Below are 57,671 nucleotides of genomic sequence, written 5' to 3'. Positions count from 1 at the left end.
CGGCTTTAGCGTGGAAGAGATTGCGGACCAGGTCGACGTCGACGTGTCGGTGGTAAGGGAAGTTTTAAAGCTGTCAAAAAACAACCACTAAGCCTTTTGCACGGGCCTCTGCAGGGCGCATCCTGCAAACTCGGCAAGGTCCATGACTATGCCATAGTATTCCTTGACTATCTCAAGCGTTGACTCGAAGTGCTTGCGGTTGCCCGACGCAGTCGCGTCTGACACCAGTATAACGTCGTAGCCGTTGTTGAATCCGTCCCGGAGTGACGTCTCGACGCAGATGGAAGTGTCGATGCCGCAGAACACAAGTGCGTTCACGCCGAGGCTCTTGAGCCACACGCCTATCTCGGTGTCCTGGAACGCCGAGTCGCGCCTTTTCACCACAACATGGTCGGCCGCAGCGGGCCTGACCTCGTCGACGATGTCGGCGTCCCACGTGCCCCTGACGCAGATGGGCCTCTTGCGTATCCTCTCCTCCCTTGCCTTTGGCAGTATCCTGTGCGATTTTGTCAAAAGATCGATGCCCGACCTTTCGCGGACAGCCTGCGTGTAAAAGATGGGGACGTCTGCTTCCCTGCAAAGTTTTATCAGCTCCGCTACCTTTGGCACAACTGCGCGGTAGTGCGCGGTTTCCATGCCGAGAAGATCGTACGACCCTCCCTTGCTTACAAAACCGTTCTGCACGTCTATGACTACCAGCGCGGGATTTACGTCGTGGCCCCGGACATTCATGCTATTTCAAAGCCGAAAATGGCTAATAAACTTGCGCGCAAAAGCGCGCTCTTTAAAGTCTTGTTAGTCGTTTACAAATCTTGAAACGTGAAATTCCTTTTTGTGTCGCCAGAAGCTCTGAGCCTGGACCTTGCCTACACCATCAAGCAGGAAGGCAATGAAGTGAAATTCTGCGTCCAGAGCGCGACTGAAAAAGACGTGGGCGACGGGTTTGTCGACAAGGCAGACGAGTGGGAGCCGCACATAGGCTGGGCCGACGTCATCGTGTTTGACGACATTGGCTCTGGCAAGGTTGCAGAGAAGCTGAGGTCTGAGGGCAAGAAGGTCGTCGGCGGAAGCACCTACACCGACAGGCTTGAGAACGAGCGCGAGTTCGGACAGCAGGAGCTTGAAAAGGCCGGCGTCTCGGTGCTCCCAAGCTGGAACTTTTCAGACTTTGAAGAGGCAATCAAGTTCGTGCAGGAGCACCCCGGCCGGTACGTGATAAAGCCAAGCGGCAGGGCCCAGAACGAAAAGGAGCTACTGTTTGTCGGGCAGGAGGCCGACGGAAACGACGTCATAAACGTGCTTGCCCACTACAAGAAGCGCTGGTCAAACAAGATAAGGATATTCCAGCTGCAAAAGTTTTCTTCCGGGGTCGAGGTCGCTGTGGGCGCGTTTTTTAACGGCAAAGAGTTTGTTCACCCGATAAACACCAACTTTGAGCACAAGAGGCTTTTCCCCGACAACATAGGGCCCAGCACGGGCGAGATGGGAACCTTGGGCTGGTGGTCTGAGAGGAACAAGATATTCGAACATACCCTTGAAAAGATGAAGCCACGGCTGGCAGAGTCAGGCTATGTCGGTTACATCGACATCAACTGCATCGCAAACGGGACGGGCATCTATCCGCTCGAGTTCACGTCGCGATTTGGCTATCCGACAATATCTTTACACATAGAGGGCGTGACCAGCAAATGGGGAGAATTTCTCTATTCCCTTGCAAGTGGGGAAAACCCACGATTACAGACGAAGCGTGGGTTCCAGATATGCGTGGTAGTCGCGGTCCCGCCGTTTCCGTTCAACGACGAAAAGACATTCAGAAAGTTTTCCGAGGAGGCCACCATCCTGTTCAAAAAGCCTGACCTTGCCGGCGTCCACCTTGGTGAAGTCAAAAGAGAGGGAGACGACTGGCACATCGCGGGAAAATCTGGCTACTCTCTCGTCGTTACGGGCTCGGGCGACACGACTGAAGAGGCGAGGGCTCTCGCATACAAGCGCGTCTCCAACATCATGATACCAAACATGTTCTACAGGACCGACATCGGGAGCAGGTGGGTCAGGGACAGCGACCTCTTGCTGTCGTTTGGCTACATGAACTAGCGCAGAAAACTGAAGAACCCGCTGCCCGATGCGATGCTGCCTGCCGCGTACAGGCCTATCGCAGCAGCAAAGGCAAGCGCCCATACAAGCTTGTTCCAGGAGAATATCTTCGACCCGTCAAGCCCCATGAACGGTATCATGTTGAAAACTCCCACCCAGCCGTTGAACCAGGCGCCATCTGCCATGAGTTCTACGCCGGTGGCAAGGTACGCCAGCATGAATCCTGAGCCAAGCGCTATGTTTGTCAGCGGCCCCACAAGAGAGATCCTGCCGTTTCTGCGCTGGCTTATTGAGCCGCTGATGAACACGGCTCCGGGTGCGATGAACTTGAACGGAAGGAACGGCAGCGCCGATATCGCGGTTATCACCGCGCCAAAAAGGATCAGCCGGAACTCGGCCCACGCCCTGTAGAACTGGGCGAGAAACTTGTGGGCAACCTCGTGCAGCAGGAATGCTGTGACAAATATCGCCAGGAACTCTGGCTGCAGTCCCACGCGGAAAAACGTCATGCCTACTGCGGCTACAAGTGCAGTTCCGACAGCCAGATGGCCAAGCTCTGTCCACGAGAACCGGAGGAGCACAGTGTTCTTGAACGCGCTTGCGGCCCTCTCGCCTGCACTCCCGCGCTGGCCCTCGATGTATGCCAGAAACTCCCTGTCCTTCTCGGGCTGGCGCAAAAACTGCTCGAGGAAAACGCAGCTGTGGTTTGGCGGCAGCCTGTGCTGTGCGCAAAACAGACCCTTGCAGTAGCGGCACTTGAAGGGCATCTCCTCCCTTGCGCCGCATATCCCGCATTCCACCGGACAAATTTAGCATTCCGCGGATAAAACGCTAGTGCTTTTCCGCGACGCCCCAGCGCACGCCCCGCCCTGCGTGCGCGGTCTTTTCCCAGAACACCGGCTTGAAAAGCTCTTGGTAAAAGGCGCGCAGCGACGCAAGGGGCATCATCACGTTCATGTACACGAACATGTGAGGCAGGTATTTTGGGATTGGCACCTTTATGCCCTCGAGTTTTGCCCCCTTTATCCAGATGTAGTAGTACAGCGCGTTGAACCAGAGCGGGATTATGCTCCAGAACGGGATTGCGCCGGCAGTCACCTGCGGCAGTATGCCGGCGCTCTCAAGCGCCCAGTACACGGTCACCGAATACGCTATCCAGTTCAGGACGACGATTAGCGGGCTTATCAGCATCACAAAAGTAGAGAACACGCCGGCAAATCCCATGCGCCTGACCACTGCCGGCTTGAAGATGACTCCAGAGTATTTCCAGAAGCTCTGCATCCAGCCCCGGAACCACCTTGTCCTCTGCTTGAGCCACGCGTTGAAGGTGACGGGCGCCTCCTCCCAGTGCCTTGCGTCAACGACTGCGACGTTCCACCTTGCTATCCGCAGCCTTATCGCAAGCTCGGCGTCCTCTGCAAGGTTGGTGGGCTCGTACCCGCCAACGTACTTTAGCGCCGACCTCTTGAAGTAGTTGCCCGTTCCGCCAAGCGGTGCAAACAATCCCATGTTGAACCTGCCGTTTAGCATCACGCGGAACCATCCAGAGTACTCCATGCCAAACACCTTTGATATCCACGAGTCGTCGGTGTTGCCTATATGCAGAATAACCTGCACGGCCTGGTAGCCGCCCTTTTCAATTGCAGTTGCGGCCTTCATGAACACGTCCCTGTCCGGGATATCTTCCACGTCCATCACAACAACAATGTCGCCGGTGCACAGCCTCATCGCGTCGTTGAGCGCTGACGGCTTGGTGGGAAAGAACTGCCTGCGAGCCAAAAGCTTGACAGTCTCGGGGTACTTTTGCTGGTACCAAAGCGCTATCCTCTCCCCGCCCTCGTCGTCTGCGACTACAACTATCTCCTTCTTGCCGGCGGGGTACTCGACGTGGTTCAGGCACGCCTCGATGGTCCTGCCAAGTATCGGCTCGTTTCTTGCCGGGATTATGACAGATATTTTCGGGTAATCGTCAAGCTTTATGCCGGGGTCCATCGGCTGGCCGAGGCCGGAGAGCGTGACTATCAGGTGGTAGACACCCCACACAGTGTATATTGCGGTTATCGATACGACGAGCCAGAACACGAACGCGGACGGAAAGAAAAACGCCGCCGCAGCAAGGCCCGCCATGCTGGCAAAGAATATGCCCGCCCTCTTAGCCGACAACCTTTATGACCTCGCGAGCGACCGCGTCGGGGTCGTTGCCGGGGATTGCCAGCAGCCTTATCTTTTCCGGGTTCACCATGCCGGCAAGCTGGCTGACAAGTGAAGCTGGCACGAAAAGCAGGGCGACGTGCTGGCCCAAGTCCGCGCTTCTCAGTATCTTCTGGAGCACCTTGGCGTCAGAGCCGGCCTCGTTTAGGATAAAGTCAACCACCGCCTGCATCTTTCCAGTCCTGACTGTCAGCGGTATGATGTGCACGACTCCGCTCTGGCCGCGCACCCTTGCAAGGACCTCGACTTCGATGCCGGACCTGGCAAGGGCCTTCTGGATTGCAAGGAAGTAGTCGGCAAGGTCTGCAAAGCCCTGGATCTCGTCGTTTACCTTGTAGACGGGAAACGGCTTCAGGTCAAGCTCGTCAAGCTTTGACTGGTGGCCGCCGCTGCAGGTGATGTTGACAAGTGGATACTGGAAGACGCGGCCGCAGTCGCGGCACTTGAAGCCTATGCCGGGCTTGCCGTACTCGATGCCTACGCGCTTTAGGGTCTTTGAGCACTTGGGGCAGACATACTCGGCGTCTTTTTGCGACACAAACTCTTCCACCGGCCCCGAGTACTCGCACTCGTAGTGTATCATTATCTCCGACCTTGCAAGCGACTGCCTCTTGCAGTCCGGGCAGTTGAGCTGCACAGAAAGAAGCAGGCTGCTGCATTTCGGACACGCTGGGAAGGGCTTTGCGCCTGCCGCCGAGAGCAACTTTTCCTGCTCGTAGCTTTTTATCCTCTCAAACGAGAGGTCGACGCCTTCAATCTCGTACACGACGCCGGCGCCGTGCCTGAACACAGGGTTTATCGGCTCCTTTGACTTTTTGGCGTGCGACGCAAGGAAAGCAAGCGTGCTGTCGTCGCGCATCTGCTCGGGGCTCTTCATGTCTCTCCCTTCCTGAGCGACTTTATCATCTCGACCAGGTCGGACTTGGGGTCGACGCTCAGCTCCTTTGATATCTCTGAAATTATCGTCTTCTCTACAAGGGGTGAGCCCTTGCCGAATATGTCGTGTATAGTCCTGACAAACTGCTCGGGCTTGTCCAGTATCTCGTCCCGGCCCACGCCCAGGTTCTGCAGGTGAAAGTAAAACACCTCGGTCTCTGTGAAGAGCAGGCCCTTGAGCGTCCTCTGTATGCCCTCAAGCGCCCTTGCACGGTCAGGCTCCATCTGTTTTCCCTCCGTGGATGGCGCAAAAAACTGTCGGGAGCTTGCCAGGCTGCCGCAAAAGCAACATGGCATCTACTGCACGGTATTATATAAAATCGGTTATGTCTGGTTCAGGCGGACCGGCACCGGAGCACAAAAATTAAAAATCCTCTCTCACAAGACACACCCTATGCAAAACCTCGAGCCCTATCACGGTGGACGCAAGAAGGTGGTGGTGTACAACACATACGCTGACGGAGGCAAGCTGCATTTCGACGTCTTTATACCGACAGACAGGTCCAACGCCTCTCAGGTGCCAAAGGACATCGACGCAAAGGCAGTCGAGTACGCAAAGGAATTCCTGCAGCTGATAGGCAAGCCGTCCAGCGACCTGATGGTGAACATGTGCGAGCGCTGCCACATAGACGACACCTCGCTTTACGCAAACGAGCTCTGGCAGCTGCCGGGAAAAGACGTGTTCATCTGGCCGATGGAAGGCTGCCCCAAGCCAAACTAGCGCCGGGCCACGGAATACACGCGGTAGCCGTTCTCCGCAAAAAGCGGCGCGTCCTTTATTTCTTCAAACTTGTATTCTTCAAAGTCACCGACGTGCCTGTACAGGCCGTCGCCTATCACCACGCCACCCGGCCGGGCAAGCGGGTTCATCTTGGCACACAGGTTGACTGGCATGCCGAAAATGTCGTTCACAGACGACGTGGACATCCTTGCCACCATCACTGCGCCGTACTCGCAGCTTGTCCTGTACTGCACCTCCGGCAGGCCGGCTGCTTTCATTTGCGAATTTAACGCCGGCCCCGCGTCGACCATCGCAAAGCAGCACCTTAGGACCTGCCGAAACGACTCGTGGTCGCCCGACTCGGTGCCCGGGAAATAGTAAAGCAGGCTGTCGCCCACGTTTTTTACCACCACCGCGCCGTGCCTGGAAAGCACGTCGGCAAGGCCGTTTAAGAAGATGCCGTAGTAGCGGCTCGCCCTTTCGGGCTCCATCCTCATTGTTATGCCGGTCGAGCCCACCATGTCGACAATGCCGACGCAGTAGTTCTTGGTGGCTGCAAAGAACTTTAAAAGCTCCTCTACCTGCTGGTGCTCCCTGGCGCCGTGCTCGCCTGACGCCTCCGCTGTGTGCGTTCTGTACCTGTCCTCCAACGCAAGTCACGCACTCTTTTTGGTGGCCGCGCCGCGGCTGACCTCTTCTATCTTTTCAAAAAGAGTCTCCATGCGCACCGGCTTTCTCAGACACGAGTGCACGCCCTTTTTGACAAGCTCGGCCACCTCTGCGTCGGTGATGGATGACGCGGTGAAAAGCACCACAGGGCTTTGCGTTATCTTGCCTGACTGAACGAGCGCGTCTATCACGTCGAGCCCGGAAAAGTCGGGCATCGCTATGTCAAGGAAAATCAGGTCGAACCTGTCGCCCTGAATCATCTTCAGGCCCTCCCTGCCGCTGTACGACGACACCACTTCATGGCCCACTGTAGTGAGCACCTTGACCATAAGCTCGACTATCTCGTGGCTGTCGTCGATGATGAGGATTCTCATTTTTTGTTTCCTCGCGGCAGACTGAAATAAAAACTAGAGCCCCTTCCCTCTTCGGTCTCGACCCATATCCTGCCTCCGAGCCCCGTGACGATGCCCTTGCTTATTGCAAGCCCGAGGCCCGTGCCGCCGTGCTTGCGCTTGAGCGACGTGTCGACCTGGTAGAACTTTTTGAACAGAAACTGCTGCTTGTCCTTCGGTATTCCCGGCCCGTTGTCCCTGACGCAGAAAAGCACGTCGCTCCCCCTTGCCTCAACAATGACTTCTATCTTGCCGCCCGGCTGTGGCACAAAGTCAACCGAGTTGTACAGGAGCGCGCTGAGCACCTGAGTTATGCGCGCCTCGTCAGACTGCATCTTCAGGCCCTGCTGCGCTGAAACGACGAACTCTATGTCCTTTTCCTTCATCATGAACTCAAAGTCGCGCCTTATGCCCGCCACAAGCCTGTCGACGTCCACCTCTCCGATGTTGAACTTGAACTCTTCAAGCTCGAGCTTTTGCGCGTCGAGCATGTCACTTATCATCTTTTCAAGCTTGACGGCGCTCTTTTCGATGGTCTCTACCGCCGCGCGCTGCTCCGGCGTCAGCTTTCCAAGGATGGTGTTTGACTTGAGCGCGCCGCACCAGCCGATTATCGGCGTCAGCGGGGTCTTGAGCTCGTGCGAGGCCATGCTCAGGAACTCGTCTTTCAGCTTGTCCTTGCGCCTGAGCTCCTCGTTTGTCAGGTTCAGCTCTTCGACCTGCCTCTTGATTATCTCTGCATTTGCCCTGTCGCGCGCAAGCGCTTCCTGAAGCCTCTCCTCGGTGTTTTTCAGGTTGGTGATGTCGTTGTGGATAGCTATGAACTGCTTTGGCTGGCCGGCCTCGTCAAGGAACGGCACTATCGTCGTCTTGACCCAGTAGTAGCTCCCGTCCTTTGCCCTGTTCTTTATCTCACCTTCCCATATCTCGCCGGCGGTTATCGTCTTCCACATCTGCGCAAAGAACTCGGACGAGTGCTGTCCCGACTTCAACAGCCGGTGGTTCTGTCCCACAAGCTCGCTTTCAGAATACTTGGATATCTCGACAAACTTGGCGTTCACCTTTGTTATGGTGCCGTCCCTGTCAGTCACTGCCACGATTGCAGTGGCGTCAAGCGCGTTTGTCATGTCGGTGAGGTCCTTTGTGCGGTCCCTTACAAGCCGGTTAAGGTTCGCGTTGCTCTCAAGCACACTCTGGCGCATCATGTCAAACTGCTCTGCAAGCTGGCCTATCTCGTCGCCCGTGCTGACCCGGACCCTGTGCTCGTAGTCGCCGTGGGAGATCCTGTCGGCCGCGTCCTTGAGCTGCGTGATAGGCCTTGAAATCGTGCGGGAGACATAGAATGCTATCACCACGACGACGCCCGTTATCACGGTGGCAGCAGCCAGGATGGCGTCGCGCATTTGCGTAATCGGCTGGAAAATCTCTGCCTCGTCTATCTCTGCCAAGAGCACAAAGCCAAGGTCCCTTGCGCAGTAGGACGAGCCCACTATGGGTATGTCCCTGTAGTCCGGGTACACGGCAAATATCTCCTCTCCTTCGTCAAAGCACCTGTTGACCGCAAGCGTGTCCACCTGCGTGCGGAACGCGGCGTCTTCGATAAATCGTGATTCCGATATCAGCGTCCTGCCCTCGTTTACAAGGTACACCTCGCCTGTCTGCCCAAGGCCCTCGCGGTTCAGGAGGATCTCGTCAAACTTGGCGACGTCCATTGTCGCTATCGTGGCGCCGATGGGCTCTGACACGCCCACCTCGCCGTACGGAAAGACAGGGACTGCGACCACTGCCTTTCGCTCGCCGCCGATCACATCAAACTCCAAAAAGCTTTCACTTATTCCGCGCACAAACCTCGGGTCCTGCGACAGGTCGAGCCCCTCTTCTTCGGGGTCGGAAGAGAGAAGCACGGTGCCGGCAGCCCCGACTATCTTGACGTTTTCAAGGCCGACTGAAGACCCGACGACGCGCCTGAAAGATTCCAGCTCCGCCTGGAACTCGGACCTGTAGCCGGACATTTCCTCTTCGGTGGGCGCGGGCCCTTCGCTTATCCTTTCAACTGCCTGCTGGACCGCGCTGTTTGTGAGCATCAGCCTTGTCTGCTCTATCCTCGTGTCGATGAGCGAGCGGATGGCGGCGCCCCTGCCGGTGGACTCGCTTATCAGCTGGTCGCTGACTCTTTCGCGAAGCAGGTTGTCTGCCGAGATGTAGCTCAAAAGCGACACGGAAAAGAGCGTGGTGAGCGCCAGGAACAGGCTGACGAATATTATCTTGGACTTGATGCTCAAAAAAACGGGCTTTTGCAACGCCGCTGACTTGTGCCCCTGAGGGGAATAAAAACGTCTATCTTTTAAGCGCCTGCCGAAAGAGCGACTCGGCCTTCCTGACCCCGGGGATGCCAAAGTCCCTAGCGACTATGACAGGGCACTGCAGCTGCATCAGCATCTGCAAGATTGGCTGGGTGTCAAACACGCCGAACTTGCCGACGCTTGCGCCGATCACCACCAGGTCTGGCCTGCGCGAGTCGATTGCGCCGTACAGGATGGCTGCAGAGTCGTGCGCGCCTGCCGCAAGTCGGATCTCCCCCCTGCCTATGCCAAGCTGCGTCAGGTAGTCGGGCCTCATGGGTATGCTGCCGTCGGCCTCGGTCTCTTTCTTGCCAAGGGTGAGAAGCTCCACGTTGAACCTGCCCGTGTGTTCCAGCCAGCTGGTCATCTTGAGCACCAGGTTTGCATGTGCGCCGCCGTCGTAGAGCACGACCAGGTTCTTCTTCGCCGCGCCGTCTTCTCTTTCAAGCGCAAGGTCCTCGTCGTCTGATTTTATCGCAAGCACGTCGCAGGTCGCAAGCGCCAAAAGCTTGCGGTTCCGGCTGACAATCTCCAGGTCTGCCATGAGCAGGTCGATCTTTTGCTCTTCAATCGTCGCAAGGATGGCCTCTGTCGGGTCGTGGGAGATCCTGACAAGGTACCTGCTTGGCACGTTTCTTTTTGAAAACATTTCTTCAAGCGCGGCAAACCCTCTCTTCGAGCTCTCTGCAAACGCCACGCCGGCTGAAAGCGGGGTCTGCATGGGGACCGTTATCACCCGAAGAAAATTCACCTCGCCAGACCTCTCCCTTGCGACCCTCATCGCGTACCGGGCCAGCCTGTCAGGGTTCTCGGGGCTAAAGAGCACGAGCACCCTGTAGCCCATCCTGGCAGCCGCGCCTTCTGTAGTCACCATGGGCGCATAGTGCTCCACCTCCTTCTTGAACGTGTACATCCTGTACAGCACAAAGCCTACCAGTATCCAGAGGGCCGTTATGCCCCAGCTCAGGGGCTGCGTGACAAGCAGATACACCGCAAGCCCAAGCTTCAGGATTATGCCTATGATGGGTATGACCGGGAAGAGCGGCACCTTGTACCCGTAGGCAAGCTTGTCGCCGTAGATCCGCCTTATCGTGATGGCCGCAATATTGACCTGCGTGAAAAGGAGCAAAAAGACGACGCCTGCTGCAAGGGCAATGTCTGCAAGCGGGAGCGCGTACGCCATGACGGCCATTATAATCCCTGACACGGTGGCAGCAACGTGGGGAGTCCTGTTGACGGGGTGTATAGAGGAGAGCGCGTGGGGCAGGTTGTAGTTTCGCCCCATCGCAAGCGCGACGCGGGAGGACGAAAACGTGGTCGCGTTCAGGGCGGCAAGCGTTGACACTATTCCCCCTGCAAGCACAAAGAACGCGCCGTAGGGCATGAACTGGTCCACCACCTTTGTTATCCCAAGCTCCCCCTCTCCTCCGATGAACTGCCACGCCGGTTCGCCGGTGGGCGGTTGCGCCGCGGAAACTGCCACAAAGGCCATCAGGCAGTAGAGCGAGACCACGACGCCGAGGGAGACAAATATCGCCTTTGGGATGTTGCGCTTTGGGTTTCTCACCTCCTCGCCTGTCTGCACTATTATCTCGTAGCCCTCAAAGGCGATGAAAGTGAGGCCCATGGCAGCCACAAGGCCTGACAGTCCAAGCGGAAGCAACTGATCCGCAAAATCTGCCTGCCAGTCTGGGTTGAACTGGAGTGCCCAGAAGCCAAAGCCGAGTATGACGACAATTATGCCAAGCTGCACAAAAGTGACTGCCGTGCCGGCCCTGCCGGTCTCCGAAGTCCCCTTGACGTTAATGTAGGTGAACGCGGCGACAGAAGCCACTGCTATGAGCTTGTCGTACGGGAAGATGCCGAGCAGCGGTTGGTCCGGAAGAATGCCTGAAATGTTGAACAGGCTGTATGCAAACGCGCCAAACCCGACTGCGTAGAGGCTCCCTGCGACAATGTGTGCAAACCACGCCATCCACCCGCTGATGAACGCGTTTGGCCGGGGCAGGCCCTCCCGTATCCACTGGTACCCTCCCCCTGCCTCGGGCATGGCCGAACCCAGTTCCGCGTAGACCATGGCCGTGAAAAGCGTGATGACGCCGTTTATCAGAAAGGCGATGATGACGGCGCTTCCTGCAAGCCCGATGGCCGGCCCGGTGAGGACGAATATGGCCCCGCCTATCATGCCGGCTATTCCCACCATGATTACGTCGGTGAGGCCGAGCGTACGCACCAGCTGCTGGCCGCCGGCAGGTGTTGGCTGCCCGGTGTCAGCCGAGTTAGACAATTGCAGCTGCGTTCGCAAGATCTGGGAAAATAAACCTTTACCGCGCGGCAAGGTTATTTCTCGCCGGCGCTAAACCCATGCGTGCGATGAAGGTCATCATGGTGAGAGGGCCTGCCACCGTGCGTGCAGAAGGTGCATGCAGCCTGCTTGGCATGGACATCTCGGGCAAGACAGTGCAGGTCAGGGCAGGCAGGGCGCTCCCGTTTGAGCCGGCGCATGGGTGCATACTACATGTGCAAGGCGGAGAGACCTGGGACGCCGACCCCGCAAGCGCCGGGACTACCATGTGGACAAGGCTGGCAGAGCGGATACTTGGCATGGCAGGCAGGCGCCTTGTCGTGATGCTTGTAGGCGGGACTGACACAGGCAAGTCCACGCTTTCTACGTACCTTGCAAACGTGGCAATAGGCCGCGACATTTTTCCGTGCATAATCGACGGCGACATAGGCCAGGGGGACCTTGCGCCTCCGGCCGCAATAGGCGCAGCGCTTGTGTGCCAGCAGGTTGCAGATCTTCGCGATGTTCCTGCCGGCTATTACGAATTTGTGGGGAGCGTGACGCCTTCGGGCTCTGAAAGGCTGGTGGCGGGCAGGATGAGGTCGATCTTTCAGCGGACGCGGAAAATCTCGTCTATGCACATAATCAACACCGACGGCTACGTGGCAGACGGCGGCGCCACGTACAAGAGGATGCTCGCAAGAGCTCTCAGGCCGGATGTCATAGTGTGCATCGGCCGCGACGGCCTTGCCTCCGCGCTTGCCCGCGGCCCGTGGGTCTTGCTCCGAGCGCGCTCAAGCGGCCAGGCTGCAAAGACGCGCTCAGACAGGGTCGGGCGCCGGATGGACCAGTTCACCCGGCACGTCGGAGAAGGCTCTGCAACTGTCCAGCAGGACAGAATCAGGCTTGTCTACCGGGAAAGGCCCACCACGCTTTTGCGGGCTGCAAGCCTGTTTGCGCCGTCGTCGATGGAAGGCATGTTCGTGGGCCTGGGCCGACGTGGCACCGTAACAGGGTTTGGCGTCATCGAGAGCATCGGCGATGAGATGAGAATCAGGACAGGCGTGCGCGACTTTGACACCGTCTACTTGAGCAACATCGCGCTCAGGGGCGGCATGGAAGAGAGGCTGTCCTAGCGCGAAAAGGCAGGGTCGGAAATCCCTATCTTTCCAAAAGCCTCGAGCCTCTGCCGGCACGAATAGCACCTGCCGCAGTGCCTGTCGCCCTCGGCGTGGCAGCTCCACGTTATTTCTATGGGGACGCCCAGTTTCTGCGCAAGCCTGATTATCTGGACCCTGTCCATGTCTGCAAGCGGCAGGACTATCTGGTACGGGTTGCCGTCGCATGAAAGGCACGACTCGCGGAAAAGCGCGTTCATCTTTTCGATGTAGCCCTTGGACGCGTCCTTGAAGAACGACGCGTCGTGCACGTTGTGGCCCCCGACTATCCACTTTGCGCCGAGGTACTCTGCATGGTGGGCGGCAATCGAGTAGAACATCATGTTCCTTGCCGGGACGTACGCGGCCCACTTTAGGTCAGAGCCGGCAAACCCGTCGCCTGCATCTGCCGCCTCTCTCACAAACGGCACGTCTATCTCTATCACGCTGACTCTGGCCGCCTCTGCAAGCCTTGCAGTTGCGCGCTTTTCATTTTCGAGCCGGCCAAAATAGTTGAAGGTAATCGCAGTCGCGTCATACTTTTCACGGGCCCAGTAAAGGCAGGTGGCCGAGTCGAGACCGCCTGACAGCATGACCAGGGCTTTGTCCATCTAGCTTTTTTTCTCTTCCTTCTTTACGCCTGCGATTATGTGCGCGCCCTTGTTGACGCCCTCGTAGATGTAGACACCAAGCGCCTCGACGTTTGCAGGCATACGAGGGGCTAAGAGCCTGATTATCTCTGTCGACAGGTTCTCAACTGTTGCCTCGCCTGACATCATGTAAGTGGTCATCTTGGGCAGCTGCAGGTTAAAGTATCCACGTGGCCCTTCAAACGCCACGTAATAGTGGGTGTCGTCTTCCCGCTGCAGGTATTTCTTGTTGATGAAAAACTTGTGGTCAATCGCGTTGAGGGTGTCTTTTATGACGCGCTTTGCATCGCCAAAGTCCACCACGAGGTTGTTCTTCATCGAGCCGATTATCTCGACCATCACAGTCGACGTGTGGCCGTGAAGCACCGAGCACTTTTCCACAAGCGGCAGGATATGAGCGTAGTCAAACGCAAGAGACGGGTCCTCTATGAATATCGAGCCTGTCTGCGCCTTGCCCGGCTCGTCGTACAGAAACAGCGAGTCAAGCTCCTCCACCTTGCTTGCAAACCTGGAATGCCCTATCGCTATTATGTCAAGCTCTGGCAGCGCCTGCTTTATGCGCCTGAACCTGGCCTCGTCGGTCTCCGAGTCGATGACCTCTATGTAGCGGCCGCCTACTGCAAAATCCACCGGCAATGTCGAGCCGTCCGGCAGCGCCACGCTTGTACCGTATCTGTACTCGTGGCCCAGAAATGCAAGCATCCTTGCCACAGACAACTCTGCCCTGCTTTTCAGGAGGTTGCCTTTGCCGTCAAGGTAACGTAGATCGCTGTCCAAAACCACACGTTCTGTGGGCATTAGCTGACTATCGCCGGCAGCTGGTGTCTTTGACTATATAAACGGTAGTTCGCCGGCTTTTTGACTGCGAAAAGCCCAGCTGACATAACTTTTTTTAGTGACTTTTTTCAATCAACCCCAATATTTTGCCAAACGGCGCAAGAAACTCCAGTCGCATATCGGGCCTGAGGCTCAAGGAGGCTTTTGAGAGCCTGAGCAAGATCCTGGGCCAGTCCATAGTCGACCTGCTCGTCTACGACCTTGAGAGGCAGGGCATAGCCCTTGGAGCCAAGGACGAGTACTATACGCTTGACCAGATAAGGCAGGTTTTCGAGGGGACATTTGGGGAAGACGGCACCTCGCTTTTGATGAAAAAACTGCGCGAGGAGCTTGAAGGCTGACTTTTATTGTGGGCTGCGCCCTGAAAAGGCAATGCTTGAAGAGCTGCGCGACGCCCTCTACAGTGCAGTCCGCCTGACAGTACCGGAAAAAACGGTAGCAGTCGCGTTCTCTGGCGGGGTCGACAGCTCGCTCCTTGCTAAGATCTGCTCCGACTTGGGCAAGCGCGTCACGCTCCTGACGGTGGGCTTTGCCGGCTCACACGACGTCGGGTTTTCAAAAAAAATCGCCGGCATGCTGGGGCTTGAACACAAAGTCGTGGAACTTGATTCTGGGCAATTTGAGCAGGACCTTGCGCACGTCCGCAAGACCATAGGCTGCGACAACACCTCGCACATCGAAAACTGCGTCGCCTACGCAAGCATAGCAAGGGCCGCAAAGGAGGCCGGCATCAAGATAGTCCTGAGCGCAAACGGCTGCGACGAGCTTTTCTGCGGCTACAACGGATACAGGGCAGTCTACGATAAGGGAGAAAATGCAGTCAAAAAGCTCATGGAAGAAAAAATATCAAACGAGCTTGTGCTGGTGCAAGAGATCTCGCAAATAGCAAAGGAATTCGGCGTGGAGGTCAGGCAGCCGTTCCTGTCTCCTGCATTCATCGAATTTGCAAAAACAATCCCTGTCGGCCAGAAGATAAAAGGCGCGGACGACATGATGAGAAAACACATACTGCGACAAGCCGCGCTCGCAGCAGACGTACCGGAAGAATCTGCGATGAAGCCGAAAAAGGCGCTGCAGTACGGCTCGTCTATACACAAGAATTTCAAAAAACGGCGATGAAGAAACGTGGGAGGCCTAAAGAAAAGCGGCCTGCGTTGTGGAGGGCCTAGTTGCCCTTTACGAGTATCCCCTTGAGCTCCTGGTTGTCAAGCAGAGTGTCGATAAGCTTTTGCTGCTCTTCCTTTGGAAGTTCATTGGACATTTCGAGCGAGTCGATGGCCTTGAGCTTCCAAAAGTTGGTCAGCGCGTTTTCGACGGTTGCCTGCGAGTCGTAAACGACTTTTCCAAACGCTGTCAGGGTGTATTTGCCGCTCTTTTTCCTCACTAGACCTGACTTTGTCATCCTCGAGAGCCTTGAATAGTATTGCTTGCGTGTGAGCTTGGTTTTGTTCTTCAAGCTCTCGCTGTCAATGCTGCTCTGGGCGATGGTCCTGAAAAGGTCCATCGACTTGTCGTCAGATATGGTCCGGAGTACTGTCGCGGTTGTCTGAGACCTGGCCATTTTATGTACTGTTTTGTATGTGTGTGCTTATTATAGCTTGATTGTCTGCCATACGGTGGTTTGGGTATAAAGTATCCACTTTTGGATACTTTAGCCTAGTACAGTAGCCTGTAGGGCTAGATCAACAGCATACCTGCGACGATAGCTGACTGCAACATCACGTGAAGAGGATACGACAACTTGTGCTTTTTCCGCACATATTCTGTATCGTCAGTTCTGTTCAGCACCTTGAAGATGTTTACTGCTGCCAAAGAGGACACAAAGCTAACGCCAATCGACGCGGCAAAACCTGCGATGCCAAGAGCGTAGAACAGCCACGAAGTAGTTGCCATGCCTATTGCAAGAACGATGGCCATCTTGACAGTGTTTTCTTTGCCTATTACAATGGGTATCGTGCGCCTCCCTGCTGCCTTGTCGCCAGCCACGTCGCCCATGTCGTTGAAAGGTGAAGTAATGAAGATCATGGTCCCAAGCATCAGGGCGATATACGCCGGCAGGAGCGAATTCGTGCTTCCAAGTTCCAAGCCGAAAGTCGAGGTTGCACCAAGAAGTGCGCATAGCGCCATGGCAAGAGCAATAGCGAGCGTCTTAATGACGAACCTGTCCTTGAGCGAGATTTTTGGTGCGGAATACATTATGCCAATGACAGCTATAGAAAGGGCGATTACCACGCTGACAGGATTGAGCGTAAGGGCAGCCAGCAGTATACCTGCGCCGTTTGTGAGCCCCACAAATGCCCATACCTGTCCCTTGGTAACTTGACCGGTGGGTATAGGTCGCTTTTTGTGGTTGGCGCGATCCAAGTCGGTGTCGACTAGGTCGTTTAGCACGTACATGCCGACTATTATCATGAACGATGCTAATGGCAGCGATATTGTTCTTGATATAAGGACAAACGGGTCTGCCAGAGAGGCCGCCGCAACCATTCCTCCGGGGATACAGAAGAGGCCTGCCAAAGTGGCAAAGGCATAAACCAGACCCCACTTCCTGCGGGATTGTAGCAGGATTAGTTGTGATCTGATGAAGGATGCTTGCCTGGTCTGTATGCTGAACTGTTCCGGGTCTTCCCTCTGTTGAAAAGTAAGCACTGACATAGCATCAGAACGCTACGTGTATGTCGATATTACCTTTTTTCAGAAAAAGTCTCCATTTTTGGAGACTTAATGGGGTCGATTCTTGATGAAACGCACCTTTAATGCTGTTTGTTCCATACAAAAATTGTAGTTGATTTCTTGCGAGCGGCGGAAAAATACTATCGTTCTCTTACGCTTGCAAGCAAGCGGGGTGTAACCGCATCCTTTGACAGCAAGTTAAAGTAAGTTATGAACCTCTGGGCCATGTACGGGTCATCGTAGCTTGCTATCGCAACCGTGAACTGTTCGGGGCTTGAATAATTGACCGTCTCGTAGACAACCTGCGTCCCGTCGATAACCATGAAGCTTATCGGAACCGCTTCTTTCCTCTTGAGGTCGAAACGAGATGATCTTATCATCTCATTTACCTTGTCGAAGGTTTCCTTGTTAGGTGGTGTCCTCAATATCGCGTTTAGTCTGTTCTCGAGGCTTATCTGCTCAGGGTTGCCGTCAAGTATGTGCAGCTTGGCTCCTCTTGCAAATATCTCCAGTACCTTGGTTGAAACATGAGGATCGTGATACCTTGATACAAAGTAGACTTCGCTGTGTGCGTTGTCAAGCACTTTGATTACTTCGTTGATCAGCGCGTTAAAGTCCTTGATGATAGTAAAGCCTGAGAGGTGGGTCGAGTTTACAATGCTCCTCAGGTTGCCATTCTGGATTATCTCGTTCATAACTGCCTCTTTCTGATGCGAGGGAAAGTCCTCTCTTACCTTCAAGACGTCTATGGCTTTCAGGCTCCAATAATTTGTGAGGATGCTGTCCATGGTCTTGATGTGGCTGTTGTAGACAAGCGAACCAAAAGTCGTCGTCCTATAGAACATGTTGCGCTTTTCCACCAGGCCCGCATCGCGGAGCCGCTTTAGTCTGACGTAAAATTGTTTTTTGCTCAAGTTGCCGACATAGCTGTCAGACGACGCCTTAAAGCCGGAATATGCCATCTTGAGAATATTACACGAATGCCTGTCTGCAAGTATGGAAAATACCTGCTCGGCAGTTACGGCATCTGACATATCTCGAGTTAAAGTGTCCTAAAAGCTATTTAAATCTTTAATTATGCTCTTGTATCGGACATATAGTCCTCCTTTTCTTGACGGTTCAGGACTGCTATTGCATGTATTTCTACACTCGTCGCTAAGGCTTAATATTTGCAAGAACAACGCGGTTCTACGCACATACAAACAAGCCTAGGTGCAATCAATTTACTGCATTTTCCGCCGGAAAAGTCTTCTGGCAAGACGCTCTTGTGCATACACGGTGCATATTGCGACTCGAGGATCTTTAATTACCTAGGTTCAAAATTATCTGCGCACGATATCGAGGTATATTCCATGGACCTGCCGGGCCGCGGCAAGTCTGCCGGAGTCCGTGGAGATCTGGACTTTGAAAGGGCACTTTCTGCAATCAATGAAGTGATCCAGTCAATCAAGAAAGATTCTGAAATTTACATTCTAGGTCACAGTTTGGGGTGCACTTTTGCGCTCTGGTTTGCCCACAATTTCAAAGACGCTGTTAACGGCCTTGTCTTGATGGCACCGTATGTCAGAATAACGAACATCAAGGAAAGAAGCCCTGCAGAACCAAAACCGATGGAGTTTCTCTTTCTACTTCTCAGTAGAATATTCACTCCTGGCAGGCTGGTCAACATCGCAGATGCTGTCCCTATGATAAGAAAACTCGGAGGAAAAGAAGTAGAAGAAATGCTGAAGGATCCAGAAATCAACTTTCAATATTCCTACAGGTTTATCGTTGACATTATCGCAGCACGGAACAGCAAGGTCAAAGAGCTTTCAGATATCGCTGTGCCTGTCTTGCTATTGCATGGAAGAAATGACAAGCACGTTTACTCTGTTATTTCTGAAGAGTTTCAAAAGCTGATAAAAGCCAAGGATAAGAAAGCGGTGTTTTTTGATTGTGATCACTGGTTCTTCAGATCAATCTTTTACAACCAAGATGATCCAAGATATTCTGAAAAAGACCGAATTGCCGTAATGGATGCAATTGCGGACTGGCTCACGAATCGACCCGCAAAACATAATTAGCAATGGATGTGCTTCCACTTTGTGGAAGTCTTTTCCAAGATTGCCTTTTTGGTGGAAGAGATGAACCGTCTCCAGACTCAGGCAGAAGAGTTTTCCCCGTTTGTCGGGGCATCCTTGGAAAGAATGGGAATAGTCTCAAAAATGAAAGTGGCAGATATTGGTTGCGGAACAGGCAACGTCAGTTTTGCCATGTCAAAGGTGGTGGGACCAAAAGGATCTGTTGTTGGTGTCGATGCCAATCCAACTGCAGTAAATTATTGCATGACGATTGCAAAACGAAAACGAATCAGAAACACAAAATTCGTTGTAGGCGATGCCCAGAATACCAGTCTTCCGACCCATGCTTTCAATGCAGTTTATTCACGCTTCCTTTTTCAACATTTGAAAGACCCCGCGGCGTGCTTGGCGGAGATGGTAAGGATCACAAAGCCGAATGGCATGGTGATGGTGGAGGACTGTGACCTTTCAAAATGGGTGATTGAGCCGGCCAATCCACACGTCGAGCAGCTCTGGACATGGTACGAGGGAATCATAAAAGCAAAAGGCAGCGATCCTTTTGTCGGAAAGAAGCTGTATCGCATGTTTGTTGATGCAGGCATGAAGCCTCAGGTTGACATCTACTCTTTACCTGTCCTGAAAAACAATCGGCGCGTCTGGGACACGATACTGGACGTCCTGAGAAAGATAGATTCTAGAGAAAGTCGTGAACTCATTCAAGGAATCGAGAGTTTCGCCAACGACAAGAATTCATTATTTGTGTTCCCTCTGGTTTTCCGCGTCTGGGCCAAAGCGCCTAGGCATTAACGCAGCTAGATGGGCATCGTTACCTTCTCTATCATCGCAGGGTGCTTTTCGCCGTAGTGCCTCACAAGCTCCTTCACGGTTGCAAAGGTCATCCTGCACTCGTCGCAGCTCTCCGCCGGAGTCTTTGAGACAGAGAACAGCGGCTTTTTGCTCACCCTTATCACCCTGTCGCCTGGAAGCGATATCGCTATCAGCCCGCCGTCCTGCCAGCTCTTGTAGTGCTTCTCAAACTCCTCGTACACGGAGAGGTTGAAGCACGCCACAGGGTCGTTTTCAAACTCGCACGCGTTTCTCTTTGACATGTACTCGTGGTGGAGCTTCTGGAGCCAGCCGTCAACTATCTCGGGGTGCTCTGCAAGCAGGTCCTGCGCTATCTTTATCGTGTAAACTGCAACCTTGTTCTCCAGAGCGTCGTTTGGGACCAGGAGGTAGCCCTTCAGCTTCAACCCTAGCGAGCTGTCTTGAAATGCAGAGCTCATGACATATCATAACACATCAAATTATTAAGTTTTGCCATGAATCATAAAAGAAGTACAACTGACTTTCGTTCTATTCAGATTATCGTATAATTAGACATAAATTAATCAAATATTTGTATTGCGAGGCCTTGGACGAGGTTTCTGCCCAAAGCTTGCGCGCCAGTGAGATGTTTGTGGTAGTCATTTTTGATGCTAAAACACGCTAATGACTCTATCAGTATCCAGAAATGGCTAATACTTTAAACATAGATTTAAATAATAACGCTTTCTGTAACAGGCCGTGCCGAGGAGCCCGGCTACAGCTAAAAGCTCTAGTACAAGCGTCCGAGCTGCATCTCTAGCTGTATTTGCCATCCTCGCTTTCTCGATCTTTAGCATGGTGGGCGCGCCTATCGAGGCTTTTGCCGATACCCCTGTTGCCGTGATGAACATCTGGTCGCCGCACAGCGCGACATCAACCGACGGAATACCTACTTCGACCTTTACGTTTTCAGCCGACGTGACTGCAAGCGACGGCATACTGCGAGTCGAGTGGGACTTTGACGGCAACGGCACAGTCGACGGCACCACACCGATATCCGGCGCACCCAACCACCTGAACGGCGTGAGCACCACCCGCGTCTATGGGTTCGAGGGAATCTTCTGGCCACAGGTCAGAGTAGTCGACGTAAATAGCGTCATGTCCGCGTGGGACAGGTACCAGGTCGGCGGCGAGGACGTGCCGCTCGACGTATTCTGGCCGCCGCCTTCTATAACCATGCTCCAGTGGAGCCCGTTTGTAGTCACCCTGGGCCAGCCTGTTACATTCTCTGCTACAGCATTCAATCCTGTCGGCGTTCAGCTTTTCGAGTGGGACTTTAACGGCGACGGATCGCCGGACGCAACCTCGCCTGCAATTCCGCCGGGAGCCCAGAGCGCGTCAGGTTCTATTGTTTACACGTACACTTCTGCAATCGCAACTTTCCCAAGCGTCAGGGCACTTGACAACGACGACTTTCTCTCGCAGTGGGATCAGTACGACATAGACGGCCAGCCGGTCCAGCTCGTGGCAGGTGGAAGCGTTCCCGAGGTGACAATGAACCAGTGGTCGCCATACAGCGCGTCCGGACCTGACGGCGTGCCGACTACGGTCTTTACGTTCTCCGCGTCAGGAACATCAGATGACGGCATCGCAAGGTTCGAGTGGGACTTTAACGGCGACGGCAATGTTGACGCCACGACCCCGGTCAGCGGCTCGCCGGAATCTGCGACAGGAACCACGACCCATACTTATGGCAACGTCGGAACATGGGTCCCCAAAGTCAGGCTTGTAGCATCAAATGACATAGAAACAGACTGGACGCCGTACCTCATAAGCAGCTCGCCTGTCGCGCTCGACGTAGGCCCTCCGCCGTTTGCAGTAACTCTCGACTTTACGCCACGTGCCCCCGGCGACGTGGGCCCTGACGGCGACACGACCACACTGTTTACATTCACTGCAACTTCAAGCAACACCCCGGTAAGTTTTGCATGGGACTTTGACAGCGACGGCGTCGACGACCTGACCACGGCGACACCGACTGCGACCCACACCTATCCCGTACACGGATCGTACCTCCCAAGGGTGACCGTGACTGACATCTGGGGCAACGTGCAGGACGCTGTGCCGGAAAACGGCTCGGGCGAGGACGTCTGGCTTGACGTGAGCCCCGCGGCGCCGACGGCAACATTGAACGGCTGGGGCCCCTATGAAGTATCGGGCCCAGACGGCAACAAGCTGACCGAGTTCACGTTCTCTGCAAGCGCGACTGCTGCGGGCGGCATACTCCGGCTTGAATGGGACTTTAACGGCGACGGCACGGTTGACGCCACCACGCCTGTTGACGGCGCGCCTGCATCTGTCACCAACCTCACGGTAACACACACCTACGGAGCCGACGGCAACTACACGCCGAAGGTGCGGGTGGTCGACGCCACCGGCCAGGAATCGGCATGGGACATCTTTAACGACGGCTCGACCACCCCTGTCCTCGACGTGGTCACGCCGGGGCCCGTAGCTACAATGCTCCAGTGGTCGCCGTTTGCATCTTCCGGCCCTGACGGCAACACGAGCACGCTTTTCACGCTGACTGCAGGCGCGACCTCTGGTGTCGGAATCGACAAACTTGAATGGGACCTTGACGGCGACGGCGCGGTTGACGGCACGTCGGAATTCGCAGGCCAGCTTTCAGTATCTGACATCACAGTCACCAAGACGTACACTACTGCCGGCAGCTACACGCCCAAGGTGAGGGCGATCGACATGGACGGCAATGCTTCTGCATGGGACGAATACAACCAGGGAACAAGCGTCCCGACCCTTGACGTGGACGACGTGGTGGTGAACGGCACGCCTGAGGCAGACGCAGGCGCAGACCAGCTGGTGCTTGTCGGAAGCGCAGTCACACTTGACGGGTCTGGAAGCACAGACCCTGACCTTGGCGACTCGATAGTTGAATACCTCTGGTCGCAGGTCTCCGGGCCCGAGACGATGTCTCTTAACAATGCTAATCCTGTGATGCCCACGTTCACGGCCACCACCGTAGGCACGTTCGTGTTTGAGCTCCGGGTGACAGACTCTCACGGCACACAGAGCCCTGCAGACAGCGTGACTGTGACCGTGGTGAACTCGGCAACGTCTGCGGTCATGAACCAGTGGTCGCCCTACAACCCGTCCGGCCCTGACGGCCAGGCCAACACTTCGTTCACGTTCTCTGCAGACGCCACGACGGCGGTGGGCGTCTTGAAGCTTGAATGGGACCTTGACGGCGACGGCGCGGTTGACGCCACGACAGACATCACCGGCGCGCCGCTGACAGTCACTGGTGTGACGACAACGCACACCTACGGCGCCGACGGGACCTACACGCCGCAGGTGAGAGTGATCCAGGTGGGAGGCGCGACGTCCGCGTGGGACCCGTACAACGTCGACGCGACGATAATCCAACTTGACGTGTTCACGGAGCAGGTCCCGGGCGACACGTACTGCAACGACATGACAATTGATCAATTGATAGCGTCGGGCCAGTACAACGTAATCGACAAGCGCAACTCGAGCCAGCGCATAATCTTTGGAACCAGCAACGCCGACCTGATACTTGGAAACGGCCTTGACAACTGGATAGACGGCAGGGGCGGAAACGACTGCATAATCGCGTTTGAAGGAAACGACGAGGTCTATGACTTCAAGGGAAGCGCCAGTACAGGCGGCACCGACTGGCTGTTTGGAGGCGACGGCAACGACAAGCTGTATGCGCTTAACGGCGACGACTATGTCTTTGGCGGAAACGGCAACGACTACCTGGAAGGCCACAACGGCAACGACCGGTTGTATGGCGGAGCCGGCGACGACACCATCAAGGACATCAGCGGCAACGACTACATTGACGGTGGCGACGGCACGGACAACTGCATCGACACAAGCGGCACCAATACGATAATCAACTGCGAGACTCTGCCACCGGCGGAAGACACATACTGCGACAACATGACAATCGACCAGCTGATTGCTTCCGGCGAATACAACGTGATAGACTTTAGGAACGCGACCGGCAAGAAGACCATCAACGGCACGGACGGCAAGGATCTGATACTTGGAGGCAAGTACAACGACAACATCAACGCCAAGAAGGGTGACGACTGTGTGATTGCCGGCGACGGCAACGACACCGTGAACGCGCAGGACGGCAACGACACAGTGTACGGCGGCAAGGGCAACGACACGATACACGGCCAGAACGGCAACGACAGCCTCTACGGCGGCGACGGCAACGACACGATATACGGCAGCAACGGAGATGACAAGATCTATGGCGGCGCCGGCAAGGACAAGCTGAAGGGCGACAACGGCAGCGACTACATAGACGGCGGCAGCCAGACCGACGAGTGCGAGGGCGGAAACGGCAACGACCAGATAATCAACTGCGAGGACGATGATGATCATAACGATGACGATGACGACGACCACAATGGCAGCAATGGAAACGGCAATGTCAACGGCAACCATGACGATGATGACGATGACGACCACGGCAACAACGGAAATCATAACGGCAACAGCAACGGTAATGGAAACGGCAACAGGCGTCGATAATGACGATCTTGCCCGTCAGGCTTTTTGGTTGATTGCTGACTTTAGCTAATACTTTTTATACTACTTGTTGTTCCAGGGCCGGTTTTACCCGAATTCAGTGAAGATTTAAACATAGATTTAAATAATAACTGGGCTATAGGGAGTGCGTGCTGGAGGGGAAGGTAAGCTTACAGTCATGTACCCTACTCTCCAGTAAAATCACCGGCAATCCCTCAGTGGAAAAGGCGCTTTTCTTCGGCTTTGTTTTTGTGGCATTTCTTGTCGCAGTAGGCGCGCAGGAGGCGTTTGCAGAGCCTGCCCCGGCTCTCCAGCACACAGGTCCGGGGCCGGTCGTCCACTACAGGGACATGAGTGAGTCTCTTGCCGTGACGACAGTCTTTGACGGTCCTTCGCAGGCAAGGACGTTCGTGCGCAGCATGAGCGACGGGCTCTCTGTCTCGACCGGCTTTAACACGCCGGCGCAGCAGGCGCAAGCCTACGGGCCTGTACAGCAGCGCACGAGCAGCACGCCGACGCCAGTTGCGATGCACAGAAGCGACGAGAGGCTGACTTTCAAGAGCATCGGCAGGCTGGCGACGACAAGCGTGTCAGGCACTCCCTACAACTCGGCGATCTCGCCTTTCTCGGGACAGCAGCAGGCGCAGACCGACGAGCAAGTGGAGCAGGCGCTTCAGGAAATCCTGAACGCGTCGGGCGACGGCGTCGACCCTGACAGTAGTAGCCGGTTTTTGAGCCAGCTTGACGCATACAGCGCATACGTAGCGACAGCGACGAGCATGCAGAATGCGATTCTGATAAACGCCGGCACTTCGGCGGTGCTCCTTGGCGGCGCACTTGCAGCACTGGTCGCCCGGCAGCCTGCAGTCTTGAAGGGCCGCGCAAAGAAAAGAGTACTGGCGCTCTTTGTGCTCAAACACCAGCTTGCGATTCCAGAGAAAGGCAGTGCGTCTGTGACATACGCTCTGGTGGTAGTCCTTGCGGTGTTTGCCGTCTCGTCGATGGCAGTCGTGGTGGGTCCCTCTTCAGCACAAGAGTACCTGGACACACTGAGCGGGGCCAGGATAGAGCTGTCATCGGCATACCACCTCGATGCAGACAGGAGAGTACTTGGCAACATCTACGAACAGTCCAGCAAGGTTGACGGCATCTGGACGGAAAAGATTGCCGACGGGCACTATGTCCGGGTGACCTTTGCGCAGGACCTGACATCTGCAAGAGACATCACCGTCCTTGCCAGGGCAATCTCTGGCACGCCAAGGATTGAAGTCTACGAGGCAGGGGGGAGCGAACTGGTCGCAGAATTTGCCTCTTTGGACTCTAACAGGTACAGCAAAGTCCTGCTGACAAACCTGCAGGGCTCGCAGGACACATTCGACCTCCGCGTCGTGGGTGGAAGCGTGGAGTTTGACTACATAGTTGACCCGTCGCCCGTACCAACATACGTCGGAGCTGGCACGACATTTAACAACGCCGGCAGCGGCACGGTTGCCCTGCCGTCAAGCCTCCAAGAAGACGATGTCCTGCTCCTTGTGGTAGAGACTGCAAACCAGGCAGTCAGCGTCACAGCCGGCGGCTCTGCAGGCACCTGGACCGAGGTCACCAACTCGCCGCAGGGAACAGGCACGGCAGGAGGCACGACAGCTACAAGGCTCACCGTGTTCTGGGCCAGGTACCCCGGCACCGGAACGACCGGCCCCACGATATCTGACTCGGGAGACCACCAGATAGCGGCCATCCATGCCTTCCGCGGCGTGGACCCGACTGGCGACCCCTGGGACGTGACAAGCGGAAACATTGATGCGACGTCTGACACAAGCCTGTCTGCAACTGGCGCGACCACGACTGAGGAAAATACCCTGGTGGTCATTCTGGCAACGCTGATGGACGACGCGCAGAACTTTGGGGCGACGTGGACGAATGCAAACCTAGCTAACATAACGGCCAGAAACAACTTTTCCGGCGCCGCCGGCAACGACGGCCGCGCAATAGTCGTTACGGGCGAAAAGGCGAGCACCGGCGCGTACGGGGCCACTACCAATACACTTTCCGCAAACAGCGTCAAGGGCATGATGACTATAGCCCTAAAGCCGCTACCGCCCGCGCCACCAACACTTTCCATCTCACAGCCGGACGGCACTGGCGACACGGTATCGCGCACCGAGCCGTACAACATCACCTACACGCTGTCGGACCCTGACCAGGACGTGACTGTGGCGTTTTACTACGACACGGACAATAGCGGGCTTGATGGCACAGCCATCTCTGGCGCCTGTGCGACGGCACCAGAGGGCACGGATGTCACATGCGAATGGGACACAACAGGGCTGGTAGCCGGCACCTACTACGTGTACGGCATTGCAAGCGATGGCGTGAACCCTGCGGTGAGCGCGTATTCGCCGGGCGCGCTCACCATAGACAGGGCGCCGCATTTCTTTGCAGCCGGCACGGCCTCCAGCGCAGCGGGTGCAATTACGCCTGCACTTCCTTCGGGGATAGAGACTGACGATATCCTCCTGCTCTTTGTCGAGACTGTCAACCAGGCAGTCTCGATTACCAACCAGAACGGCGGCACCTGGACCGAGGTCACCAACTCGCCGCAGGGGACAGGCACTGCAGGCGGTACAACATCTACGAGGCTCACAGTCTTCTGGTCCCGCTACAACGGCTCGCAGGGTGCACCGACCACCTCGGACTCGGGTAATCACCAGCTCGGCGTCATACTTGCCTTCCGGGGTGTTACCGACACTGGCGACCCCTGGGACGTGACAAGTGGCAACGTGGATGCAACTTCTGATACCAGCCTTGCGGCGACCGGCGCCACCACCACGGCGGCAAACACACTCGTTGTCATAGCGGCGACCCTGATGGATGACGCACAGAACTTTGGTGCCACCTGGACAAACGCCGACCTTTCAAACATCACACTGCGTGCAAACGAAGGCACGGCAGCAGGCAACGACGGCCGGCTTGGCATTGTTACAGGCAAAAAGTCCACGGCAGGCACGTACGGGGATACGACCAACACGCTCACTGCAAGCAGCGTCAAGGGCATGATGACGATAGCCCTAAAGCCACTGCCTGCCTCGCGTTCTACTTCCGATTCCATCTCTGTCTCTCCAAGCGTAACGGCAAAGCTGACCGGCAAGGCAATCTCGCAATCGCTGCAAGTGGCAGACAGCGTAACTGGAAAGATAACAGGCAGGGGCATCGGCCAGTCGCTTGGCGTGTCCGACTCTATAAACGCCCAGAAAACAATCGTCCCTGACACCAACGTCGCGGCGATTGCCTACAGGTCTAACACCGGCGTCGACGGCACAAGCTCGCCCAAGTACCGCGAGTGGAACCCGACGACAAAGACATGGGGCTCGGAGGTGGAGCTTGAAAGCGCCGGAAGCCCGATACGCAACGCGTGGCTCGAGTGGAGCCCCGTGTCGACAAAGCGCGTGATAATTGTGCTGAGTTCTGACGGCACGCTTGACTCGTACGCCTGCGACAACAACTGCGAGACTCCGGGCAACTGGACAGTCACCCACGACGTAGCCGACCTGTGGAGCAGCGAGCCGGCGGCCACGTGGCGCCCCTTTGACATCGAGTACGAAAAAACATCCGGCGACCTTGTGCTTGTCTACGACAGGGTGTCGCCCGGCAGCAACACGGCAGACCTGTTCTACAGGGTAATGCCTGACTCCAGCCACACATTTGGCGACGAGTCCAGCTTCAACGACACTGGCTCGATAATTCCAGAGAACGTCTACAGCTTTGTCAGGATGGACTCGCGCAGGACAACCAACTCCAATGACCTCGGCCTCGTGGCGCTTTCATCGACCAACAGCCGGGCTGCAGCGTGGTACTGGAACGGTTCGACTGACACCTTTGGCGATCAGAAGGAGCTCACAAGCTCCGTCTCCTCAACAGACTATGAGGCAGTCGGCATAGCATTTGAGACGACAACCGGCGACCTGATAGCCGTCGCAGGGCAGGGCAACGACGTCATGTATTCGGAGTTCAGCGGCGGGTTGTGGTCTTCGGTAGCGGAAGTCATGACATCCGGAGGCGATGACATAGACGTAGGCACTGTCAGGTGGATAAGGCTTGTAGGAAACGAAAACGCAGGCACGCAGGTCGTATTCCTGGGAGTAAGCGGGTACGACGGCTTTGTACACATGCTCGACAGCGCGGACTGGAATGGCAGCAGCTGGCAGGTCTTTAACCTTGAAAACGGCCCCGATTACAAGCACGACGCTGCCATCGACACTTCAGAAACGCGTGTATTTGACTACGCCTGGGACAATTCCGGCGCCGCGTTCAGAGGCATACTGGTCTGGGCCACGGATTCAGGATCGATAGCTTTCAAGAAGCACTCCTCCCCAAGCGCCTGGACAGCCAAGACGACCCTGAGCGACGACGGGACGACGCACCCGTGGATCGCGCTCAACGAGAAGTCAAACCCGACGGCTGCAGACGCAGTGTCGGTTCTGGGCGGCGCAATGGACGACGGGTCGGACATCTCGCCGCTGGTATGGTACGGCCTGACATCCAACGTGGCATCGCTCGGGGACGACGGCTTTACGACTGAAGGCGACTCGTCGTCAGAGTCGTTCCGCATAGATTTCAGGCGCTCAAGCCTGGTCAAAAAGTTCCCTTCAGTAGTTCTGGCAATCACAGACTCTGTGGTGGCGAGGATCTCTACCAAGGTGCTTGACAGCACAATCGACATCGACGAGTCAATGATAGGGGAGAAAGGCGCTCCTGCATCGTCTTCTGCAGCAGCGGCAGTCTACAGGTCAAACACCGGAAGCGCCACGCTCAACTCGCCCAAGTACAGGGAGTGGGACCCGTCGACGCAGGCCTGGAGTGCAGAAGTGGAACTGCCAAACACCGGAAGCCCTGTCAGGGATGCCAAGATAAGGTTCAGCCCCGAGACTTCGATGAGGATTGTGGTGTCGCAGAGCGCCGACGGCACGCTCAACCTGTTCAAGTGTGACAGCGCATGCACCTCTGCAAGCAACTGGACACTAGTCGCAGAGGACTTTGCAGACACCGGCATAGTCGACGCAAACAAGTACTACAGGGCGTACGACGTGCTGTTCTCGACTCAGACCGAGACTGCGATGATAGTATACGACAAGGAGGGCACCGACGACAACGATTTCTGGTACAGGACCTTTGACGGCACCGCGCTGTCTGCAGAGACCGGCGTCAACCTCGGCGGGGCGTCTGACGCAGAAGAGGTAAGGTACCTGAGGCTTGCGGCCAACCCTGCTTCTGCCGAGATGGCGCTTGTAGCCATGAACGTCAACGCGCTGAGCACCTACGCGCTGGTGTGGGACGGCTCGGTGTGGGGCAACCAGCAGCTGCTGTCAAACTTCCTTGGCACCGAAAACCTGGACGGCGAGTCGATAGGCATCGCCTACGAAAAGTCCGGCGCGGCCCTTGCGATAACTGGAAACGGCCAGAACAGCATCAAGTATTCTAGGTGGAACGGGAGCTCGTGGACCACGCCGACCCACGCCGACCCCAACCCGCCGGACACCGGCGAGTTTGCCAAGTTCGTGACAGTCAAGCCCGACCCTGCCGCAAGCTCCACCAAGGTCATGGTCTGCCAGTCCGACAGCCTGAGCGACCTGTCGTGCTCGCTGTTTGACGCAGGAACGCCGGGCACCTGGAACGTGATAACCACCAACATCGGCACAACTTCGAGCAGGGCGTTTGACTTTGCCTACCACCCGTCGGGCACCACCGGCGTCCTGGTCTCGTCGTCGGGCACATCGGGGACGCTTGACTACCGCAACTTTGACGGCACGAGCTTTGGCGCCCTGTTCACGGTGTCTGCGGCAAGCACGCACAGGTGGGTTTATGCCGCGACTGCGCGTGCTGCCGACGACGTGGTGAACGCGCTATTTGTCAAGTCAAACTCTAACTTTGACTCTGGCGCGCTCAAGTTCAAGGGCAAGATAGTGTCGGCGCTGGGCGACGCGTCGCTCACAGCCGACTCGTTCAACGACACGTACGAGAGCGTACACATCGACTTCCAGATATCCAAGGCGCGCAAGCGGGCGATTGCAGACGCAATAGCAGTAGCAGACGCGATAACGAGGGCGCTTGCGCGGGCCATCTTTGACTCGATAGGGACGTCGGACTCGATATCCAAGGCCGCAAACAAGCAAATAGGCGACTCGCTGTCCGTGTCAGCAGACCTGGCTGCAGCCAGGGTGTTCGTGCGCGCCACGTCTGATTCGCTTGCAATATTGGAGACGCCGACAAGGGTCTACCGCCAGTTCCGGTCGCCGTCAGAATCGCTTGAAGTGCAGGATTCCGCCGCCAGGACGCGCCACCGCACGGTACCCCTCTCTGACACGCTGGAGGTTACAGAAGTGGTAGCCAAGTCAAACCTGAGGCTCATTTCAGACTCGCTTGATGTAGACGACTCGGTGTCAGCCAAGATCACCCGCCGCGCTATCGGCGACTCTCTTGGAGTCTCAGACGCCGTTACCGCCAAGATCACCGGCAGGGTAATATCCGATTCGCTCAATGTGTCAGACGCTCTCTCTGGCAAGGTGACAAGAAGGGCGATAGCAGACAGCCTGGGCATTGCCGACTCTGTTACAGCCAAGATAACGGCCCGCGCAATAAGCGACAGCCTGAGCGTTGCAGACACGGTAGCGGCAAAGGTTGTTGCAGTGAACCTGGCAAACCAGCTCGGCGTATCAGACGCCATATCCGCCAAGATAACAAGGCGCGCCGTGTCTGACAGCCTGCTTGTGGCAGACGCCCTGACTGCTAGGGTCACGGCAAAGGCCATCTCAGACTCGCTGGCGGCCACAGACGCAATCGCGATCAGGGTCACAAAGCCTCTGTCAGACTCCCTGTCAGTAGATGACGACGTGGCAGGCAGGCTGACTGCCATCTCGATCTCCGACTCGCTTGCAGTCTCTGACGCCATGACATTCAGGGTCTCAAGGTCGGTATCAGACTCGCTGCAGGCAGCAGACACCTTATCCGCTCGGGTTACTGCAAAGGCAGTCAGCGACTCGCTGGATGTTGACGACGCCATCACTCGCAGGGTCTCAAGGTCGATTGCCGATTCGCTTGACGTGGACGACTCTGTGACCGGCGAGATAACGACTACTCTCATATTCGACTCGCTTGCAGTCGCCGACTCGATAACAGCCAAGATCACGCGCAGGGCTGTCAGCGACACACTCTCCGTCACCGACTCTGTGACGGCCAAGGTCGTCACCCGCGCGGTAAGCGATAGCCTGTCTGTAACAGACAGCATAAGCGCCAAGATAACTCTGGCTGCAATTGCAGATACGCTCGCAGTCACAGACACAATCACGGCAAAGGTTACCGCTCGCGCAATAAGCGATTCACTTGCCATCTCTGACGCCGTTACCGCCAAGGTGACGGCAAGGTCGGTATCCGACGCGCTGTCGGTGACCGACGCCCTCTCTGCCAAGATCACAAAGCGCGCCGCATCCGATTCACTGGCAGTGGCGGACACCATTTCAGCCAAGGTAACCGCCCGCGCCGTGTCAGACTCACTCGGCGTCTCGGACTCTGTTACGGCCAGAATAAGCGGAATAGCGATATCTGATTCGCTGACTGTCGCCGATTCGGTGGCTGCCAAGGTAACCGCCCGCGCCATCTCAGACACGCTGCAGGTTACGGATCAGGTTGCAGCCAAGGTAACAGCTCGCGCAATCAGCGACTCTCTTGGCGTGGCAGACGCCGTGACAGCCGAGATCACGGCAAAGGCGATATTTGACACCGTGCAAATCGCAGACGCCATCGTGGCAAAGGTAACCGCCCGGGCCATATCCGATTCGCTGGCAATCACAGACGAAATATCAGCAAGGCTGACCACCGCGGCGCTCTCAGAAAGCGTCTCGGTGACTGACGCCATAGTAGCCAAGATAACTGCAAGGGCTGTCTTTGACAGCCTTCTGGTTACCGACTCTGTCACAGCCGAGGTCACCGCAAGAGCAGCCTCAGACGCTGTCGAGATCACAGACCAGATAACCAAGACGGTGACAAAGACTGCAGGAGAGTCTCTTGCAGTAACCGATTCGGTGGTAGCCAGCATAACAGCTGTCACAAGACAGGTCGCCGACGCGCTTGGCATCGAAGACGACATAGTCAGGCGGGTGACTAGGACCATGACAGAGACGCTGACACTGTCAGACCTGGTACGCCTGGGCCCAAGGCCGGTGGACTCGGTTGCCGTCTCGGACCAGATATCAAAGTCTGTCGCAAAGACAGCCGCGGACTCGCTTGCAGTAACCGACTTGGTGACTGCCAAGATAACGGGCGTCGTAATATCTGACATAGTCAATGTGGTCGACGACATCAAGAGGCCTGGAATACCGCTCAGCGAGACCCTATCTGTAACAGACAGCGTCGTCGCAACGCCGACCTATGTCCGCGAAATACAAGATGCCATAACAGCTGCAGACAGCATATTCAAGCCGCCGACGCCAAAAGAGTCAGTCGCAGTAACTGACAGCATTTCGATACGACTGTCAAGGTTCATCAATGACAGCATCGGGATTGCAGACGAGGCGAGGAGAGGGCGGTTTGTTTCAATAGCCGAGTCGCTGCAGGTGATGGCAATCCTGACCAACGTGTCGTGGATCCGCACGCTGGCGTTTGACGAGCCCTTCGACCTGTCGGCAGGAATATGCGTCCCGTCAGAGTGCGTCGAAAACCCGGTATTCCATGACGGATTGACCATGGCAGACTCGCTTGAGCTCACGCTGATTCCGCCTCCCGAACTTGAAGAGTCACTCCACGTGGGCGACCAGATAACGCTGGGCCTGAAGGTCAGCGCGGTCCCGCCCATAGTCGAGTCGCTTGCCGTGACAGACAGCGTTACCGCGCAGATAATCGGCATACTCGTGGTAGAAACCAAAGAATCCATAGGCCCGATGCCAAGCACGCAGGTCAGCGGCTCCTACACCTACACCGGCAACGCGGCGCAGCTGAGAAACGACGTCATACCAGTACCCATACCGATAAACGGCACCGTGGTGAGGCCGAACCTGCCCGACCAGATAACCATACTCAGGACATACTCGGTGCCGGTGACCCCGACCCCAGACATACCTACAAACAACGTCGTCATGTCAGAGTCGCAGCTCGAAGTGCCGGCATACTCGAACATGTTCATGAGGCTGAACTTTGAGGAAACGCCGGCGCTGGCAGGCCACAAGGACTTTATCTCGATGCTGGACATCGAGTTCACGCCCAAGGTCGACACGACGGACTTTGGCCTTGTAGTCGCAGTCACGGAAAAGCCCGCTCCGGCGCCAACGCCCACAGACGAGCTCAAGCCCATATACCTTGACGTCAGGTGGTGGGGAACGGTCCCCGGAGCCGAGGACCCGACGGTCAGGGAATACTATGAGAACCCGCCCAAGTTCACGTTCACGGTCAACGACCAGTGGGTTGCAGACAACAGCGCACAGAGGGACGCGCAGGGCTGGCCGCTGTTGAAGCTATGGCTGCTCAACGAGGGCACCAACCAGTGGGAGCAGATAACCTCGATTACGAAGGTGTCGTCGGGAGCCGGCACGTACACCTACAGCGCGACCCTGCCACACTTCTCCAACTATGCAATCACGGCAAACGTGGCAGCCACAGCCCCGCCGGGCCCGGGAGTCATCATCATAGAGACACCGCCAACGCCTTCCGCATTCAATGTGCAGCTCCTGGACAGCATCGGAATGCAGGAAGGCACCCAGATGAACGCCATAACGATCATCGAGGAGTTCCTCCAGCCAAAGCAGGTCTCGGTCTTCCTGTCCGACCTCGTATCGGTGGCAAGCAAGCCGGTCGCGCTGCCGGCAGAGATCAAGGTTGACCAGGACGTCACGGTCAAGGTGGGCCTCGAGGAGGTCAAGCAGACCAACCTGACCGACCCCGGCGCTGTGGTGGACACCTTCACCAACCCGTCTGCCCTTGCAGAGATTGCGGTGCAGATAACAAACGACGGCGAGGATGACAGGCAGTTCGAGTTCACGTTCACCTACAACGACGCCGACGGCAACCTGCACACCAAGACCGAGGTGCTCGACGTGGGTGGAGAATCGACTGTCACAAGGAACGTCGAGCTTCCGTTCACAGAGCCGGGCACCTACGTCATCACAGTCGAGGTCAGGAACCTGCCCGGAGGCGACCTTGCAGGGTTCAGCACTCTGACCATCGAGATCCCGTTCCTGTCGCTGTACCTGTACACGATACTTGGAATCGCAGGCGCGATACTTGGAATCTCTGGCATCGCAATTGCGGTATACCTGCTCCAGAGGCCTGCGATACCGATAGCGGCAGGCGCGGCCGGCGCCGGCCTTGCGGTGGCAGCGTACAAGAGAAAGCCAAAGGTCAGGCTCTTTGCAAGGGACGAGGAGGAGTTCAAGAAGGACCACAAGTTCAAGGTGCTGGCCCGGCTCGAGCTCCGCAAGGTGGTGCATTCCGGCTCGCAGCTCAAGGCCATGTTTGCGCTTGACATCTGGAGCAAGAAGGACGGCATGGAGTTCGTGGTAACATACAGGGCTGTGAACGCGCTTGGCGTCATAGTGCACGAGTCGCACGTGCTGGTGCCTGCCGTTCCAGACCTGCAGTCGCTGTCTATAGTCATGCCGTTTGCCTCCACAGGGCACTACACTATACAGGCAGAAGCAAGGCCGGAAATAGGAGGCGACGTGCTTGACAGGGCGGCGCTGCCGGTAAAAATAGACCTGCAGTAAGTTTCAAAAAAGGGAGGGAGCCTAGACGCTCCTGTTCTCCTTTATGTCCCATCCGGCCTTCACGGGCGCGCCAAGATAGCCGTCCCTGTTCATCGGGTAGTACGTGAACTCTATCTTGGCAAAGTTCAGCGAGAAGCTGTCTGTCGGGACATTGCCATCGGAGCCGCCTGACTGGTACGAGCTTACGAGCACGTCGGTCAGCTTTATCTCAAGGAACTTTTGGCCGCGCTTGCCGCTCAGCTCGCCCACAAGCACCGCGTCCTTGATGTGCTCGCCAGAAGCGCACGCAAGCATCAGCTTTGGCGACGCCTTGCTCGTCTTTGCGGTAAAGTGTATGTCCTGGAACGATACCTTTCCTGCGCCTCCACCGCCGCCTGACCCGCCGGTGCCGCTCTGGGCCGCGCCCCAGCTGAACGACTCTATCTCTATCTCGCCTCCGTGCCTGCTGTTGGCAGACTCGCCTTCAATGCCATCGATTTTCAGGAAATAGTCTACAGCCGCCGCGTCGGCGTACTGGATGTCGAGGATCTGCTCTGCAGTCAGGCCCTTGGTGGCAAACGATGAAGAAACAGCGTACGCCCCAAGCACCGTCGCGACTGCTATCGCAGCGATTTGCGTCATGCCTAGTTTTGGCATAGCGCCGGGTGAGAAATGCAGTATATCTTCCCTCGCTAGTCTGGCTACCTAGGAAATCAATGTAAAAAAGATACTCACTCCTGCCGTCTGGAGAAAAAAAGAGGAAAGAGCTACTTCAGTAGCTCTATCTTCTCCACCACTTTCGGGATAGAGGCAAGGTCGAGGCAGGGCACCTTCTCAAGCGCCACTGCAGCCGTGTCTGCTGCCCTGTAGGCCGTGATTATGCCAAAGCCGTTCGTGTGCTTGGGCTCCACCCGCAGCTCTATCGCAAACGAGCACTTCTGGTGCGTTCCAAGCATGGTTCCAAACGTTGCCGAGTTGGACTGCTTGGCGTTTGACGAGTCAAGTGGGCTTGGGACCGGCGGGATTCCTGCCGGCGCGTTGGTGGTTCCGGTCTCAAGGTCGACGTTGGGGCCGCTGAGCCCGCGGTGGTACCACAGCCTGTAGCCTGCCATAAAGTTCCTGGCGTGGAAGGCATAGAACCCGACGGAGAAGTTGTCGTTTTCGCAGCCCTGTATGAACTGGCACTCTTCAGTCGACGGCACGCCGTTCTTGCGCAGATCCACGATGTCGCCGTAACAGGCGATGTTGTCTGCGTGGAACATGTGCACGAGGGCGGCGTAGTTGACCGCGTCAGTCACGGCTTCAGTGGACCAGCGCCTGAAGGTGAACGGCTTGTCGGTTCCAGAGCCCGCAGAACCCTGTGGCTTGAGCTTGTTGCCTGCCGCGTCGAACACCTCGACTGTTATGAGGTACTTGGCGTTGTCGCCCAGCGTCGTGTTCCACGACTGGTGGAACTGGAACCAGAGCCACCCGCCGTCTGGCGCGTCTGCCTCGTACGGGATGAGGTACAGGCCCGAGTTTGAGCCGACGACGTTTGGTCCCAGCGCGACAGCCTCCGTCTGGAGCTGCGAGCCGACCCACTTCCAGCGCCTCCACGCAACAGGGTTTGTCAGCGGCTGCGGAGTCCCTATCGGGTCGCCAAAAGAGTCTGCCTTTGCCAGGCTGACCCTGTAGTATTTTGCGCCAAGGCCCTTCATGCCCTCCGTGAATTTCAGCCTAAAGCTCAGGGTCTGCCCCCAGGGCTGGCCCGTGTAGTCGTGGTTCACAAGCCCGTCGCCCGGGTTTGCAGACGACAGCCCGAACTCGCTGTCCTGCAAGGGGCTGACAAGCTGCCAGCTCGGGATCGCGCCGATGTTTTCCAGCAGGACAAAGTTGCCGTCGCCCGGCACCTCGCTTCCCGGATCGCACGCAAGCCCCTTCCAGGTGCGCAGGTGCGCGTCGTCTGACGCCTTGAAGTAGTCGTTCGTGGTCGAGCCGTCGTAGATGTACACCCACTGGTTTTCCTGCCACTGCCTCACCTTGTAATAGTACGTTACCCTGCATCCGGCGCGAACAGGCGGGCGCCAGTAGCAGAAACTGAACTCGCCTGACTCGTTTACCGGGGTCTCGCCGACCTTCCTTGTGCTGCAGGTGCAGAATATCGGGTAGAGGTAGTAGTGGTCGTCGATGTACGCAAGCCTCTCAGACGGCTGGAGCGCGGACAGCGCGTAATAGTCCTCTGCGAGCTTTTCAGGCGGGTTGCCAAGAGGCACCGGCGCGTCCATCGCCCTTGCCATCTTCATAGCCCTTTCTATCTGCCTGAAAGGCACAGGATCCGGCCCCGGCCCTGGCAGCGGGATCGGTATCGGGCCTGGCTCGGGGAAGGGTCCTATGGGGCCGGGGTCCGGATCTGGGATGGGCGGAACGCGCTCGAGCCAGTCTTTCAGCCTGCCAAGAATGTCGTCGATGTCAAACGGCGGCCTCAGCCTGCAACAGCAGGTCTTTTCATAGACTTCGACGACCGCGTTGCAGATGGGGGCGCAAAAGCGCGGTATCTCAAGTGTTGGAAAAGGCCTGAAAGTGATATCAGATTTTGTCGTGATGATTGAAGACTCGACCTTCGGCGCGAATTTAGCGAGTGTCACGACCTTGAGCGGCCAGATTATCGGCCTGCACCTGTGCACGTCGCCGTGCACGCACACGATGGGCAGTATCCAGTCGCGCCACTTTGGCACGATTTCAATCACACCGGTGTTTGCCCACTCGGCCAGCTTTTCCTTCGGCCTGAAGGTGGAAAGCATCTCCTTTGTGACCTGCTTTTCTTCCATGTCAGGCCCAAAGCCGTACGTGCCCTCCTTGACATTTCTTGCAAGCTCTGCTAGGCTTATCCTGTTTCCTTCTATTACTTCGACCTTTCTTATGGCGCCCTTTTCGACGGCGTAAAGGGCGACCTTTGGCGTTTGCTCTGTTTCTGTCCTTCCTATGAACCTCAGCTCAAGAGTCTTGTCCTTTGCAGAAAAATTCGCGCGTTCCATGCCGCAACACTAAGTGTCATTAATTAAAGAATTAGCGAGGTCGTCTCTATGAAATGGTTATATTAGAATTCTTCACCATGATCGGAAGATAGTTGTCGATGTATCCTATGCGCGACCCTGATCAATATAATCGGTTATCTTTGCCGCCCGCTTTGCCCGCCTTCCGATGAGCCTCAGGACCTTTTCCTGCGGCTCTGTAATTGCATCCATAATCTGCAACAGCTGCAGGGCGTTGGCAGGCGCCTTTGAATTGTAATGGTTGTTAAAGTAAGCGTACGTTTCTGCCCTTGACGTTATTGCTTTCATCTTTTCCGCCCACGACGACAGCTCCTCTTCAGAATAGTTGTAGTCAAACCAGATCTTTTTGCCCCTGCCGTGCCACCTGACGTACGCGTGTTCTGCAGTGACGATGGGCTCTGCAAGGAACTCTATTGGCGAGTCTGTAATCGTGTTTGCGACCTTGTACCTTTTCAAAAGCGCCCACGCTTCTTTCCTGTTCCACGAATCGTGGCGGAACTCGGCTGCAAACTTGATGTCTGTCGGCAGAATTTCAAGGAACGACTCCAGATGTTCTACCTTGTCGTAGGTAAAAGCCGGCCCCAGCTGCACAAGCAAACACCCGAGCTTGCCTGCATCCTGCAGGGGCTTTATCACCTCAAGAAACGCAGCAAGCTCGTCGTCGGCGCCGACTAGGGCCTTGTCGTGGGTTATGGTCTTTGGAAGCTTTAGCGAAAATTTGAACGCCGGGCCGACAGCCTTCTCCCATCCCCTGACCATCGACTTGGTGGGCATCCTGTAAAATGACGAGTCTACTTCTACAGTGTCAAACACCTTGGCGTAAAACGGGAGCTTGGCTACCCTGTTGTTCGGGTAGAAAAGCCCCACCCATTCCTGGTAGCTCCAGCCACAGGTGCCTAGGAACATCTGCTGTCAGTTGCTGGCGCAAGGATATTTGCTTACTGCCTAGGCCTTTTCAGGTACATCTGGGGTCCAATTCATTTATGAGTTATAGAGCCAAGGTGGTTTTATTAACACCCTTCTTATCTTGCTAAGTACCTTGTCCAGCGATGAAATCAAAGTCATCTTTAGCTCTCATGCCCTGCATCGCTGTATTCAACGTGGTATAGACAAGGCGGATGTCGAAAAGGTCTGTAAATCGCCACTGCAGAGGGTGTTTGACCCCGAGCGAAAGAATTACAAATCAGTCGGGAAGATAGAGGATATATGCCAGCGAGGAGAAGCTTTCTCGTGGTCATACACACAAAAGAAGTTGACCGCGTCATTCATATAATATCTGCAATGCAAACAAGCCGAGGGGGATTATCAAAATTTGGCTTCAGTGACCTATGATCCAGAAGCAAAGGCTCTTTACATAGAACTAAAAGAAGGCAAGAAAGTTGCAAAGACCATTCCTGCAGGTAACGATCGATACTTTGATCTTGATGAAAAAGGTGAAGTGGTAGGCGTGGAAATTCTCTTTTCGCAAGATATGCCTCAGGAATTAATCAATGCAATACTTCAAACAAAACAACAGATAGAAGTCTTGAATTAGAGCACAGATCAAACTTTGATCCGTCCGTATTTTTCCTTTCCTTCTGTGGCAAGTCGATTCTGAACTGTCTATCAAATGGACGATTAACGTGGCTTGCGAAGGTACATCTTGGCTACTTCGGGGAGCGCAAACGCGTAGTGTATGTGGATGCAGTCCTTTGACTCACACAGCCCGCAGTACAGGACCCTGTCCTTGAGGAAGATATCGGCAGTCTTGCCTACCTTTGCGTCCCGTATGAACAGGATGTTGTCCTGGTAGCCCACCCTTGAGAGGTTCGGGGCGTAGGTCTGCAGGAACCTGTCACGCTCGATTGCCTCTGCCAGGACGGAATTGATGTACTCCTTCGTGTTCCACTTCAGCTTCCCCGCGTTTGCCTTCATCAGGTCGTAGGTCTGCTTGAAGATCTCTACCGTTATCACTTCCTTGCCTCCGCGCTTTACCAACTTGTGCAACCCCTGTGCATTATGTAACATGTTATGACATGCTAGTTTATATTGTTTGCCGTTGCTGATATCATGGGCAGCACGCCTTATCATGTGCTAACATGTTATAACATATTACTTTTAATACAAGAATGCTTCTTGCTGCCTATGTCGGCGGAAAAAATGGCTATGGAGGAGTACGAGTGGGCGCTGAGCCAGGCAAGGGTCGCTCACGGTGAGGTGAAAAAGTGGATAGTCTACGCCGGCGAGCAGCTCGAGATGGCCGGCTTTCCAAAGGACAAGATATCCGCAAAACTGAGAAACGACCTGCAGGATTTCTCTGCCGACTACATTTCGCAGATTTGTGGACCAATGGGGTGGACTGACAGGCGCTTTTCGCCGGAGGTTGAGCAAACTAAACCTGAAACTAGTTCCGCTTTTTCCGAGCGGCAGGACGGGGCAGCGGAGGAGCCGGACAGGGCAAGGTGCGAAAAGGAGAACCAGCCCTACATAGACCATCTGCAGAAAAAGATAGAATTTTTGCAGGAGGTGCAGAAAAAGCTCCGCGGCAGGCCGTTTCTGTCGCTCCTTGACAAGAAGCAGTATGACGAGTACATCCTGCTTGCAGACAGGGCCGAAAAGCTCGCCCGTGAAGCCTGGGATGCAAGGCAGACCATACCTGCCGCAACGCAGTTTTACCTGGCGCAGATAGTGGCTGTCTCGACGATAAAGCACGGCGCAAGCGAGTACGTCTCTAAGGTCAAGGAGCTCTTCAGCCTCACGAGCAAGCAGGTGACAAAGACGCTCAAGGGCGTGGTGCGGGACGTGCACTTTCTCTACGAGCCCACAAACAGGGCCGAGGCCCTCATGGACGGCTTTTACGGCAAGCCGTGCGAAAAGTGCGCCAGCTGGCGCGTGAAATGGGAAAACGGAATCTGCCACTGCTTCAAGTGCGACTCTGACTACCGGGCAAAGGCGGAGAGGCTGCCCCTTGCGCGGGACCGGGGCGAGTGGGAAAACTAGATCTTATTTTAGTCCTTATTTCTGATCCGAATCAATACTGCATGTGGTCGATGCAAACTCCGAGGACGAAACAAGAAAAGCTCTGCTTGAAATGCGCCGCTACTATGCAGCAGGCTACTCTGATAGCGAGATAATGCGTCACATGTCGCTATCTGAAGAAAAGTTCCGCCATTATCAGAGCCAAATCTACGCTCAGGATCAGGACGCATTAGAAAAGGCAGTCAGCGGACGGCTCGCTCATGAAATCATGACTTTAAAAGCGCGCCTTGAATCTGCCGTCAGGAATTGCCACGAAATAGCATCTCGCTATGATGTTCGTGTTAGAGAACGCTTGGAGGCCGAGCGGATGAAGATCGAAGCTTCAGTCAACATAGTAAGGCTCTTGCGAGATGGGCCGGAGGCTCTGAAGATTGGACATAACAGAGGAACTAAACAAACCGCTGATTCTCAGAAAGCAGCCGACAAAGACGGCTGACGCCAACGCGTCTTACTGGGCGGTATTTCGGGGCAAGCCCTTTTACTGCCAGGAATACGCCGCAAAATACTACAAGATAACTGAGGAGCAAGCCGAGAAATTCCAGCTATCAGAGTGCTGCTTCACGCACATCGTCGGATTGCCGCGCAAGAATGGCAGGCTGCATCCGTTGTACGACTATGAAGGGTGGATAGTGGAAGACGAGGAAAAACATAGACATAGGTACATACTCAAAGCAACCGGACTTGGCGTAACGGAGCTGAAGCTGCGCCGGTATGCGTGGAAGAGCCTGTCAAACAATCGATTTGCAAACGGTCACGGATGTATCGTCACCGGGCCCAGAATAGATCTTGCGATTGACATCATTAACAGAATAAAGGCTCTCTTCCCGGTCCCGTTTCCCACCAAGAATACAATTGTGAACCTAAACGGAGTGAAGATAGAGGCGTTTCCAAGCCACCATCTGGATGCAATGCGCGGCCTGAATCCTGTCTTTGTCTATAATGACGAGGCGGATTTCTTTCCTCCAAAGGAGCAGGAAAATGCACGTGCGCTGTCGGAGCGATACATACCAAAGTCAAATCCCGAGATAGACTTTGTGTCCACACCGAACCTGCCCGGCGGCCTCTGCGAAAGGCTCGACAAGGATCAGAGCGGGATCTACCACAAGCGCTACCTGCCGTACAAAGTTGGAGTGGGCAAGATCTACACCCGGCAAGAGATAGCAAAGGCGATGAAGTCGCCCGCGTTTGAGCGCGAGTACAACCTGCGCTACGGCTACGGCGTCGGCAACATCTTTCCATACAAGCTGGTCGACGCCTGCATCGAAGAATACGACCTTGCCATACAGGACAGCGCGGCAAGCGTGCTTGCCGTGGACCCTGCCTTTGGATCAAGCGACTTTGCCATTGTGGGCATGGAGCAGGCAAACGGCATTTTGTACGTCAAGGAGGCAAGCCAGTACGCGCGCCCGTCGCCGGCGGCCATGCTCGAGCTGGTGTCCGAGTTTGCCAAGAGATACGAGACCGTGCTGGTTGACTCGGCGCACCCTGGCCTCATACGAGATCTTGAGAGCAGGGGCCTGAGCGCGCAGCCGGTCAATTTCAGGACCGAGCTTTCAGACATGACGATAGTTGCGTCGCAGGCGGTGAAGGAGCGAAAGGTGAGGATTCACACGGCATTTACCGACCTGCAATATCAATTGAAGGCTGCTGTCTTTAACGACAGGGGGCACCCTGACAAGCGCAAGCTGTCATTCGACCTTGGCGACGCGTTCATGGCTGCGGTGCACCACTTCAGGAGCGGAAGCGAGCTCCACGTCGCAAGAATCTGAAAGTTCTCTTTTTCTGCTACGGCAAACTTTCCGCCTTGGAACACAGGTGCACCACTCTCGATGTCTCTAGGGTTGGCAATTGGCACACGCTGACATGCGCTTTCTGCGGCAGGGAAATTGCCAGCTCGCAGGATAGCCGCGTACTGGAAAAAGTTGCACCGCAAACAATCGCTTCTTCACTCGAATACTACTTGGAAAACCGGTTTGTTGCGGAGGAAGGTCCGTGTAATTGGGTTACTCTTGGCGACGGCCGGCGGATATGCCTTAACCCTAAGCACGGCTGGAGGCATAGGAATCCCTCATTCAAAAGTGTCGTCGACGGGTTCAACAGATTCAGGGCTGCACAACGGAGGTGAACTATACCTTTGATCCGAGAGCTGATAGGGGTTACGTTTTTGACGACGAGAAACAAAGAAAGCAATTTTACAAAAAATACGAGGATGGTAAAGTAGACCTTGTGCTAATCGGTGCAACGAATAATCTTGAAGATTTGAATAGAAAACGCAAAAAGCGTATAATGAATTAGACGCACAAAAGGAGACGTTATTCGTTGGCCGTTGGCTGGATGAAAGAAAAAGAGTTTTCACCGATATAGTTTTCATACGCTCTGGTCTATCGGATGTGCAAGTAGAAGACTTTTTAGATAAATATGACCAACAGTATGCCGTATCAATAACAAAAGATGGTGAGCTAAAATGGATAGCAAGAAAGTGACAGAAAAAATCTTCAAGAATACCTTTGCGCCCCATGTCAAGAACGACACTATGCCGGTAGGGGCAATAATCGCTCTATTGCGTGTTGGCGGATTGCGATACAACATCCTGCCTGAAGAGGTTAAAAAAGCCGTCTCAGAGGAAATGGATCGACGCGAGATGATATTGAAATCGGGCAAGAAAATCTCTGATCAATAGACAGTTCTCTTTTCTTTTCCATGCTACCTTCTTTCCATGTTAAAACTCGTGCTGACGCAAGGGTACGTTTTCAACACAGGCGACTACGGGCGCGCACACCAGTTCAAGATATTCGACGAGGGCGAGGCCGCGTTTGATGCAACCTCGTACAGCCTTCCGATAGTCAAGGTCTCTGACCCGGACGGAAATACCGTCATCTCGCCGCTCACAGGAGCCTGGACCGCGCAGAACCAGGGAGCAGGCACCTTTGCGTTCACGCGCGAAAACCACCTGGGCAGCGCCGGGCCGCACTACATCGAAGTCCAGCTCGAAAAATCCGGCACGGTAACAAGCACGGAGCGGAGAAGGATAACCGTCCTTGCAAGCCCATAGTTCTCTTTTGCCTTTCTGCGCCCTGACACTGTGTGAACCTTCGCTTCTGGAAAAAGCAAGAGATCTACGGCGTCACGCTCTCTGAACCCGGCACGAGCTCGCAGGTGTCAGGCGACTATTACCCGTACGTCAGGCCAGAGGTCGACTTTGCGACCTGCTACGACTACTACCGCACCATTGGCAAGGTCCAGAACGCCGTCGAGTCGTACGTCTCTGAAATTTTGTCGAGGGACTGGTACTTTGAGGGCGACAAGAATGCTGTGAGAGCGTGCGAGGAGTGGGAGGAGAGGTTCAACCTTTCTAGGCTAATCGAATACATAGTCAGGGACTGGCTTGTCTGCGGCAATTCCATTATCGGCGTATCTGACTGGCAGCCGGTGCAGATATCCTCCGTGGCCGGCCTGAAGCGGAGCCCCTACGGGCAGCCAGAGCAGTTTGTCCAGCTTGTAAACGGCAACGAAGTGCGCCTTGACGCATCAAGGTTCATCCACACGCAGTACATCGAGCTGAACAGGGAGGCGTGGGGCATCGGCATGTTCCACTCGCTGCTTTCGACTTTTGCGTACGGAAAGAAGCGCTCGCTTCCGCACCTTGAAATCTACAGGCGCCAGATCCAGCTCTTTTACAGGATTCTGGAACGCTACGGCTCGCCGGTCACCGTCTGGTTCTTTGAAAACGTCGCCAGGGCGGAATTTGACAGGCAGGTTGAAGAGCTGCGGGCACTGGAGCCGGGCGACCGGCGCATACTCTCAAAGAAGGTCGAGATTGCGACGGAGACTATCGACGGACGGGGCAACCTCATCAACGCCACGTCGCCGGTGATAAACCAGGAGATAGAGGCCGGTCTTCAAACTTCTGCAAACAGGCTGATAACGCAGCCGTCGGCGATGGCAGACGCCCGCATATCAGAGGAGAAGGACTCGGCGCGCCTCCTAGGGATAATGGAAAAGATACGCCGGATGATGAACGCGCTTGTAATACCGCGGATAACGTCGGGGAAGGCAGAGTTCAGGTGGGGCAAGCAGGACTCGTTCCAGTTCGACTTTGGGCAGCTCCTGCAGGCAAAGAGTGCGGGTCTTGTTTCTGCAGAAGAATGCAGGGCGATACTTGGATCGGTGGGATGGAAACTGGATGATCACTTATTCAACAATCAAACAAAGGAAGCATATCCAGCAGGAAAACCTGAGCAATCTTTCTATGATGTACAAGAATTCAATCCAAACCATGACCCAAACACTGGTAGATTTGCATCAGGTGGCGGATCGGGGAGCGGCCGTCGAAAATATAGAAATCCTTCACATGAGACTACCAAATTAAAATTTGATAATTATAAGGCAAGTGTCCCAAAGAGAAATGATACTTTCGATCCTGACACCGGCAAAGGATATGCTTTCAAACAAAGAAAAGCTAAAGAAGAATTCTATCAACAATACGGTGATGGCAAACGCGATATTGCGCTGATCTCTGCAACGAATAATCTCGGCGACCTAAATGAAAACACAGAGAAAGTCTGGAATGATCTAGACTCAAAAGGCGAAAAACTCTTCATAGGTAGGTGGAGAGACAAAACACATAACGAATTTACCGATGTTACATTCATGCGCCTTGGACTTTCAGATCAGGAGATCAGAGGTTTTTTAAAGAAGTACAACCACCAAGATGGTGCAGTAATAACTAAAGATGGAAAGTTAAGGTTGGTTCACAATGAATAAAGATACAATTACTTTCAAGAATACGTTCATTACTGATTGTGAGAATACCGAACTGACCGTTAGTGGGATAGTTACTGCTATGCGATTCGGATTCGTAGAATATGAAGATTTGCCGCCAGAAGTCCAGAACGCAGTTGATGAAGAAATAGAGAAAATGAAACGATCGAAAAGCAAATGACTGTGGAAACCTCCGCTTGACAAAATGGAGTGAATGATAAATGCCAACCAAATTATTCAAAAATACCTTTGCTCCTCACGTAGATAACGACGAATTGCCTGTTAGCGCAATAATCCTGGGTTTATCCTTAGGTGTCTTTCACTATGATGAATTACCGTCAGAGGTGCAAGATGCAGTGGACGAAGAAATGGCTAGGCGCGAAACTTTAGAAGATGACGAAACACAGTAACATGAAGTACGTCTATGATCATATTAAAAAACTAGAAGCACTTAGAATAGTTGAGGAACTATTTGGAGGAGGTATGTAGGATGTCTGATTCTTCTGATAATGAAAAAGGCTGGGTTGAATTGGCGTATGAAGATAGGATAAGGCACACTCCTAAAACTGGATACGATCTTGTTGGAGTTGATGATTTTGAAGAACCCGGAGAGCAACTCTGCCCATAGCTCATTTTGAAACATGGGAAGAAGCTATGGAAGGTCAGAAGAAACGCGGCGGCTACATATATCCTGGTGCAAAACGGCAAGATGATAAATAAGAATGGCAAATGCTGAAAAGATATTCCCAAATACGTTTTTCGTCTTCTATTCTTAAGTGCAGTCCACACCGACGATCTGCCTCCTGAGGTCTTGAAGGCAATAAGTGATGAAATGTTGCAGCGCACAGCAGATGAAGAAGAAACGGTGCCTAACAAAGAATGACACAAGAAAGACTTTCCAACATACATTTGATTCTAAGCTGTGTCTTTATTAGTTGCTGATCATTTAACATCAATTGTTTGTCGTTTGATGTGATAAGGTCCAAAGCTACCAATGAAGGGGTTGCAAGTAGAAGTGTGCTTGCGCAAATTAAAGCAAAACACAAACTAGGATGTGCTATCTGTGGTCTAAAGACTACCTATATCTCAATAAGAAAAAATGGTTTAGTGGTAAGCAGTCCTCTTCGTAGTTTTGGAGTAACAGTACCAGCTAAAAAAATCGCAGAATTTGAATTGCAAATTAAGAATAACGATCTAGTTAACTTGCACAAATTCCTAGTTGGGCAGAAATATGATGGGTTAGATTTCTATTGTCCGGATTGTGATAAGATCTATTGCGAAAATCATTACATCCTAAAGCCAGTTTGGGATTTTGCCGACTTTTATGATTATACTGAGGGCGAATGCCCTGACAAGCATAGAAGAATTCTTGATGATTAGAAGTCTTTCTGGTTACCTGTACAACAATTAGTTCTCTTTTCAAGATTCCTTTCAAACTGATCTGTGAAGCCGCAGATCAAACTTGAGTTTGTAATATCCGCAAAGGAAAACAAAAAACTGCAGGGAATATTAGCAATCCCGCGCATCTCCCGGAACGGCAACCTGTACCTGCCCGAAGAGCTCGCAAAGGCGCACGGCAAGACAGTCCCGGTGCTCTGGAACCATGAAGGGAGTCCAAAGAACGCCGGCGAGCCCGTAAACCAGTCAGACGTCATAGGCACCATGCGCCTTTCCTGGGACCCTGACCTCATGCAGCTGAACTACGAGGCCGAAGTCGAAAGGGAGCTGCCGGAAACGCCACTTCATACGTCGCTTGGCGCGTTCTTTGAGCGGGAGGACCACGTGTGCGGAAACGCACGCTGCTATTCGATACCCCGGGGCCTCAGGTTCGTCGAAGCCTCGCTAACGTCCACGCCCGGGATACCTGAAACGACGGTGAAAATAATCGAGAACTTTTCATGCAGGCAGTGCAGGGTTAGTTCTCTTACAAGCGGCGCATCCAACCAGTGTACCATGTCATCAAACGATAAAGAGTACATAACAGGCACGCAGTTCCAGGAAGGCATAAAGAGCATCGTCAACGCAATCGGCGAGCACTTCAAGAGCGCCCAGCAGGCGCAGCTTGAAAAGCTGGCCGAAGTCCTAGGTACAAAGCCCGCGCCGTCAAGCATGGTCGACGACTCGGCGAGAAGGGCAAGCAAGGAGTCGCACGACCGGGTGATAGAGTTCTTTCAGCGCGTCAAGGAAAACCCGAAAGATGCCGGCTTTCCTGCCGTTTCGTGGAACGTCGACAAGAACGAGTACCTGGAAAGGTGGGGCTACAGGGCAGGCGGGGCCAAGACCGAGGCTGTTACGATATCTGCCGGAGACATGGGGCAGTTCTTCTCAAAGCAGGTGCTAGTCGTGCCGGGAGGCAGGATGAAGACGCCTGTCAGGCAGTACTGCGCGTACGAGGAGATCCCGGCCGGAAACGACAGGGCGCACTTTTACACCATAGGCGCGTTTGACTTTGGCGCAATCACAGAGGGCACCGAGCCCACAAACGTGGCTCAGACGGTGAGCAAGAAAACTGCAACACCGTCGATTCGCGGCGCGGTCCAGCGCGTCGGCTACTCGCAGATAGAGAGCACGCCCTTTGCGCTTGTCGACGCGATAAATCAGGCGATGGTGATGGCAGCAATAGACGATGAGGCCACAGACCTGCTGTCGACTACGTACGACGCCGTGTCGCCGACAAACTGGGTCAGGGCCGACACGGGGGCTGCGATCACCTCAGACGACGTCGCAAGCCTTACGTTCAAGCGAGAGGGCCTTCTTGCAGCAAAGAGGCTGATAGCGCAGCAAGGCTACGACGTAAGCCCGGGCAACCTCGTTCTATTCATCCACCCCAAGGCGTACCAGGAACTGCTGCTGGACAGCAACCTGAACAACTTTTACCAGTACGCTAGGCCCGATGTGACTGCGACAGGCATGCTCGAGCAGCTGTATGGCATCGACATCGTGATTGCGGACCAGGTGAAGGCGCAGGACAACACGACAAACGACACGTACAGGAATGTGCTTGCGGTCAAGGGGGTCGCGTTTGGCATGGCCTCTGCAAGAAACGTTGCTATGGAGGCGCAGCGCAGGAACGAGGTCCAGCAAGTGATCGTATCTGGAACACATCGCGTCAAGTCAGTCGTCGTAGACGAAACTGCGAGCTGCAGAATATCGTCCGCGCAGTAAGGTGAGAAAGATGGCGGACCTCAAGGCCATTTTTGAGAAATATCTCCGGGAGGGCGAGTCGGGCAGGAGCAACACCAACGAGCTCTTGAAGACCATAGTCGACGAGATAGAGGCGCTCAAGTCAAAGCGCCGGTAATTCTCTTTTTCATTTTTTGCGGTACTTTTCCCATGACATATTACGAGATTGCGCGCCTGCGCGAGATAACCCTGGGATCGGCAACTGACACGTCGCAAGACACTCTGCTGAACGCCAAGGGCGCGCAGGCAGACTCGCAGATAGACGACGAGCTGTACATTGCCGCAAACAGGTACTCGAAACTGCAAAGCCTGCCTGCCCTGCCTCTTGCCGGCGACATACTGACGCAGTCTATAAGGGACGCCGCCACTGACAGGGCTGCGTCGCTTTTCTTCCTTGCAAGGCGCATGCCCGAGCTTGCAGCAAAATACATGGAGGCAAGCAAGCATGCAGTGCAGGCGTTCGTGCTGAGGCTTGGAAGCGAAGGGGAGATATTTAGCGGGAATGTCTGACATGGGCGCACTCGACCACATTGCGCGAGATGAGTTCCAAAATTTCAGGCAGGATGTGAGCGAGCACTTTGCGCGCTTGCACGAGTGCGACAGGCGCATCGAGGGCAAGATAGACCGGCTGGCGCAGACTCTGGGCCCTATAGCCGACGAGCACGCCAGGGAGGATGCAACCCGCAGGGAGGCAAGGCAGAAAAGGTGGGAGGTCAGGATGCTGGCGCTGGGGGCCGCGTTTGGAGCAGGCTTTAGCATCGTAGCTGCTGCGATCCTGTATCTTTTCAGCCTGAGCTAGTTCTTTTTTCCGTTTCCGCCAAAGACATCGCAATGAGCGATCCATCCGTCGAAAAAGTCAGCCTGAACGCAAAGCAGATAATCCTAGCCATCATCGTTTCTGCCGGCGCCATAACAGCGCTTGTGTCCGCCGGCGCGCTTTTGACAAACAACGCAGAAATCGCAGAAAAGGCGAGCATAGCGTTTGTGAGCGGCATAGTCGGCTTTGGGGCCGGCATCGTGACCGCGCTCTGGGGCCGCTAAGTTCTCTTTTCTTTCTTTTTTCTTTTCAAAACCATGTCTGAAACTTGGAAGGTTGCCGGGCAGTCCTCCGACCTCACAAAGACTATAGAAACGCTTGTCAAGGAAAAGCTAGAGTCGCAGTGGGCCGAGACGGACCCCGCCGCAGCCGACGTCGAGTTTGGCACCGGCTGGGGCGCGGGGATAATGAAAAATTATGCGGTGCACTGCCTGCACGTCCTCACAACTTCGAGGCCTGCAGTCACTGGCTGGTCCAAGTACGCATACGAGACGCTTGTCGACGTGCACGTCTTTGTAAAAAGAGTCACCTTGGCAGAGCCGGACCAGCTGCGCAGGATGAAGCAGCACGTCGACAAGATAATCGCCCAGAACAGGACGTCGCTTGGGCAGGGCGTGTTGCTTGTGCGCCTCGAGCAGTGGACGACTGCGCACGACCCTGCCGACATCACCGATACGTCGTTCTGGCACCTGGTGGGCCAGCACAGGGTAATCTACTACAAGGTAGATACGTCATAGATGCTTCTTTCAAGGTACAAGACTGGATCTGAAAAGCCTATTAGGTGGCAAATGTGGTGGGCAGTCATAGGCAAGGAATCATTCAGCAAGGAAGACATCGACGCGCTGATAGAATTCAACCGGCGACTGATGGCTAGGCGCGGGCATAATTTTGATGTGAATCGTGGTGAACTTGACTCCATTTTCAAACAGCTTGGGAAGTTCAGGAGTATAACTGATCATCGTACAAGAATAATCAATATGGCGGCATGGATACTTTACGGAATCGCCGAGTCGAGACCTTTCTTCGATGGAAACAAAACATCGGCATCCGCAACGTGCATAAGATTTCTGAACTGGAACGGGTACGATCTGCTTATCGAGTTACTGGACATAAAGCGGGAGATGCACAGGCTGCTGACAGGGGTACAGCGTCATTACAAGGACTTTGACGATGTGAGAGAATTTCTAAAACGTTCGGTTATCACTTTTCGATCTCGTTAATGTCCTCAAGTTGAAGCGCGCGGAAAAAGTCGGGCGCCCTATCCATGACGGCAAACAGCTCCTCCGCCGTCAGATGCGTTTCAGTCTTTCCCTGAACCGTCATAATTCAGGAAACGTCAAGATTCTATTTAAACATACGGCGCAACTGGTTTACCGCCGCCACTCATCCATATAGTCTCCGGCGACTAGTTCTCTTAGCATGACTACTGTGCACTTGAGCCATGTCCTACGCTCCCACCGGAACATGGAATGTGCTGAAGAAGCTGCAGTTTATTGAAGAGGCGACTTTTGGCCAGACTCCCTCGTCTCCTGCCTTTACGATAGCAGGCCACAACGTGATGCTGCGCGAGACCACAGAGGTCTCGTCGCAGAAATACCGCGAATCAGGCTCGAGGGATCTGTACCAGATGCTCAAGACAGGCGAGCTCTACTCGTTTGAGCTGCGCTACCAGCCGGTCAACACGGCGCTTGTGCGCTACGGCACCGAGCTTCCCTCAGGCGCAGGCACAATAGAAAAGTCGCTTTCGTTTGCCTACACACAGCTCGTAAATGATGCGGAGACCTGGTACCGCTTCCTGGGCGCAAGGACCGACCAGATTGAGATCGAGATAACAGAGGCCGCGGTGCAGGTCTCGCAGAACTTTCTGTGCAAGGACATCCCGGCCGCGGTGACTGCAGACCCGTTCACCACGCCCACCTACGCAGGCGCCGACTCGCTGGCGCCGTACACCGGCGCAAGCTCGGGCTCCAACCCACTTTCCATAAACAGCGTCAACTACGATACCCCGCGGTTCAAGGTGACTGTCAACTGGAATCTCGAGGTGATAAAGCCAAACGGCGAGACGCAGGCAAAGTTCATCCTTCCTACAAACCGCGACATCTCAGTCGAGTTTGACACCTGGGTGAAAAGCGACGTGCTGCGCTCAGACACAAAGTCGCTTACTGCCCGGTCTGCGACGTACACGATTGCGCCGTCACAGACGATAACGCTCATCGACCTCTACCTGACAAGGCACAGCAAGAGCAACGACGCCGGCAACAGCAAGCACCTGATGGAGACGCTTGCAGGGACCGCAAAGTCGGTGGCGGTGTCTGCCTGATGAGCGAGCAGGACGCCTGGCGCGCCTTTGTGGCAAAAATCTTGGCGCAAAACCGCGACAGGATAATGGAGCTGACACGAAAAGAGTCGTTTGAATTTGCCGGCGTGAAATACACCCGGCACAAGATAACTACGCAGCAGTTCCAGGAGCTTGAGGCGATGAGGGCGGAGCTTGAGGACATGCCGGCGGGCAAGAAGGTGGATGCTGCAAGAAGGGCCGCCGAGATATACAGAAGGATGGCGCAGTACTACCTGCACATGGACGAGCAGACGTTCTACAGCCTGCCGTGGGCCGAGGTGAAGGAAGTGCTTGACACGCTTGCCTGGGAAGAGGCCAACGGGCGCCCTTTGTCCTAGAGGACCTTGAAAAGCTGTTCTATTCCGGCGCCGTGAAGTGGCGAACAAGGGCGGCAAGGGAAGTTTACGACACATGGGTCTTGCTGAAGGCCGGGATAAAGCCCTGGGAAATAAACGGCGGGTTTGTGTACCATGTTGATCTTTTCTATATCAGGGAATGCCTGCGGCTAGAGTCTGCGCGTCAAGGTGTCGGGTCTGACTGGAAGAAGGTCGGATGAGCGTTAGTTCTTTTCTGGTTTTTTGACTCCAGTTTAAGTCGTTGCCAACCAAAGGGTCACGACATCTATGCTTGTATTTTGATCTATACAAGGTCGGCTTCTATCCTGCCGTCTCAAAGTGTATAGAGTGCGGCAAGGAGCACTCTGAAGATCAGATACGTGAAGCAATATTACGTGCAACCCGAGAATTCAATCCGTATCACGATCCAAAGACCGGTCGATTTGCGAGTGGTGGTTCTGGAAATGGCAGCAAAACAACAAATCAAAAACCGCCCTCATATCGCGTCGCCGCAGACAGCTTTGCAAAATTTGCCGCAACAACCGAGTTTGAAGAGTACACTTACCGTCCAAAGACAGGCAAAGGCTATGGTCTAAAAAGTGGAAAAGAGGTCGCCAAGGAGTTTCACAGGGATTTCTCGAATGGCAAAGATGATGATGTGACGGTAATAGCCGTTACAAACAACATCGGCGATTTAAATGACAAGACTGAAAGAGCATATGACCGCCTACTCCAAAGTAACGAAGAACCTCTACTAGGTGTCTGGAAATCTGATTCAGGCGATAGGTACACAGACGTTTCTAGCGTGAAAATAGGACTGGACATAGTAAAAGTAAAAAAGCTGTTGAGAGAAAATAATCAGGAAGCTGCGATGATCGTGACAAAAGAAGGCGAGGTAGATTTCATCTATGTCGACTAAATCCTTCAAAAACACCTTTGCACCACATGTACGTGCCAAGGAAATACGCATTAGCGGCATAATCCTGGGGTTACAGACAAGCGTCTTTTCCTACAAGGAATTGCCTGCAGAAGTTCAAAACGCAGTAGATGAAGAAATGGCAAGGCGCAAGGCAGCCAACGCTACCGGTAAAAAGAAGATGACAGATCACTGATACTAATTCTCTTTTTCATATCTCTATGAAATATTCTCGTGCCAGGGACGCTTGAATCCAAGGGAATCGCAGAAGCAGCAAGCCTTCTTGACGACCTTGCAAAGGCAATCGAAAGCGGAGAGATAGGGGGCGAGCAGTTCAAGACCATTATGGAAGCCGCGCTGCAGATTGCCATCAGCAGGACGCCTGTCAAGACAGGCAGGCTTGCATCGGGCAACAAGCTGAGGTTTGACGGCTGGAACTCTGCCACCCTCTACAACGACGTGCCTTACGCCGGCTTTGTCCACGAAGGCACCTCAAAGATGGCACCCCGGCCGTTCATCCGAGAAGCAACAGAGATGGTGCGCGCAAGGTTCCCGGACATGTACAGGCAGTCGGCCCAGGAGTTCATACGACAGCTGCACAGTAAACAGAGATAATTCCTTTTTTTCAAAAAATAGTAAGCATACGTCATTGAGCGAGTCTTCCAGCGCGCCTCTTACTTATGTCCTGCAGATAGTGGGCTCCGCGGACGCGATGCGTCAGCTGCGCGCAGTAAGCGACCAAATACGGCAGCTGGGCGACGAGTCGGCGCAGAGCTCTGCAAAAGTGGAAAGCACTTCGGTTTCAATAACGCAGCTTGCAACAGAGATAGGCACCTCTGCAAACCAGTTCAACAGCGCAATCAAGAGCGCTTCTGGTCTGTACTTCCAGTACGACGCGCTTGAAAAAGTCGAACTCAGGGTGGAAAAAGCCGAAAGAGGGCTCACCTCTGCCCGGGCCGGCCTATTGGGGGCGCAGAACGCTCTCAATGAGCTTGTCGGCAAGGGCATAGAATCGGGCCCGCAGTACGAGGAGGCGCAGCTGCGCGTGCAGGCGGCGCAGGACGCGCTGCGGATAAAGACCGAGGAGCTGGGCATGGCCCAGGAGAACCTGAGCGAGGCGCAGTTCAAGTTCGCGCTCTCTGTCATCCCGACGTCGATATCTGCTGTCAGCAGCTTTGCCGGCGGTGTCAAGACGCTGCAGGGCTCGATGCTTGTAGCCCGGCTTTCGTCAATAGACCTTTCGGGGGCGATATGGGGCACCAACACGAGCCTGCACGCAACCCCGATTGCAAGCGCCATGGCCGCGACCGGCGTCAGGGGGTTCGGGCTTGCGGTCAAGACAACGATGCTCTCCATAGGGCCGCTTGGCTGGGCGCTAATTGGCATAACAACCGCCCTGACGCTTGTGTCCACCAACGCGTTTGGCGTGCGCGACGCCATACATGCTATGGGAAAGGCGATAGGCGACGCTATCCCTGTCCTGCGGCCTTTCTTGGAGTGGCTTGGCGAGGCGTCCCGGGCGCTTTTCCCAGACGCAGGAGCAGAGGCAGAAAAGATGGGTGCCGGCGTGTCGTCAAGCATGGAAGGCATGGCAACAAGCACGCAGACGTCGACTTCAAGCCAGGGCGCGTCGCTTGAAGAGCTGAAGGCGCAGTTTACAAGCACAAAAGAGACTGGAAGCCAGGAATTCGACGCACTTGCCGACTCGCTCAACACCGAGATAAACAGGATGATATCCGACGTCAACAGGGCCAAGGCCGCGCTCGAAGACTTGCACAAAGCGTCAGGCACAAGCCCTAGCGTCAGCTACATCTCGCCTGCTGCACCCTCGCCAGCTGCGCAAACGGCCGCGCCTGAGACAGTCGCGCAGGACCTGCGCAAACAGATAGAGGCGCAGGAGGCGCTCGTGCGCCGGCTGGGAGCGGTTCCTGCAGGCCAGTCGCTAGAGCGCGTAGAAAGGCTGGTGAACGAGGGCAGGGTCGGCCAGCAGCTGGTAGACGAGTTTAGAAAACTCGAGGCGCTGAAAGCCCAGGCGGCGATAAAGCGCGACATACAGGAGACGCTTGCGGTAGGCGACACCTTGCAGCCGGCTGCAAACAGGACTACAGAAAGCCTCGGCGTGAGCGACACATTAAGCGCGACGGTCACGAGGGCGTCTGAGCGAAAAGAAGTGGCGTCGCCTATATCGGCCACGGTCACGTCGCCGGCCAGAGTCGGCATTTCAGAGAGCATCGGGATCTCAGACCAGCTCGCAGGCAGCAGGTCGGTTGACACCGTGCACATTGCCGACACGCTGAGCGCGTCCGTGACAAGGGCGCCTGCCAATGTTCCAAAGATAACCGTGCATGTCTACATCGGTGAGAGGGAAGTCGCGCGCACCATCAACCTGGAACTTGGTGACATGGCAGGATGACTCTGCCAGACTACATCCGGCCGAAAGTGGCTGTAAAAAAGTGGGACGGCACCGAGACGTTTTTCAGCTACGACTCTTTTGCGCCTCCAAGTTCCGGCCCGCGCCTTCTTGCACTTGAAGTCGAGGACCGGGAGATACAGCCGGGACTCTTCACGGTCCACATAGAGGACAGCGGCAGGTTGCTTGACGCAAGGGTCGGAAACGGCAACAAGGTCGTCATCCAGCTGGGGCACACGCAGGGGTCGCTTTCAAACTACATGGCCGGATTTGTCCGGCAGGTTGACGTGCTGCGAAGCGCCACCGGACTTTACGAAATAAAGCTGCACGGCTGGTCAAGCGTCGTGCGCCTGGAAGAGAGGATAGGCAACTTTTACCGGATTGCAGACAGGGCGCAAAACGGCGAGGACCCAGACCTGTCAGACGAGAAGATGAAGTGCTCCGAGGTGTTCAAGGACCTCTTTGAGGACAGCGACCACCTGCCTATTGGGCAGCCTGCCGAGGCGTTTTCGACTGCAGGAGTGCAGGACATACAAGAGCGCGTCGCATCGATAAAGGAGCCTTTTGTGGAGTGGAAGCAGGTAGCCGACAGGCTTGCAGAGGCGTCGGGGGCGATATACGGCATCGACGCCAACGACTCGGCGTTCATGCGCTACCCTACCCTTGCGCACAGCGGCGTGACTATTTCCGACGCCGGCGGCCAGCAGGACAACGTGGGGTATTTCGTCGGGCCGTGGAACTTTCGCGACTCGATAAAAAAGAGCGACGGGTTTGCAAACCGGCTCTACGGCCGGGGCGGAACGCAGCTGCACCTTGACGCCGACAGCTTTGCAGACAGCGCCGCAATAGAGTGCTACAGCGCAGACAGGGCAGCGCAGTTTGTGCCGTCTCTAATCCGGGTCAACACAATATCGCTCCTACTCTCAAGGGTCGGGACGCTTGCCCCGGACATACAGGGGCAGGTGGTGCTTGACGACGGGGGGCCGGAAGGCGACGTCGTGGGGACGTTTACTATATTCCGCAACCTGGTCGGCACGAGCGCGACTGCGGTAAACCGCATCAACGTCAACATCGCCGGCGGCGGGCGCATACAGGTGGACAAGAAGCACTGGATAGTTTTGAAAAGGCAGGGCGATTCGTCGAATTATTTCCGGTGGCACCACGACGGCGGCGCGTCTGGCGTCAACGCCTACAAGAATGAGAGCTGGACCGTGCAGGAGAACAGCTATTCTCTTGCGCACCGGACGTACTCGAGCAGCAGGGTTCTTGTAGAATGCTCAAGCCCCGTCTCGATAGGGAAGTACGGCGTGGTGGAAGCCGTGGTAGACGCGCCTTGGATAATAGAAAGACAAGCAATGGACCAATACCTGACTGGCATCCTGCAGTATTCGGCGCTCCAGCGCCGGCTCTATGACGTGAAGGAGGTGTGGGCGCCTGCCACGCTGTTAAAGGCAGGCACGCTTGTAAGGCTAAAGGACGGCAAGAGCGGCGTGGACGCAGACGCGGAGGTGCTTCTTGCGCGCTACAGGTTTTCTGCCGGCGAAAACGGGCTTGGGACAAGGAAGGCGGAGGTGCAGCTGCAGGCGTTTGTGGTGTGAAAGGTGCGGGGGGTGGGATTTGAACCCACGAATCCCTGAGGAATGAGGTGTCCCAGTCGGGTCGGACATCTGAGCTTCGCGCCGGATTATCCGGTCTCACGCCTTTGACCAGGCTG

55 protein-coding genes (1 of these 55 running past the window's edge) are annotated in these 57,671 nt (G+C 55.0%); 35 read left to right on the top strand and 20 right to left on the bottom strand.

All coding sequences use genetic code 11. The features are described 5' to 3' along the window. Window positions 1-91, top strand: partial view of a hypothetical protein gene (locus tag HXY31_RS11155; protein WP_292643009.1) — the 3' portion only. 74 nt of this gene lie to the left of the window's left edge; 91 of the gene's 165 nt are visible here — the last part of the coding sequence; its start codon lies off the left edge, out of view; its stop codon occupies window positions 89-91. Here the strand turns inward: HXY31_RS11155 and HXY31_RS11150 are convergent. Further along, window positions 88-732 (bottom strand): isochorismatase family cysteine hydrolase, encoded by a 645-nt coding sequence (locus HXY31_RS11150; RefSeq protein ID WP_292643007.1) that lies wholly within the window; start codon window positions 730-732, stop codon window positions 88-90. The genes HXY31_RS11155 and HXY31_RS11150 overlap by 4 nt on opposite strands. A gap of 102 nt (window positions 733-834) precedes the next feature. On the opposite strand from HXY31_RS11150, the gene HXY31_RS11145 reads away from it, so the two are divergent. After that, a complete protein-coding gene (locus HXY31_RS11145) occupies window positions 835-2,094 on the top strand; it encodes a phosphoribosylglycinamide synthetase C domain-containing protein (protein WP_292643005.1) in 1,260 nt (419 codons plus the stop codon). On the opposite strand, the gene HXY31_RS11140 is transcribed toward HXY31_RS11145, so the two are convergent. From HXY31_RS11140 to HXY31_RS11125, 4 genes are read right to left on the bottom strand one after another with little or no spacing between them, the layout of a single operon-like run. Then, window positions 2,091-2,894, bottom strand: coding sequence for an AN1-type zinc finger domain-containing protein (locus tag HXY31_RS11140; RefSeq protein ID WP_292643003.1), 804 nt, complete (start codon window positions 2,892-2,894; stop codon window positions 2,091-2,093). The genes HXY31_RS11145 and HXY31_RS11140 overlap by 4 nt on opposite strands. A 31-nt stretch (window positions 2,895-2,925) precedes the next feature. Next, window positions 2,926-4,257, bottom strand: a complete 1,332-nt coding sequence (locus HXY31_RS11135; RefSeq protein WP_292643002.1) for a glycosyltransferase — start codon at window positions 4,255-4,257, stop codon at window positions 2,926-2,928. Then, the gene (locus tag HXY31_RS11130) at window positions 4,247-5,182 is read right to left on the bottom strand and encodes a hypothetical protein (protein WP_292643000.1); all 936 of its coding nucleotides are present in this window, start codon (window positions 5,180-5,182) and stop codon (window positions 4,247-4,249) included. The genes HXY31_RS11135 and HXY31_RS11130 overlap by 11 nt, the downstream gene beginning before the upstream one ends. Then, complete coding sequence (locus HXY31_RS11125) at window positions 5,179-5,466, bottom strand: hypothetical protein (RefSeq protein ID WP_292642998.1); 288 nt, start codon at window positions 5,464-5,466, stop codon at window positions 5,179-5,181. Before HXY31_RS11125 ends, HXY31_RS11130 begins: the two co-directional genes overlap by 4 nt. A 169-nt stretch (window positions 5,467-5,635) precedes the next feature. Here HXY31_RS11125 and HXY31_RS11120 point away from each other — a divergent pair, with 169 nt between their 5' ends. Then, window positions 5,636-5,962 (top strand): DUF2024 family protein, encoded by a 327-nt coding sequence (locus HXY31_RS11120; protein WP_292642996.1) that lies wholly within the window; start codon window positions 5,636-5,638, stop codon window positions 5,960-5,962. Here the strand turns inward: HXY31_RS11120 and HXY31_RS11115 are convergent. The 4 genes from HXY31_RS11115 to HXY31_RS11100 are packed head-to-tail and all read right to left on the bottom strand — an operon-like array spanning window position 5,959 to window position 11,652. After that, window positions 5,959-6,612 (bottom strand): adenylate/guanylate cyclase domain-containing protein, encoded by a 654-nt coding sequence (locus HXY31_RS11115; RefSeq protein WP_292642994.1) that lies wholly within the window; start codon window positions 6,610-6,612, stop codon window positions 5,959-5,961. The two genes, HXY31_RS11120 and HXY31_RS11115, sit on opposite strands and share 4 nt — an antisense overlap. A 6-nt stretch (window positions 6,613-6,618) precedes the next feature. Then, window positions 6,619-7,005 carry a response regulator gene (locus HXY31_RS11110; RefSeq protein ID WP_292642992.1) on the bottom strand — a complete coding sequence of 129 codons (387 nt, stop codon included), beginning with the start codon at window positions 7,003-7,005 and terminating at the stop codon, window positions 6,619-6,621. After that, complete coding sequence (locus HXY31_RS11105; protein ID WP_292642990.1) at window positions 7,002-9,323, bottom strand: ATP-binding protein; 2,322 nt, start codon at window positions 9,321-9,323, stop codon at window positions 7,002-7,004. The genes HXY31_RS11110 and HXY31_RS11105 overlap by 4 nt, the downstream gene beginning before the upstream one ends. A gap of 37 nt (window positions 9,324-9,360) precedes the next feature. Then, window positions 9,361-11,652, bottom strand: a complete 2,292-nt coding sequence (locus tag HXY31_RS11100; protein WP_292642988.1) for an amino acid permease — start codon at window positions 11,650-11,652, stop codon at window positions 9,361-9,363. Window positions 11,653-11,738: 86 nt separating this feature from the next. Here HXY31_RS11100 and HXY31_RS11095 point away from each other — a divergent pair, with 86 nt between their 5' ends. Next, the gene (locus HXY31_RS11095) at window positions 11,739-12,785 is read left to right on the top strand and encodes a Clp1/GlmU family protein (protein ID WP_292642987.1); all 1,047 of its coding nucleotides are present in this window, start codon (window positions 11,739-11,741) and stop codon (window positions 12,783-12,785) included. Here HXY31_RS11095 and HXY31_RS11090 read toward each other — a convergent pair. Continuing rightward, window positions 12,782-13,417 (bottom strand): 7-cyano-7-deazaguanine synthase, encoded by a 636-nt coding sequence (locus HXY31_RS11090; RefSeq protein ID WP_292642985.1) that lies wholly within the window; start codon window positions 13,415-13,417, stop codon window positions 12,782-12,784. The two genes, HXY31_RS11095 and HXY31_RS11090, sit on opposite strands and share 4 nt — an antisense overlap. After that, window positions 13,418-14,254 carry a 6-carboxytetrahydropterin synthase gene (locus tag HXY31_RS11085; RefSeq protein WP_292642983.1) on the bottom strand — a complete coding sequence of 279 codons (837 nt, stop codon included), beginning with the start codon at window positions 14,252-14,254 and terminating at the stop codon, window positions 13,418-13,420. It abuts the gene before it with no gap. A gap of 125 nt (window positions 14,255-14,379) precedes the next feature. Between HXY31_RS11085 and HXY31_RS11080 the strand changes: the two genes are divergently transcribed. Both HXY31_RS11080 and HXY31_RS11075 read left to right on the top strand, forming a co-directional pair. Further along, window positions 14,380-14,634, top strand: a complete 255-nt coding sequence (locus tag HXY31_RS11080) for a hypothetical protein (RefSeq protein WP_292642981.1) — start codon at window positions 14,380-14,382, stop codon at window positions 14,632-14,634. A gap of 31 nt (window positions 14,635-14,665) precedes the next feature. Continuing rightward, complete coding sequence (locus HXY31_RS11075) at window positions 14,666-15,412, top strand: asparagine synthase C-terminal domain-containing protein (RefSeq protein WP_292642979.1); 747 nt, start codon at window positions 14,666-14,668, stop codon at window positions 15,410-15,412. 46 nt (window positions 15,413-15,458) lie between these two features. Here the strand turns inward: HXY31_RS11075 and HXY31_RS11070 are convergent, their stop codons facing one another. The 3 genes from HXY31_RS11070 to HXY31_RS11060 form a co-directional block, all read right to left on the bottom strand. Then, window positions 15,459-15,854, bottom strand: a complete 396-nt coding sequence (locus HXY31_RS11070; protein WP_292642977.1) for a hypothetical protein — start codon at window positions 15,852-15,854, stop codon at window positions 15,459-15,461. 116 nt (window positions 15,855-15,970) lie between these two features. After that, complete coding sequence (locus HXY31_RS11065) at window positions 15,971-16,948, bottom strand: UbiA family prenyltransferase (protein WP_366933100.1); 978 nt, start codon at window positions 16,946-16,948, stop codon at window positions 15,971-15,973. 158 nt (window positions 16,949-17,106) lie between these two features. Beyond that, window positions 17,107-18,000, bottom strand: a complete 894-nt coding sequence (locus tag HXY31_RS11060) for a hypothetical protein (RefSeq protein ID WP_292642973.1) — start codon at window positions 17,998-18,000, stop codon at window positions 17,107-17,109. 135 nt (window positions 18,001-18,135) lie between these two features. Between HXY31_RS11060 and HXY31_RS11055 the strand changes: the two genes are divergently transcribed. Together HXY31_RS11055 and HXY31_RS11050 are read left to right on the top strand one after the other, a co-directional pair. Continuing rightward, window positions 18,136-19,029 (top strand): alpha/beta fold hydrolase, encoded by an 894-nt coding sequence (locus HXY31_RS11055; RefSeq protein WP_292642971.1) that lies wholly within the window; start codon window positions 18,136-18,138, stop codon window positions 19,027-19,029. A 21-nt stretch (window positions 19,030-19,050) separates the two neighbouring features. Beyond that, window positions 19,051-19,833: a methyltransferase domain-containing protein gene (locus tag HXY31_RS11050; RefSeq protein ID WP_292642969.1), complete on the top strand. Its 783-nt coding sequence runs from the start codon at window positions 19,051-19,053 to the stop codon at window positions 19,831-19,833. A gap of 5 nt (window positions 19,834-19,838) precedes the next feature. Here HXY31_RS11050 and HXY31_RS11045 read toward each other — a convergent pair whose 3' ends face one another. Continuing rightward, window positions 19,839-20,312 carry a hypothetical protein gene (locus HXY31_RS11045; protein WP_292642967.1) on the bottom strand — a complete coding sequence of 158 codons (474 nt, stop codon included), beginning with the start codon at window positions 20,310-20,312 and terminating at the stop codon, window positions 19,839-19,841. A gap of 280 nt (window positions 20,313-20,592) precedes the next feature. On the opposite strand from HXY31_RS11045, the gene HXY31_RS11040 reads away from it, so the two are divergent. Both HXY31_RS11040 and HXY31_RS11035 read left to right on the top strand, forming a co-directional pair. Next, window positions 20,593-24,423, top strand: coding sequence for a PKD domain-containing protein (locus tag HXY31_RS11040; protein ID WP_292642966.1), 3,831 nt, complete (start codon window positions 20,593-20,595; stop codon window positions 24,421-24,423). A 215-nt stretch (window positions 24,424-24,638) separates the two neighbouring features. Next, window positions 24,639-35,168 (top strand): hypothetical protein, encoded by a 10,530-nt coding sequence (locus tag HXY31_RS11035; RefSeq protein WP_292642964.1) that lies wholly within the window; start codon window positions 24,639-24,641, stop codon window positions 35,166-35,168. Window positions 35,169-35,189: 21 nt separating this feature from the next. On the opposite strand, the gene HXY31_RS11030 is transcribed toward HXY31_RS11035, so the two are convergent. From HXY31_RS11030 to HXY31_RS11020, 3 genes are all read right to left on the bottom strand, one after another. Then, window positions 35,190-35,687 (bottom strand): type VI secretion system tube protein Hcp, encoded by a 498-nt coding sequence (locus HXY31_RS11030; protein ID WP_366933101.1) that lies wholly within the window; start codon window positions 35,685-35,687, stop codon window positions 35,190-35,192. Between the two features lie 227 nt (window positions 35,688-35,914). Then, entirely contained in the window at window positions 35,915-38,161 is a 2,247-nt protein-coding gene (locus HXY31_RS11025; RefSeq protein WP_292642960.1) for a hypothetical protein, read from the bottom strand. A gap of 105 nt (window positions 38,162-38,266) precedes the next feature. Beyond that, the gene (locus HXY31_RS11020) at window positions 38,267-39,085 is read right to left on the bottom strand and encodes a DUF72 domain-containing protein (protein ID WP_292642959.1); all 819 of its coding nucleotides are present in this window, start codon (window positions 39,083-39,085) and stop codon (window positions 38,267-38,269) included. A 415-nt stretch (window positions 39,086-39,500) separates the two neighbouring features. Between HXY31_RS11020 and HXY31_RS11015 the strand changes: the two genes are divergently transcribed. Continuing rightward, a complete protein-coding gene (locus tag HXY31_RS11015) occupies window positions 39,501-39,713 on the top strand; it encodes a DUF2283 domain-containing protein (protein ID WP_292643031.1) in 213 nt (70 codons plus the stop codon). Between the two features lie 83 nt (window positions 39,714-39,796). Here HXY31_RS11015 and HXY31_RS11010 read toward each other — a convergent pair whose 3' ends face one another. Then, the gene (locus tag HXY31_RS11010; protein WP_292642957.1) at window positions 39,797-40,156 is read right to left on the bottom strand and encodes a hypothetical protein; all 360 of its coding nucleotides are present in this window, start codon (window positions 40,154-40,156) and stop codon (window positions 39,797-39,799) included. 147 nt (window positions 40,157-40,303) lie between these two features. Between HXY31_RS11010 and HXY31_RS11005 the strand changes: the two genes are divergently transcribed. From HXY31_RS11005 to HXY31_RS10930, 16 genes are all read left to right on the top strand, one after another. Continuing rightward, a complete protein-coding gene (locus HXY31_RS11005; protein WP_292642956.1) occupies window positions 40,304-41,158 on the top strand; it encodes a hypothetical protein in 855 nt (284 codons plus the stop codon). Window positions 41,159-41,201: 43 nt separating this feature from the next. Next, on the top strand, window positions 41,202-41,633 hold the full coding sequence (locus HXY31_RS11000) for a hypothetical protein (RefSeq protein ID WP_292642954.1): 432 nt from the start codon (window positions 41,202-41,204) through the stop codon (window positions 41,631-41,633). Then, window positions 41,569-42,966 carry a hypothetical protein gene (locus tag HXY31_RS10995; RefSeq protein WP_292642952.1) on the top strand — a complete coding sequence of 466 codons (1,398 nt, stop codon included), beginning with the start codon at window positions 41,569-41,571 and terminating at the stop codon, window positions 42,964-42,966. Before HXY31_RS11000 ends, HXY31_RS10995 begins: the two co-directional genes overlap by 65 nt. A gap of 695 nt (window positions 42,967-43,661) precedes the next feature. After that, window positions 43,662-43,877, top strand: a complete 216-nt coding sequence (locus HXY31_RS10990; protein WP_292642950.1) for a hypothetical protein — start codon at window positions 43,662-43,664, stop codon at window positions 43,875-43,877. Window positions 43,878-43,913: 36 nt separating this feature from the next. Continuing rightward, window positions 43,914-44,249: a hypothetical protein gene (locus HXY31_RS10985; RefSeq protein ID WP_292642949.1), complete on the top strand. Its 336-nt coding sequence runs from the start codon at window positions 43,914-43,916 to the stop codon at window positions 44,247-44,249. Window positions 44,250-44,281: 32 nt separating this feature from the next. Continuing rightward, window positions 44,282-45,961 (top strand): hypothetical protein, encoded by a 1,680-nt coding sequence (locus HXY31_RS10980; RefSeq protein WP_292642947.1) that lies wholly within the window; start codon window positions 44,282-44,284, stop codon window positions 45,959-45,961. Between the two features lie 218 nt (window positions 45,962-46,179). Continuing rightward, window positions 46,180-46,368: a hypothetical protein gene (locus HXY31_RS10975; protein WP_292642945.1), complete on the top strand. Its 189-nt coding sequence runs from the start codon at window positions 46,180-46,182 to the stop codon at window positions 46,366-46,368. Between the two features lie 80 nt (window positions 46,369-46,448). Then, a complete protein-coding gene (locus HXY31_RS10970) occupies window positions 46,449-46,586 on the top strand; it encodes a hypothetical protein (RefSeq protein ID WP_292642943.1) in 138 nt (45 codons plus the stop codon). Between the two features lie 332 nt (window positions 46,587-46,918). Further along, window positions 46,919-47,338, top strand: coding sequence for a hypothetical protein (locus HXY31_RS10965; protein ID WP_292642941.1), 420 nt, complete (start codon window positions 46,919-46,921; stop codon window positions 47,336-47,338). A 63-nt stretch (window positions 47,339-47,401) separates the two neighbouring features. Further along, a complete protein-coding gene (locus HXY31_RS10960; protein ID WP_292642939.1) occupies window positions 47,402-49,123 on the top strand; it encodes a hypothetical protein in 1,722 nt (573 codons plus the stop codon). Between the two features lie 10 nt (window positions 49,124-49,133). Then, on the top strand, window positions 49,134-49,259 hold the full coding sequence (locus HXY31_RS10955) for a hypothetical protein (RefSeq protein ID WP_292642938.1): 126 nt from the start codon (window positions 49,134-49,136) through the stop codon (window positions 49,257-49,259). A 32-nt stretch (window positions 49,260-49,291) separates the two neighbouring features. Beyond that, window positions 49,292-49,651, top strand: a complete 360-nt coding sequence (locus tag HXY31_RS10950) for a hypothetical protein (protein WP_292642936.1) — start codon at window positions 49,292-49,294, stop codon at window positions 49,649-49,651. Further along, the gene (locus HXY31_RS10945) at window positions 49,644-49,940 is read left to right on the top strand and encodes a hypothetical protein (protein ID WP_292642935.1); all 297 of its coding nucleotides are present in this window, start codon (window positions 49,644-49,646) and stop codon (window positions 49,938-49,940) included. Before HXY31_RS10950 ends, HXY31_RS10945 begins: the two co-directional genes overlap by 8 nt. Before the next feature lie 32 nt (window positions 49,941-49,972). Next, the gene (locus HXY31_RS10940) at window positions 49,973-50,182 is read left to right on the top strand and encodes a hypothetical protein (RefSeq protein ID WP_292642933.1); all 210 of its coding nucleotides are present in this window, start codon (window positions 49,973-49,975) and stop codon (window positions 50,180-50,182) included. Window positions 50,183-50,215: 33 nt separating this feature from the next. Then, window positions 50,216-50,695, top strand: a complete 480-nt coding sequence (locus HXY31_RS10935; protein ID WP_292642931.1) for a hypothetical protein — start codon at window positions 50,216-50,218, stop codon at window positions 50,693-50,695. Then, complete coding sequence (locus tag HXY31_RS10930; protein ID WP_292642929.1) at window positions 50,696-51,178, top strand: Fic family protein; 483 nt, start codon at window positions 50,696-50,698, stop codon at window positions 51,176-51,178. On the opposite strand, the gene HXY31_RS10925 is transcribed toward HXY31_RS10930, so the two are convergent. After that, the gene (locus HXY31_RS10925; protein WP_292642927.1) at window positions 51,159-51,281 is read right to left on the bottom strand and encodes a hypothetical protein; all 123 of its coding nucleotides are present in this window, start codon (window positions 51,279-51,281) and stop codon (window positions 51,159-51,161) included. The two genes, HXY31_RS10930 and HXY31_RS10925, sit on opposite strands and share 20 nt — an antisense overlap. 118 nt (window positions 51,282-51,399) lie before the next feature. Between HXY31_RS10925 and HXY31_RS10920 the strand changes: the two genes are divergently transcribed. The 8 genes from HXY31_RS10920 to HXY31_RS10885 all read left to right on the top strand — a co-directional run bounded on the left by HXY31_RS10920 (window position 51,400) and on the right by HXY31_RS10885 (window position 57,555). Further along, on the top strand, window positions 51,400-52,278 hold the full coding sequence (locus tag HXY31_RS10920) for a phage tail tube protein (protein WP_292642925.1): 879 nt from the start codon (window positions 51,400-51,402) through the stop codon (window positions 52,276-52,278). After that, entirely contained in the window at window positions 52,278-52,634 is a 357-nt protein-coding gene (locus HXY31_RS10915) for a hypothetical protein (RefSeq protein ID WP_292642924.1), read from the top strand. Before HXY31_RS10920 ends, HXY31_RS10915 begins: the two co-directional genes overlap by 1 nt. A gap of 32 nt (window positions 52,635-52,666) precedes the next feature. Next, window positions 52,667-52,852: a hypothetical protein gene (locus HXY31_RS10910; RefSeq protein ID WP_292642922.1), complete on the top strand. Its 186-nt coding sequence runs from the start codon at window positions 52,667-52,669 to the stop codon at window positions 52,850-52,852. 71 nt (window positions 52,853-52,923) lie between these two features. Next, window positions 52,924-53,550 carry a hypothetical protein gene (locus tag HXY31_RS10905; protein WP_292642920.1) on the top strand — a complete coding sequence of 209 codons (627 nt, stop codon included), beginning with the start codon at window positions 52,924-52,926 and terminating at the stop codon, window positions 53,548-53,550. Further along, window positions 53,540-53,743 carry a hypothetical protein gene (locus HXY31_RS10900; RefSeq protein ID WP_292642918.1) on the top strand — a complete coding sequence of 68 codons (204 nt, stop codon included), beginning with the start codon at window positions 53,540-53,542 and terminating at the stop codon, window positions 53,741-53,743. Before HXY31_RS10905 ends, HXY31_RS10900 begins: the two co-directional genes overlap by 11 nt. 38 nt (window positions 53,744-53,781) lie before the next feature. After that, entirely contained in the window at window positions 53,782-54,162 is a 381-nt protein-coding gene (locus tag HXY31_RS10895; RefSeq protein WP_292642916.1) for a hypothetical protein, read from the top strand. Between the two features lie 34 nt (window positions 54,163-54,196). Beyond that, window positions 54,197-55,960, top strand: coding sequence for a hypothetical protein (locus HXY31_RS10890; protein ID WP_292642915.1), 1,764 nt, complete (start codon window positions 54,197-54,199; stop codon window positions 55,958-55,960). Next, the gene (locus HXY31_RS10885; RefSeq protein WP_292642913.1) at window positions 55,957-57,555 is read left to right on the top strand and encodes a hypothetical protein; all 1,599 of its coding nucleotides are present in this window, start codon (window positions 55,957-55,959) and stop codon (window positions 57,553-57,555) included. Before HXY31_RS10890 ends, HXY31_RS10885 begins: the two co-directional genes overlap by 4 nt. Window positions 57,556-57,671: the final 116 nt, after the last annotated feature.

Source organism: Nitrososphaera sp. (genome assembly GCF_013388945.1).
Lineage (GTDB): Archaea > Thermoproteota > Nitrososphaeria > Nitrososphaerales > Nitrososphaeraceae > Nitrososphaera.
The sequence above is the reverse complement of the archived record's forward strand: the minus strand, read 5'-3'. Positions and strand labels throughout refer to the sequence as shown.

What these genes read in the sequence shown, in the direction of transcription:
- HXY31_RS10950 (WP_292642936.1), top strand. Translation starts at nt 49,292, where the DNA reads ATGACATATTACGAGATTGCGCGCCTGCGCGAGATAACCCTGGGATCG.
- HXY31_RS10990 (WP_292642950.1), top strand. Translation starts at nt 43,662, where the DNA reads ATGGATAGCAAGAAAGTGACAGAAAAAATCTTCAAGAATACCTTTGCG.
- HXY31_RS10915 (WP_292642924.1), top strand. Translation starts at nt 52,278, where the DNA reads ATGAGCGAGCAGGACGCCTGGCGCGCCTTTGTGGCAAAAATCTTGGCG.
- HXY31_RS11070 (WP_292642977.1), bottom strand. Translation starts at nt 15,854, where the DNA reads ATGGCCAGGTCTCAGACAACCGCGACAGTACTCCGGACCATATCTGAC.
- HXY31_RS11060 (WP_292642973.1), bottom strand. Translation starts at nt 18,000, where the DNA reads ATGTCAGATGCCGTAACTGCCGAGCAGGTATTTTCCATACTTGCAGAC.
- HXY31_RS10900 (WP_292642918.1), top strand. Translation starts at nt 53,540, where the DNA reads ATGTCGACTAAATCCTTCAAAAACACCTTTGCACCACATGTACGTGCC.
- HXY31_RS11150 (WP_292643007.1), bottom strand. Translation starts at nt 732, where the DNA reads ATGAATGTCCGGGGCCACGACGTAAATCCCGCGCTGGTAGTCATAGAC.
- HXY31_RS10940 (WP_292642933.1), top strand. Translation starts at nt 49,973, where the DNA reads ATGAGCGATCCATCCGTCGAAAAAGTCAGCCTGAACGCAAAGCAGATA.
- HXY31_RS10920 (WP_292642925.1), top strand. Translation starts at nt 51,400, where the DNA reads ATGTCCTACGCTCCCACCGGAACATGGAATGTGCTGAAGAAGCTGCAG.
- HXY31_RS10955 (WP_292642938.1), top strand. Translation starts at nt 49,134, where the DNA reads ATGGCGGACCTCAAGGCCATTTTTGAGAAATATCTCCGGGAGGGCGAG.
- HXY31_RS10985 (WP_292642949.1), top strand. Translation starts at nt 43,914, where the DNA reads ATGTTAAAACTCGTGCTGACGCAAGGGTACGTTTTCAACACAGGCGAC.
- HXY31_RS11005 (WP_292642956.1), top strand. Translation starts at nt 40,304, where the DNA reads ATGTCGGCGGAAAAAATGGCTATGGAGGAGTACGAGTGGGCGCTGAGC.
- HXY31_RS11120 (WP_292642996.1), top strand. Translation starts at nt 5,636, where the DNA reads ATGCAAAACCTCGAGCCCTATCACGGTGGACGCAAGAAGGTGGTGGTG.
- HXY31_RS11125 (WP_292642998.1), bottom strand. Translation starts at nt 5,466, where the DNA reads ATGGAGCCTGACCGTGCAAGGGCGCTTGAGGGCATACAGAGGACGCTC.
- HXY31_RS10885 (WP_292642913.1), top strand. Translation starts at nt 55,957, where the DNA reads ATGACTCTGCCAGACTACATCCGGCCGAAAGTGGCTGTAAAAAAGTGG.
- HXY31_RS11130 (WP_292643000.1), bottom strand. Translation starts at nt 5,182, where the DNA reads ATGAAGAGCCCCGAGCAGATGCGCGACGACAGCACGCTTGCTTTCCTT.
- HXY31_RS11075 (WP_292642979.1), top strand. Translation starts at nt 14,666, where the DNA reads ATGCTTGAAGAGCTGCGCGACGCCCTCTACAGTGCAGTCCGCCTGACA.
- HXY31_RS11045 (WP_292642967.1), bottom strand. Translation starts at nt 20,312, where the DNA reads ATGAGCTCTGCATTTCAAGACAGCTCGCTAGGGTTGAAGCTGAAGGGC.
- HXY31_RS11025 (WP_292642960.1), bottom strand. Translation starts at nt 38,161, where the DNA reads ATGGAACGCGCGAATTTTTCTGCAAAGGACAAGACTCTTGAGCTGAGG.
- HXY31_RS11020 (WP_292642959.1), bottom strand. Translation starts at nt 39,085, where the DNA reads ATGTTCCTAGGCACCTGTGGCTGGAGCTACCAGGAATGGGTGGGGCTT.
- HXY31_RS10925 (WP_292642927.1), bottom strand. Translation starts at nt 51,281, where the DNA reads ATGACGGTTCAGGGAAAGACTGAAACGCATCTGACGGCGGAGGAGCTG.
- HXY31_RS10945 (WP_292642935.1), top strand. Translation starts at nt 49,644, where the DNA reads ATGTCTGACATGGGCGCACTCGACCACATTGCGCGAGATGAGTTCCAA.
- HXY31_RS10975 (WP_292642945.1), top strand. Translation starts at nt 46,180, where the DNA reads ATGCCAACCAAATTATTCAAAAATACCTTTGCTCCTCACGTAGATAAC.
- HXY31_RS11110 (WP_292642992.1), bottom strand. Translation starts at nt 7,005, where the DNA reads ATGAGAATCCTCATCATCGACGACAGCCACGAGATAGTCGAGCTTATG.
- HXY31_RS11090 (WP_292642985.1), bottom strand. Translation starts at nt 13,417, where the DNA reads ATGGACAAAGCCCTGGTCATGCTGTCAGGCGGTCTCGACTCGGCCACC.
- HXY31_RS10935 (WP_292642931.1), top strand. Translation starts at nt 50,216, where the DNA reads ATGTCTGAAACTTGGAAGGTTGCCGGGCAGTCCTCCGACCTCACAAAG.
- HXY31_RS10930 (WP_292642929.1), top strand. Translation starts at nt 50,696, where the DNA reads ATGCTTCTTTCAAGGTACAAGACTGGATCTGAAAAGCCTATTAGGTGG.
- HXY31_RS11065 (WP_366933100.1), bottom strand. Translation starts at nt 16,948, where the DNA reads ATGTCAGTGCTTACTTTTCAACAGAGGGAAGACCCGGAACAGTTCAGC.
- HXY31_RS10970 (WP_292642943.1), top strand. Translation starts at nt 46,449, where the DNA reads ATGTCTGATTCTTCTGATAATGAAAAAGGCTGGGTTGAATTGGCGTAT.
- HXY31_RS11085 (WP_292642983.1), bottom strand. Translation starts at nt 14,254, where the DNA reads ATGCCCACAGAACGTGTGGTTTTGGACAGCGATCTACGTTACCTTGAC.
- HXY31_RS11095 (WP_292642987.1), top strand. Translation starts at nt 11,739, where the DNA reads ATGAAGGTCATCATGGTGAGAGGGCCTGCCACCGTGCGTGCAGAAGGT.